We start from the raw sequence: 56,361 nt of genomic DNA on the forward strand, positions 1-56,361 counted from the left end.
AGCCCGTCATCAGCCCGCCAACAACCCAGCCAGGTTGAAGCCCGGGTCAGCCGCCTGCTCAGGCGTGGGCGACACGCCCGCGTCGAGCAGCTTGCGCGCCGTCAGGTGGTCCTTGGCGGCGTTCACCGAGTCCACCGCCACCAGGCGCCCGGCGCGGTACTGGAAGACCGAGAACGGGCCCTCGTCCAGGCTGCCGCGCAGCACCGCCTGGTCGGCGCCCTCCGACAGGCCGGCCATCTGCAGCTTGCGGTCGTACTGGTCGGACCAGAACCAGGGCGTGGCGGTGAAGGGCCGGTCCTGCCCCAGCAGGGCCGCCGCCGCCGACTTGCCCTGCTCGGAGGCGTTCTGCACCGACTCCAGGCGCAGCAGCCGGCCGTCCGGCAGGCGGCGCGCGGCACAATCGCCCGCCGCCACGATCAGCGGATCGGCGGTGCGCCCGCAGGCGTCCACCACAATGCCGCGGTCCACCGCCAGGCCGGCCTCGCGGGCCAGGGCATCGTTGGGCTGCACGCCCACACCCAGCACCACCAGACCGCAGGGCAGCTCGCGGCCATCGGCCAGTTGCACGGCCCGGGCCTGGCCGTCTTGCACCACCAGACGCTCGATGGCGGCGCCCAGTTCCAGCGCCACCCCGTGGCTGCGGTGCAGTGCGGCATACCAGTCGGACAATTGCGGGCTCAGCACCCGGCCCAGCAGGCGCGGCGCGGCTTCAAGCACGGTCACGGCCACGCCCTTCTTGCGCGCCGTGGCCGCCACCTCCAGGCCGATGAAGCCGCCGCCGATCACCACCAGGGGCAGACCCTCGGCCTGGCAACGGGCCAGCCCGGTGGCGATGGCCACGGCGTCGTCTCGGCTGCGCAGGGTCAGCACATTGGCCGCCTCGGCGCCGGGCAAGGGCAGGCGCCGCGGCGTGGCGCCGGTGGCCAGCACCAGGCCGGTGTAGGGCAGCGCGCTGCCATCGGCCAGCCGCACCTGCTGTGCCGCGCGGTCGATGGCCTGCACCGGGCTGCCGGTGCGCAGGGTGATCTGCTTGCGCGCCAGCATCTCGGGCGCCCGCATCAGCAACTGGGCCGCATCCACCTCGCCGGCCAGCCAGGCCTTGGACAGCGGCGGGCGGTGGTAAGGCGCATGCGGCTCGTCGCCCAGCAGGGTGATGGCGGCGCTGCTGCCGCCGCTGCGCAGGGCCTCGGCCGCCATCAGGCCGGCCTGGCCGGCCCCGATGATGACGATGTGCGCCCCGGGGTCTTGCGGGGCGGTGTCGGGCAGGCCGCTCATTCCTGCGTCTCGGGCAGGCTCAGGCTGCCGCCGGCCAGGGCCGGGCTGGCCTTGATCTGGCAGGCCAGGCGGCTGTTGGGGCGCCGCTCGGCGGACACGTTGTCCAGCATGTCGAGCTCGCTGGCGCTGGGCGCAGGCAAGGCGGCCATCAGCAGATCGTCCACGTAGCAGTGGCAGGTGGCACAGGCGCAGGAGCCGCCGCATTCGCCCAGGATGCCGTCGATGCCGTTGGCGATGGCGGCCTGCATCAGGCTCCAGCCGTCGGGAACGTCCACGTCGGTGCGTTGGCCCGAGGCTTCGATGTAGGTGAGTGTGGTCATGGGTGGGGCTCCAGGTTCAGCGGGTGCTCAGGTCCAGCACCAGGGGGCTGCGGAAGGTGGACGACGGCATCCAGGCCAGTTGGTCCTGCATGCGGTGGTACTCGGGCACCACCTGGTGGAACTCCTCGAACGCGGTCTTGATGGCCAGGCGCGCGATCGCCGTGCCCAGGCAGGCATGCACGCCGCCGCCAAAGCCCAGGTGGCCGCGTGGCTTGCGTGTGATGTCGTAGGCATCGGGGTTGGGGTACTGGCGCTCGTCGCGGTTGCCCGACCCATAGGCCAGGCAGACGAAGTCGCCGGTCTTCATGGTCTGGCCATGCAGGGTCACGTCCTTCATCAGGCGGCGGCGGAAGCGCTGGGCCGAGGTGTTGAAGCGCAGCGACTCTTCGACGGCATCGGGCAGCAGGGCCGGGTTGGCCACCACGGCGCGGCGCGCCTCATCGAAGCTGGCCAGGTTGTAGGCAAACATCATCATGAAGCCGCCCAGCGATTCGACACCGGCCATGATCAGCGTGGTGGTGGTCAGCAGCACCTCGCGCTCGTCCAGGCGGTCGCCGTCGATCTCGGCCATGGCGAAGTGGCTGATCAGGTCGTCGCGCGGCTCGGCGCGGCGCATGGCGATCACCTTGGAGGCGTACTCCTGCATCCAGTTGTAGGCCGCGATGTGCTCGGGGCCCTTGGTGCGGGTGCGGGCGTCGCTCTGCACCATCAGCACGGCGTTGTCGCGCACGGTCTGCTCGTCGACGATGGCCTCGTCGCCCATGGGCAGGCCCAGGGCCGCCATCAGCACCTTGACGGTGAACTGCGAGGACACCTCCTTGAAGTCAAAGCGCTCCACCCCGCGCAGCTGGCCGAACACTTGGCGCGCCACGGCACGGATGGGCTCGTCAAGCGCCAGCAGGTTGCGCTTCATGAAGGCATGCTGGATCAGGCCGCGCAGGCGGTCATGGCGCGGTGGATCGGAGCTGCCCAGGGTGGCGCCGGCGCGGCCGGGCAACTCGGTCATGAGGTTGCCGCTGGCCGAGGAATAGGTCTGCCAGTCCTGGCCCGCCGTCACGATGTCGGCGTAGCGCGACAGCACCCACATCTGGGCCTCGGGGCTCCAGAAGCAGGGGTGTTCATCACGCAGGATCTTGTAGTACGGAAAGGGATCGGCATCGATGGCCGGCGAATAGGGGTCGAAACTGAAGCTCATGTTGTCTCCTGGGGCACCCGCTGTGGGGCTGGGCTGAATTCTGTTTTGACCCAGGGCAAAGCGCAGTGGACGAAAGCCGGCCAATACTTGCACTTTTGACGCACCCTGCCTGACATGCCCCACTCGCCCCGATCCCCCCAGCCGGTGCGCCGCCGCTTCAACACCCTGCCCGCGTTTGCGCTCTATGGCGAAGCCGGCAGCCCCGGCGCAGCCTTGCTGCACATTGAATCCATCGAGTCGCGCAGCCGGCTGTACGACTGGGAGATCGATGCCCATGTGCATCAGGGTTTGCACCAGGTGCTGTGGCTGCGCTCGGGCTGGGCCGAGGTGGTCTTGGACGAAAGTCGCAGTCGCTGCGAAGGCCCCACGGCGGTGCTCATCCCCCCCGGCGTGGCGCACGCCTTCCGTTTCTCGTCCGACAGCGACGGCCATGTGCTGACCGTCAACGCCCACCTGCTGGCCGAGGGCGAGGCCGCCGGCATGGGCCAGGCCCTGCAGCAGCTGTTCGCCCGCCCGCGCACCCTGCCGCTGGAGGCGGGTTCGCCCGACGTATCCCGCCTGCAGCCCCTGTTCGAGGCCCTGCACGCCGAAAACAGCGCCGACGACGCCGCCGAGGCGCCCGTGCCCCTGTGGCTGGCCCGGGCCGTGGTCTGGCGCCTGGCCCAACTGGGTCAGCGCGGCCTGCCCGAGGCTGACAGCCCTCACGGCGAGAGCCGGCCTTCACGCCGCCAGGCGCTGTACACACGTTGGGTGGTGCTGCTGGAGTCGCACTACCGCGAGCACTGGCCGGTGTCGCGCTATGCCGAGCAACTGGGCCTGTCCACCGAACGGCTGAACCGCATGGTGGCGGCCGAAACCGGGCGCAACGCGCAAGAGCTGCTGCACGCCCGCCTGGCACGCGAGGCCTGCCGCCGGCTGGTGCACATCGCCGCGCCCGTGCAGCGCATCGCCTTCGACCTGGGCTTTGAAGACCCGGCCTACTTCTGCCGCTTCTTCAAGCGCCACACCGGCCAGTCGCCCCGCGCCTACCGCCAACAGGCTCAAGGCGGCGCAGGCGCCACGCCATCGGGTTGAACAGCGCGGGCCACGTCGTCCAGCGCGTGGCGCAGCCACTGGTGCACCGGGTCGCTGTGGTGGCGCAGGTGCCACACCTGGTACATGGGCATGGGCGGTGTGACCAGGGGCACCGGGGCCATGGCCAGGCCCCGCAGGCTGTGGCGCGCCAGCAGCGAAGGCGCGGTGGCCAGCCAGTCGCTGCCGCGCAGCATCGAGCCCAGCGCGGCCATGCCCGGCACGCTGGCCACGAAGCGGCGCTCCAGGCCCTGGGCCAGCATCCACTGGTCGATGTCCAGCGTGCGGCGCGGCTCGTACAGCACGGTCACGTGGTCGGCGCCCAGATAGGCCTCGCGGCTGGCCGGGGCGGCCCGCTGGCCGGGGTCGTAGAACACGGCGTAGCGGTCTTCGAACAGGCGTTTTTGCAGGATGTCCGAGCCCTCGGGCGGGCGCGGCGTGATGATCAGCTGGCACACCTCGTCGCGCAGCAAGGCCGGGCCGGGTGCGCCCGACTTGATCACCCGCAGAGTGACGCCCGGGGCCTGCTCGCGCAGGCGGCGCAGCAGGGGCGGCAGCAGCAGGTCGCGCTGCAGGTCGTTGGCCGCGATGGTGAAACAGGTGTTGAGCCGGGCCGGCTCAAAGCCGGCGGCCACGCTGAAGGCCTCCAGTTCATCGAGCAGGTGGCGGGCCCGCTGCGCCAGCAGGCCCGCCTGGGCCGTGGCCACGATGCCGCGCCCCGACTTGACGAACAGCGGATCGCCCACGATGGCGCGCAGCCGGTCCAGGCCGTGGCTGACCGCCGACTGGGTCAGGCCCAGGCGCTGGGCGGCACCGGTCACGCTGCCAGCCTCCTGCACCGTGACCAGCAGTTGCAGCAGGCGGGCGTCCAGACTCAACCAATCAAATTTATTCATGAGATGTATGAGTATCCATCTGTTTATCTTTGGCAATGGCCCCGGAATACTCCGCCCCTGACACAGATCAACCGCAGGAGACCCCGATGACCGCCACCAAGCCCCAGATCCCGGGCACCACCTTGTTCGACGGCGACCAGGCCCAGAAAGGCTACGCCCTGAACAAGATGTGCTTCTCGTTCAACAGCGCCGACCAGCGCAACGCCTTCAAGGCCGACGAAGCCGCCTACATGGCCGCCTACGGCCTGAACGAGGAACAGGCCCGGGCCATCCGTGAACGCGACGTGCTGGGCCTGCTGGCGGCCGGCGGCAATGTGTACTACCTGGCCAAGTTCGCCGGCATCCTGGGCCTGGATGTGCAAGACCTGGGCGCCGCCCAGACCGGCATGAGCAAGGACGCCTTCAAGGCCATGCTGCTGGCGCAGAACCAGCAACCCGACACCCTGGCCGCCTGAGCCGCCCCCCACAAGCACGATAACGACGACAACGGAGAAACAAAATGGCAAAGATTGTTGGTGGCATGACCACTTCCCACGTGCCCGCGATCGGCGGCGCCATGGCCAAGGGCATTCAGAACGAACCCTACTGGAAGCCCTTTTTTGACGGCTTTCTGCCGGTTCGCCAGTGGCTGGACGACGTCAAGCCCGACATCGCGGTGGTGTTCTACAACGACCACGGCCTGAACTTCTTCCTCGACAAGATGCCCACCTTCGCCGTGGGGGCCGCGCCGCAGTACAACAACGCCGACGAAGGCTGGGGCATCCCCACGCTGCCGCCCTTCAAGGGGGTGCCCGACCTGTCGTGGCACATCATCAACCACCTGGTCGAGCAGGAGTTCGACATCACCACCTGCCAGGAAATGCTGGTGGACCACGCCTTCACCCTGCCGCTGAAACTGTTCTGGCCCGAGGGCGAGTGCCCGGTGCTGACGGTGCCGATCTGCATCAACACCGTGCAGTTCCCCCTGCCGAGTGCCAAGCGCTGCCTGGCCCTGGGCAAGGCGGTGGGCCAGGCCATCGCCAGCTGGGACAGCGACAAGAAGGTGGTGGTGATCGGCACCGGTGGCCTGAGCCACCAGCTCGACGGCGAGCGCGCCGGCTTCATCAACAAGCCCTTCGACCTGAAGTTCATGGACAGCCTGTTCAACGACCCCGAATGGGCCACCCAGTTCAGCATCCCCGAACTGGTCGAGAAGACCGGCACCCAGGGCGTGGAGTTGCTGATGTGGCTGGCCACCCGCGCCGCCGTGCCGGGCCAGGTGCGCAAGGTGCACACCAACTACCACATCCCGATCTCCAACACCGCAGCAGGCACCATGGCCTTTGCCGCCGCGTAAAGCTCGCCAACCTGCCTGTCCTGGGCGGGCGTTCTGCCTAGAATCGCGGCCACAACAACCGTTGGAGACCCGAACATGACCGAACGCCAAGCCCGCGCGGGCGCCGCAACCCCCACCCGCCGCCAGGCCCTCCTGCAGACCGCAGGGGCCCTGGCGGTTTTTTCATGCGGCTCAAGCGTGCAGGCCCAGGCCGGGTATCCGGCCAAGCCTGTGCACTTCGTGGTGGGCTACCCGGCAGGCGGTGCGGTGGACATCGTGGGCCGCACCGTGGGCCAGGCCATGTCCACGGTGCTGGGCCAGCCGGTGATCGTCGACAACAAGCCCGGCGCGGGCAGCAACATCGCCATCAAGTCGGTGATCGACAGCCCGGCCGATGGCTACAACCTGCTGGTGGCCGCCAACGCGCTGGCGGCCAACATGGCGCTGTACCAACCGGCCCCCTTTGACGCCGAGCGCGACCTGGCCCCGGTGGGCCTGATCGGGCGCGTGCCGGTGGTGCTGGCGGTGAACCCGACGGCCGGCATCGACAGCCTGGCCCAGTTGCTGAAAACGGCCAAGGACAAGCCCGGCAGCGTGAACTACGCCACCCCGGGCAATGGCTCGACCCCGCACCTGGCGGTGGAGCTGTTCGAGCGCGCCGCCGGCGTGCAACTGGCCCATGTGCCCTACCGCGGCGGCGGCCCGGCCATCACCGATGTGGTGGGCGGCCAACTGCCCATGGTGGCGGTCAACGCGCTCGAAGCCGTGGCCCAGGTGCGCGCCGGCCGGCTCAAGGTGTTGGCCGTGATGAGTGCCAAGCGCAGCAGCCTGTTCCCCGAAGCCCCCACCCTGGCCGAATCGGGCTTTGCCGGCTTTGAAGCCTCGGTCTGGTACGGCCTGCTGGCCCCGGCCGCCACACCCAAGCCCGTGCTGGCCCAGCTGAATGCCGCCCTGCAGAAGGCCCTGGCCCAGAAAGACGTGCGCGACAAACTCAGCGCCGCCGGCGGCGAGGTCGAGCCCGGCAGCGCCGAAGCCTTCGCCACCCTGCTGCACAACGAACGCGCCCGCTACGACAAGGCCATCCGCGCCGGCAACATCAAGCCGGATTGATGCTTCAATGGGTGTGGGCCAGCCCGCTGGCCCAGGTCACCAGCACGATACCCAGGGCCAGCCAGAACACCTGCGCCAGGGTCTGGCGCGCCGTGAGGCGCTTCTGCAACTGCGGGATCAGGTCGGCCAGGGCCACATAGATGAAGCTGCTGGAGGCCACGGTCAGAAAGTACGGCAGCAGGTCTTCCAGCTGTTCGACCAGGAAGAAACCCACCAGCCCGCCGAGCGCGGTCACGGCCCCCGCCAGCGAGACCTTCATCAGCGCCAGGCGCCGGTTGCGGCTGGCGCGCCGCAGCACCACCAGGTCGCCCATGTGGTGCGGCACCTCGTGGGCCAGCACGGCCAGTGCCGACACCAGGCCCAGGCGCGGGTCGGCCACAAAGGCCGAGGCGATCAGGATGCCGTCGCCGAAGCAGTGCACGCTGTCGCCCGTGATCAGCGACCAGCCGCCCGACAGGCTGGGGCCAGGCTCCTGGGTGTGGGCATGGGCATGGGCATGGGCATGGGCATGGGCATGGGCATGGGCGTGGCCCTCATGCTGATGCGGAGGATGCGCTTGAGCCTGGCCAGCGCCGTGCGCATGACCATGGCCTGTGAGTGCCGCCGCTGAACCATGAACATGACCGTGGTCATGGTCATGGTCATGGTCATGGTCATGGTCATGGTCATGGTCATGGTCATGGTCATGGTCATGGTCATGACCGTGCCCATGCTCATGCCCGTGGTGCCAGAGTTCGGCCTTGTCGAGCAGGAAAAAGAACACCACCCCGATCAGCAGGGTGGCAAACAAGGCATGCGGGCTGGCCTGGCCTTCAAAGGCCTCGGGCAGCAGGTGCATGAAGGCGGTGGCCAGCAAGGCGCCGGCTGCCAGGCTCAGCAGGTGCTGGGCATTGATGCCGCCGCGCCCCGAGTCCACGCCGGCACGCATCAGAAAAGCGGCCACCCAGACACTGCCGATGCCGGCAGTCAGGGTGGCCAGGATGATTTGTAGCAAAGTCATAAGCAATCGTCGGGCGGGCAGGCCGGCCGCGGCCGGGGCCCCCACATCAGGAGCGGGCCTGCCGCATCAGGCAAACCGCTTGCCCAGGCCCGGCAGGCCAATGGGGCAGTTTAGCGGCTGGGCCGGCCGGGTTCAGGCCACCCCGTGCTGTTTGAACCATTCCAGGGTGCGTTTCCAGCCGTCTTCGGCCGCTTCCTTGCGGTAGCTGGGGCGGTAGTCGGCATGGAAGGCGTGCGGCGTGTCGGGGTAGACCACGAACTGCGAGGCGCGGGCGGCCTCCGGGCCGGCCGCCAGCGCGGTCTTCATGCGCTCCACCGTGTCTTGCGGGATGCCGGTGTCGGCGCCACCGTACAGACCCAGCACCGGGGCCTTGAGGCCGGCCACCCGGTCGATCGGGTGCTGCGGCGTGAGCTCGCTGGGCTGGCCCACCAGGCGGCCGTACCAGGCCACGGCCGCCTTGACGGGCGCATGCGAGGCGTACAACCTGGTGATGCGCCCACCCCAGCAAAAACCCGTGATGGCCGTCTTGTCGAGGTTGCCCCCATTGGCGCCCGCCCATTTCAGGGTGGCGTCCAGATCGGACAGCACCTGGGCATCGGGCACCTTGGACACCAGCTCGCTCATCAGGCGGGCCATGTCGGTGTACTTGGAGGCGTCGCCCTGGCGGCTGTACAGCTCGGGCGCGATGGCCAGGTAGCCATGGCGTGCAAAGCGGCGGCAAACATCGGCGATGTACTCGTGCACCCCGAAGATCTCCTGCACCACCAGCACCACAGGCAGGTGGGTCTTGCCGGTGGGGGCCGCGCGGTAGGCCGACAGGGCGAAGCCGTTGGCGTCGATGCTCACGCGCCCGGCCTCCAGGCCTTCGGCGGTGGTGTGGATGGCCGTCTGTGCCTGCAGCGGCTGCGCCGCCGCGGCGTAACCCATCCCGAGGCCCAGCGCGGCCTGCAGCGCGGTGCGTCGACTGGGACCTGCCACGCCGGTTTGGCCGGCAGGCAGCAAGGCATCGAATTCAGTCTTCAGATCGTCAGGCAGCATGAAACTCTCCAGGTGATGAGTGAGGTTCGGGTCGGTGAGGCTTGGCAGTGTAGGCAATTCGCACCAACCCTGCCGACAGACGGCCTCGGGGCGCCCAGTCGAAGCCTCCCCATCTGGATTTTTGTAACAATTAATGACAAAACCCCTAGACTGAGCCAACAGCCCCCTCACGCCATGCCCTCGCCCCCCAGCCCCGCCCCTGCGCCCGACACCCCCGTCCACCGCCTGGGCAGGCCCTTGATCCTGTGTGCGACCGGGGCCTTGCTGGTCCTGGTGGCACTGGCCCGATCGGCCTGGCTGCTGGCGCTGGAGCACGATGCGGCCGGCCTCACCCTGTGCGTGCTGGCCATGGTGCTGCCCCTGGTCGGCCTGATGTGGCTGTGGCAGCACCTGCGCCTCGTGCACGAGCACAGCCTGCGGCAGCAGGCCGAACTCCAGGCCGCCCAGGCGCGCAGCGAACGCCTGGAAGGCGCGTTGCGCTGCTTTCCCGACGCGGTGGCCTTGTTCGATGCCGATGACCGGCTGGTGCTGGCCAGCGACCGCTACCGCAGCATGAACCCGGCGGTGGCCCCTTTGCTGCAGCCGGGCGTGCCCTTCGAGCACATCCTGCGCGCCGCCGCGGCCGCCGGTGAGGTGGTGGAGGCCGTGGGCAACGAAGACCAGTGGGTGCGCCAACGCCTCCACCAACACCAGAGCCTGCGCCAGGACTTTCTGCAGGGCCTGGCCGGCAACCGCTGGGTGCGGGTGAACGAATGCCGCACGCCAGACGGCGGCCTGATCGGTCTGCGCACCAACGTGACCGACTTCGTGCGCCAGCAGCAGGCCTTGCAGGAGGCGCGCAGCGATGCCCAGCAGGCGCGCCGCCTGCTGGTGCGGGCCCTGGACGCACTGCCTGCCGCGCTGGAGATCTTTGACGAGCAGGACCACCTGGTGATCTACAACCGGGCGCTGCAGAACATGTTCCCGCACATGGACTACCCCCGCTCGGTGGGCCGGCCCTTTGCCGACATGGCCGCCGAGAGCCTGCGCCACCACACGGTGGTCGAGGCCGTGGGCCAGGAGGAGCAGTGGCTGGCGCAGCGCCTGCAGAGCCGGGCCAGCATGAGCAGCCGCAGCTTTCTTCAGCAGCTGTCGGGGGGACGCTGGGTGCAGGCCTACGAGACCCGCACGCCCGAGGGCTATGTGGTGGCCATCCGGCTGGACATGACCGAACAGGTGAAGCAGCGCGAAGCGCTTGAACAGGCCCAGCGCGAGGGCCAGCGGGCGCGCCAGCTGTTGATGGATGCCCTGGAGGCCCTGCCCGAGGGGCTGGCGGTGTACGACACCGACGACCGCCTGCTCCTGTGCAACACCCAGTACCGGGTGATGTACAGCGGGCTGGCGCACCTGCTGCAGCCTGGCCGCACCTTTGAAGAACTGATGGACTATTCGGTGGCCCACCAGCACTTCGGGCAAGCCCCGCAAAGCGGCGAGACGGCGGAAGACTGGGCCGCCCAGCGCCTGGCCTCGCACCGCCAACCTGGCGCCGCCATGCTGGTGCCCATGCACGATGGGCGCTGGTTCCGGGTGCACGAGCGCAAGACCGCCGAGAAGATGACGGTGGGTGTGCACGTGGACGTGACCGAACTGGTGCTCAAGGAGCAGCAACTGGCCCATGCCAACCAGTTGCTGGCCACCCTGTCGGCCACCGACGGCCTGACCGGCCTGCACAACCGACGCAGCTTTGACGAGGCCTTGACGGCCGAGTGGCAGCGCTGCGCGCGCCATGAACAGCCCCTGGCCCTGCTGCTGGTCGACATCGACCACTTCAAGCTCTACAACGACCACTACGGCCACCTGGCCGGCGACGACTGCCTGCGCCGGGTGGCCCAGGTGCTGAATGCCGATTTCCGGCGCTCGGGCGAGGTGGTGGCCCGCTATGGCGGCGAAGAGTTCGTGCTGCTGCTGCCCGGTATCGCACTCGAGGGCGCCCGCGAGGTGGCCCAGCGCTGCCTGGAACGCATCCGCACCGAGAACATTCCGCACGCCGCCTCACCGACCAGCAACCGGCTGACGCTGAGCATCGGCGTGGCCGCCTGGGTGCCCGATGGCAAGGCCCACGCCCACCAGGCCCACCGCCTGATCAACGCGGCCGACGCCGCGCTCTACCAGGCCAAGCAGAGCGGCCGGGCCCGCTACGTATTGGCCAGCGAACTGCAGGACATGGGCGCACGCCCGCACCTGGCACCCCCTGATCGCTGACAATGCGCTCCATGCACATCCTCCTCACCGGTTCACGCGGGTTCATCGGTCGCACCTTCAAACAGGCCCTGGAGCGCGCGGGTCACACGGTGCTGGGCGGGGTGTCCCCGGGCCGACGCCTCGGGCCGGGGGAATGCGTGATGGACTTTGCCCACGACACCCGTCCCGAAGTGTGGCTGCCCCGGCTGCAAGGGGTGGATGCGGTCATCAACACCGTGGGCGTGCTGCGCGACAGCCGCAGCCGCCCCATCGATGCGGTGCACCGTGACACGCCCATCGCCCTGTTCAGTGCCTGCGCCCAGGCCGGCGTGAAGCGCGTGCTGCAGATCTCGGCGCTGGGCATCGAGGGCAGCCCGACGCGCTATGCCAGCACCAAGCGCGCGGCCGACCAGCACCTGCTGGGCCTGGCCGCCGCGCCGGGCGGGCCCAGCGCGGTGGTGCTGCGCCCCAGCGTGGTGTTTGGCCGGGGCGGTGCCAGCAGTGCCATGTTCATGAGCCTGGCACGCCTGCCCGTGGCGGTGTTCCCGGGCCCGATGTTGACCGCCCGGGTGCAGCCGGTGTCGGTGCACGACCTGGCCGAGGCGGTGGTGGCCCTGCTGGGCCCGGCGCTGGAGCAGCGCGGCATCATCGAATGCACCGGGCCGGCCCCGCTGAGCCTGGGCGAGCTGGTGGCCAGCCTGCGGGCCCAATCGGGCCACAGGCCGGCCTGGGTGCTGAGGCTGCCCGATGGGCTGACGGCCCTGAGCGCCCGCCTGGGTGACCTGGCCCCGGCCTCGGTGCCCTGGTGCAGCGAGACGCTGGCCATGCTGGGCAGCGACAACGTGGGCAACCCGGCCCGCTTCGAGGCCTTGCTGGGCCATGCCGCCACCGCCAGCCAAGAGCTGGTGGCACGGGCCTGGCGCATCTGAGCGTGCGCTGCGGCCGGGCTCAGGCGCCGCCGTCGACCACGGGGTGGCTCAGCGTCCACTGGCGCCACATCTCGGCCATGGGTGCCGGGCGCCCGAACAGATAACCCTGCCCCAGCGTGCAGTTGAGCGATCGCAGCAGCTCGGCCTGCTCCTCGGTCTCCACCCCTTCGGCAATGGCCGGCACCTGCAGGCCGTGGGTGATGTCGATGAAGGCCTTGAGGATGGCCGCGCTGCGCGCGTTCTGCTGCGCCGCCACCAGAAAGCTGCGGTCGATCTTGATCTCGGTGAAGGGGAACTTGTTCAGGTACGAGAGCGAGGAGTAGCCGGTGCCGAAGTCGTCCAGCGCCAGGCCCACGCCCAGGGCCTGCAGCTCACCGAGGGTGGCGCGCATGACCGGGTCGTCCTCGACCAGCAGGCTTTCGGTGATCTCGATCACCAGGGCATGGGGTGGCAGGGCGCTGCGCTGCAGCACCTCGCGCACCCGGTCGATGAAGTCGGCCTGCACCAATTGCCGCTGCGACACATTGACGTGCACGATGAAGCCCTCGCTCAGCGTGTGTTCACGCATCAGCTGGGCCACCTCGACGGCGGCCTGGCGCATCACCCAATGCCCCAGCTCGACGATCAGGCCGGACTCTTCGGCCAGCGGGATGAACTGGGCCGGGCCGATGGCGCCGCGCTGCGGATGCTGCCAGCGCAGCAAGGCCTCCAGCCCGCACAAGGCGCCAGTGTCCAGGCTGACCAGGGGCTGAAAGTAGACCTGGAACTGCCCCTGCACCAGCGCCACGTGCATGTCGGCCGTCAACTCGGCGGCCAGGCGGTTGCGCTCCAGCAGCGACTCGTCGAAGTCGATCCGCTGGCCACGCTCGCCCGACTTGGCTTTTTGCAGCGCGGCGCTGGCAAAACGCAGCAGGTCGCGCTCGAACGCCACCCCATGGGCCGACGCACTGACCACGCCCAGACTGGCCCCCACCAGCACCTCGTCGGTGTCGGTCTGGAACGGTTCGTTGAAACAGCCACGCAGGCTGCGGATGCAGGATTCGGTGTGCGCAGCGCCCGCAGACCCGGGCAGCACCACCAGGAACTCGTCGCCCGAGATGCGCCCGACCAGCGCCTCGCCCGGGCAGGCAGAACGCAGGCGCAAGCCGATCAGGCGCAGCAGTTCGTCGCCCGCGCGCGGCCCCAGCGAGGCGTTGACGGCCCGGAAACGGTCCACACCGAACAGCAGCAGCGTCACCTCACGTGGCTCGGGCCAGCGGCAGGCCGCCATCAGCCCCTCGCGGTTGGGCAGGCCGGTGACCGCATCCAGCAGGGCCATGTCGTGCAGCTTGCCCAACTGCGCCCGGATGCGCTGTGACATGGCATTGAAGGCATCGGTCAGGGTGGCAATCTCATGGATGCGGCTGGGCTCCACCACGGCCGGCGGGGCTTCAGGCCCGGACGCCAGCAAGGTCGCGGCGCTGGCGGCCTGACGGATCGGGTGCGCAATGCGGCGCAGCACCAGCAGGCCCACCAGCAAGCCGGCGCCCGACAGCGACAGCACCAGCACCAGGGCCAGTTGGGCGGTCTCTCTGGCCTGGGCGTTGAGATCGGACTCGGCCACCAGGGCCACCAGGCGCCAGTTCAGGCCGCGCTCATCGTGCAGCAGGGTGCTGCGGCCAAAGTAGCGCTGGCCGCCCTGCTCCACACTGAAATCCGCCGCCTCGGCCGCGCCCAACGCGCCCAGCGCGGCGAAACTGGTCTGCACCAGCGGCTGCTGACTTTGCGCAGCGGTCAGGATCTGCCCCTTGCTGGCCGGGCGGGCCTCTTCGACATGGGAATGCGCCAGCATGCGCCCCTGCGGGTCCACCACATAGGCCAGGGCCGAGGGGTGGTCCTGCAGCAACGGCAGCCGACGCAGCAGCGCGGACAGGTCATTGAGCGAGACATCGGTGCCCAAGACCCCCAGCAGGCGGCCATTGGCACGCAGCACCGGGGTGGTGGCCGAGATCGAGGTGGAGTCGCCAAAGCTGGAGACATAGACCTCCGTCCAGCGCGGCTGCCCTTGGCGCGCAGCCGGGGTGTACCAGGGCCGCTGACGCGGGTCGTAACGCTGGATCACGGCCTGCTCGGCCCCCGTTTCCGTGTCGTAGCTGATCAGGCGCTGGGCCGTGCGGCGGTCTTTCAGAAAGGTCTGCAGGCGGCCATCGGGGCCGATCTTGATGCCGAAGAAATCGCCCTTTTCGGTGCCCAGCTGGATCATGCCGACCTGGGGGAAGTGGGGCCGGTAGATGGACTTGAAATGGCCGCTGAAGAGGGTCTGCACGGCCGTCATGTCGCCGCCCTGGACCAGGTCCTGGCGCGCCAGCAGATCGGCCATGCTGAGCTGCAGGGTGAAGATGACATTGAGGTGGCTGATCACCTCGGCACGCATGTGGTCGCTGGTGGCAAACAGCAGGTTGCGGCCACTGGCCTCGATCAGGCGGTCCGAGGTGAGGCGTTGGGCGCCGATCAGGATGCCGATCGCGATCAGCAGCACCCCCCCGAAGGGCAGTGCCAGCGCGACCCACAGCGGCATCCTCCATCTGGACATGACAACTCCTGAAACCCGGTAGCGAACGGCGTCTGGTGCCGAATCGCCCGATACTAACCAATGAGCCTGCTTAAAAACGCACTTTTCTCATTTTTGTGCGAACGGCGCTGCGCCTCGGCAGCCGGTTCAGGAGTCCGGCGCCCCTCAGTGCGCCTGATCCCAGTTCGGGCCCACGCCCACCTCGGCCAGCAGCGGCACCTGCAGGCTGGCCACACCGGCCATGACGGCCGGAATGGCCTGGCGCAACCAGTCCAGCTCGGCCTCGGGCAGCTCGAACACCAGTTCGTCATGCACTTGCATGATCATGCGGGTGCCGCGTTGCTCGGCATCAAGCAACTTCTGCACCTGCACCATGCTCATCTTGATCAGATCGGCCGCCGTGCCCTGCATGGGCGCGTTGATGGCGGCGCGCTCGGCCCCCGCGCGGCGCGGGCCGTTGGGCGAGTTGATCTCGGGCAGGTACAGGCGGCGGCCGAACACGGTCTCGACATAGCCCTGGGCCTTGGCCTGGGCCCGGGTGTCGTCCATGTAGCGGCGCACGCCCGGGTAGCGCTGGAAGTAGCGGTCGATGTAGGCCGCAGCGGCCTTGGTCTCGATGCCCAGGCTCTTGGCCAGGCCAAAGCTGCTCATGCCGTAGATCAGACCGAAGTTGATGGTCTTGGCGTAGCGGCGCTGTTCGGTGCTGACCTGCTCCAGGGCCACGCCGAACACCTCGGCCGCGGTGGCACGGTGCACGTCCAGGCCCTCGCGGAAGGCGTTCAGCAAGGCCTCGTCGCCGCTCAGGTGGGCCATGATGCGCAGCTCGATCTGCGAGTAGTCGGCGCTGGCGATCAGGCGCCCCGGCGGGGCCACGAAGGCCTCGCGCACGCGCCGGCCTTCGGCCGTGCGGATGGGGATGTTCTGCAGATTGGGGTCGTTGCTGGACAGGCGCCCCGTCACGGCCACGGCCTGCGCATAGTGGGTGTGCACCCGCCCGTCGCGGGGCAAGGCCATCTGGGCCAGCTTGTCGGTGTAGGTGCTCTTGAGCTTGGACAGGCTGCGGTGCTCCAGGATGCGCGCCGGCAGCGGGTAGTCTTCGGCCAGCTTTTCGAGCACCTCTTCGTCGGTGCTGCGGGCGCCGGTGGCGGTCTTCTTGATCACCGGCAGGCCCAGCTTGTCGAAGAAGATCTCGCCCAGCTGCTTGGGGCTGCCCAGGTTGAAGGGCTGACCGGCGATCTCGTAGGCCTCGTTTTCGAGCTGCAGGATGCGCTGGCCCAGTTCGTGGCTTTGCTGCTGCAGGGTGGGCGCGTCGATCAGCACGCCATTGCGCTCGATGCGGTAGAGCGCCTCGCTGCTGGCGATCTCCAGCTCGTAGATCTCGCGCAGGCGCGGCAAGGCCTGCAGCTGTGGCCACAGCATCTGGTGCACGGCCAGGGTCAGGTCGGCGTCCTCGCAGGCGTACTGCGAGGCCCGCTCGATGGCCACCTGGCTGAAGGGGATCTGGTGCACGCCCTTGCCGCACAGGTCTTCGTAGCTCAGCCCGCTGCGCCCCACATGGCGCTCGGCCAGGCTGCTCAGGCCATGGGGCTTGTGCACCTCCAGCACATAGCTTTGCAGCATGGTGTCGTGCACATAGCCCTGCACCTCGATGCCGTGGTTGGCAAACACATGGCGGTCGTACTTGATGTGCTGGCCCAGCTTGGGCCGGCTGGCATCTTCCAGCCAGGGCTTGAGGCGGGCCAGCACCTCGTCGCGCGGCAACTGGGCCGGGGCGTCGGGGTAATCGTGGCCCAGGGGCACGTAGGCCGCGGCGCCCTCTTTCACGCTGAGGCTCAGGCCCACGATCTCGGCGCGCATCGCGTCCAGCGAGGTGGTCTCGGTGTCGATCGAGCTCAACTCGGCCGTCTGCAACAGGGCCAGCCAGCGCTCGAAGGCCGGCCAGTCGAGCACGGTGTCGTAGTGCTCGTTGGCCGCAGGCGCTTCGGCCGCCGGTGCCGGATCGGCGAACAGGTCGCCGGTGCCGCCGTCATCGGCGGGCGCTGCGGCCGCCTTGGCGCCTGCCTTGGCAGGTGCCGGGGCCGCGGCCCCTCCCACAGCGCGGGCCAGGCCCTTGAAGCCGTATTGCTCGTAGAACGCGCGCAAGGGCTCGTTTTGCGGGGCCTGCAGCGCCAGGGTGGAGAAATCGGGCAGGCCCGGCACCCAGGCCTGCAGATCGCAGTCGGTCTTGATGGTGACCAGTTGGCGCCCGGTGGGCAGCCAGCCAAGGGTGTTGCGCAGGTTTTCGCCCGCCACGCCCTTGATCTCGCCGGCCCGTGCCATCAGGGCATCGAGCGAGCCGTACTCGGCCAGCCACTTGGCGGCCGTCTTGGGGCCCACCTTGGGCACGCCGGGCACGTTGTCCACCGTGTCACCCACCAGGGCCTGGAAGTCGATCATCAGCGAGGGCGGCACGCCGAACTCGGCGGTGACACCGGCCACGTCGCGCTTCTTGCCGTTCATGGTGTCGATGATGGTGATGTGCTCGTTCACCAGTTGCGACAGGTCCTTGTCGCCGCTGGACACCACCACCGTCAGCCCCTGGCGGGCCGCGCCCACGGCCAGGGTGCCGATCACGTCATCGGCCTCGACGCCGGGCACATCGAGCACGGTCCAGCCCATCAGGCGCACCACCTCGTGGATGGGCTCGATCTGGCTGCGCAGATCGTCGGGCATGGGGGCGCGCTGGGCCTTGTACTCGGGGTAGATCTCGTCGCGGAAGGTGGGGCCCTTGGCGTCGAAGATGCACACCGCGTAGTCGGCCGGCACCTCCTTGCGCAGGCTTTGCATCATGTTGATCATGCCGCGGATGGCCCCGGTGGCCGGGCTGCCCGGGTCGCCCGGCACGGCCCGCAGATCGGGCATGGCGTGGAAGGCGCGGTAGAGGTAGCTGGAACCATCCACCAGCAGCAGGGTGCGTGGCGCGCTGGCGGCGTCGGCAGCGGAACCGGTCACGGTGGTGGAGGGGTCGGCGGGGTCGCGGGATTCGTCTTGCATGGACGCGATTGTGCATTGCCTACAATCAAGTCCATGCGCGCCCTTACCCTTTCTCTCATTTACCCGCTGGCTGCTGCGGCAGCCCTCCTGTGTGCCCCGCTGGCGGGGGCCCAGGCCCCTGCAGCGCCAGCGCCAGCCGAGGCCTCCGCGGCCTCTGCGGCCCCCACCGCCCCGGCCTCCCCCGCGGCCCTGAAAGGCGATCAGCGCATCCAGCACATCCACGTGGAAGACAGCGGCAGCAAGGTGGACGAGGTGCGCTACGGCGGCCACACCCAGAGCGTGACCGTGCAACCCAAGGGCAGCCAGCTGCCCGAATACGAAGTGCTGTCCAACGACGGCTCGCGCGCCCGCCCCCTGACGCTGGAGGGCAACAACGGCCCGCTGGGCCAGCGCGTGTGGAACGTGTTCAAGTTCTGAAACCGATTTTTTCCGACCGATGGCTGTATTTACCGAAGTCTCTCGCGAAGAGGCACAGAAACTCTTGCGCCGCCTGAACCTGGGCGAGCTGACCGACCTGCGTGGCATCGAGGGCGGCATTGAAAACACCAACTATTTCGCCAGTGCCGAGCACGAGGGCGTGGCCAACCACTATGTGCTGACCCTGTTCGAGCGCCTGACGGCCGAACAGCTGCCGTTCTACCTGTACCTGATGAAGCACCTGGCCCAGGCCGGCATTCCGGTGCCCGACCCGCAGGCCGACGCCCGCGGCGAGGTGCTGCACCAGGTGTGCGGCAAGCCGGCCGCCGTGGTCAACCGCCTGCAGGGCAAGAGCCAGCTGGCCCCCCAGCCCGTGCATTGCGCGGCAGTGGGTGACATGCTGGCCCGCATGCACCTGGCCGGGCGCGACTACGAGCGCCAGCAGCCCAATCTGCGCGGCCTGCCCTGGTGGAACGAGACCGTGCCCGTGGTGCTGCCCTACCTGGAGCCGGCCCAGGCCGACCTGCTGAAGGCCGAGCTGGCGTTCCAGAACCACACCGCCGCCTCGCCCGACCATGCGGCCCTGCCGCGGGGCCCGGTGCATGCCGACCTGTTCCGCGACAACGTGATGTTCGACGGCGAGCGCCTGACCGGCTTCTTCGACTTCTACTTTGCGGGCGTGGACACCTGGCTGTTCGATGTGGCCGTGTGCCTGAACGACTGGTGCATCGACCTGCCCAGCGGCCGCCACGACGCGGCCCGGGCACAGGCCTTTGTCCAGGCCTATGCGGCGGTGCGGCCCTTCACGGCGGCCGAACGGGCGCTGTTTCCGGCCCTGCTGCGGGCGGGCGCGCTGCGCTTCTGGATCTCGCGGCTGTGGGACTTTCACCTGCCGCGCGAGGCCGCCATGCTCAAGCCGCACGACCCGACCCACTTCGAGCGCGTGCTGCGCGAGCGCATCGCGGCGCCGTGGCGGCCCTGACGGAGTCAGCCGCCGAGGCGGGCCCCCAAGCCCCCATCGGCCGGCACCTGGCGCACATCCCGGTTAAATTAGCGCGTCCTGCCCCGCCATCTGGCGCGGGGCGACCACCTGTTGCTCCATGAAACTGAACATCGTTCCCGCACGCACCGGCCTTTTGTGGGTCAAACAGGGCATGAGGGCTTTCTTCAAGCAGCCCATCGCCCTGTCTGGCCTGTTCTTCATGTTCATGGCCGTGATCTCGATGTGCACCATCCTGCCCTGGATCGGCAGCGTGCTGGCCCTGGTGCTGATCCCCGGCGCCACCCTGGGCATGATGGCGGCCAGCCATGAGGCCTCACGCGGGCGTTTTCCGATGCCCACCATCCTGGTGACGGCGTTTCGCGCCGGCCACCAGCAGATGCGCTCGATGCTGGTGCTGGGCGCGTTGTACGCGGCCGGCTTTGTGGGCCTGCTGGGGCTGACGGCCCTGCTCGACGGCGGCCAGTTTGCCCAGCTCTACCTGGTGGGCGGGCGCATCAGCGCCGACCTGCTCAATGACGAACGCTTTCTGGGCGCCATGTGGCTGTTCACCCTGGGCTACCTGCCGCTGTCGCTGCTGTTCTGGCATGCGCCGGCCCTGGTGCACTGGGACCACGTGCCCCCGGTGAAAAGCCTGTTCTTTAGCCTGGTGGCCTGCTGGCGCAACAAGGGCGCCTTCACGATCTTCGGCCTGGCCTGGATGGGCGTGCTGACCACCGGCCTGTTGCTGGCCAGCGTGGTGGGCGGCCTGCTGGGCCCGCTGATCGGCAGCACCCTGGTGATGGTGGCCATGCTGGTGCTGCTGGCCATGTTCTTTGCGTCGCTGGTGTTCACCTTCCGCGACTGCTTTGCACTGCAGGCGCCGGTGGTCGACACCAGCGCCTGAACCCACAGCGCAGATCAGATCAGATCAGATCACGGTGAGCTTGGCCACGCTCAGGGCCAGCCACTTCACACCGTGGCGCGGAAAGTTGACCTGGGCGCGGGCGTCGGCGCCACTGCCGTCCACCGTGAGCACCTGGCCCTCGCCGAACTTGTTGTGGAACACCTTCATGCCGGCGCGCAGGCCCTGCGGCGGCTCGGCCTTTTGCGGCGGCAGCGGGGCCGGGGCCGCCGCGGTGTAGGACGAGAAATCGGGCAGGCTGCTGCGCGAGCCGCCGAACGATGAGCCACCGCCTGAACGGGCCCCACCGCCAAAACCGCCCCCGAAACCACCCGCAGAGGGTGCCGAGAACCCCTGCTGCTTGGGCGTGAGCCATTTGAGCGCCGTCTCGGGCAGCTCTTCAAAGAAGCGGCTGCGCAGGTTGTAGCGGGTCTGGCCGTGCAGCATGCGGGTCTGCGAGTGGCTCAGGTACAGGCGCTTGCGGGCCCGGGTGATGGCCACATACATCAGGCGGCGCTCTTCCTCCAGGCCTTCGTAATCGCTCATCGAGTTCTCGTGCGGGAACAGGCCTTCTTCGAGCCCGGTGATGAACACCGCATCGAACTCCAGCCCCTTGGACGAGTGCACGGTCATGAGCTGCACCGCGTCCTGGCCGGCCTGGGCCTGGTTGTCGCCGGCCTCCAGCGCCGCATGGGTCAGGAAGGCGGCCAGCGGCGACAGGGTTTCGCCGGTTTCGGCGTCGGGGGGCAGCGGGTCGTCGGCCTGGATCAGGGGGCGGCTCAGGTCCAGGCCCTGGCTGGCGGGGGACTGGCTCAGCGGCTGGCTGAGCGTGGCCACCTGCTGCTCGGCCGACATGGCCACCGCGTCGCGGCCAAAGCCCTCCTGGGTGACAAAGCTCTCGGCCGCGTTGACCAGTTCCTCCAGGTTCTCCAGCCGGTCGGCGCCTTCGCGGTCGGCCTTGTAGTGCTCAAGCAGGTCGCTCTGCGCCAGCACCAGCTCGATGATCTCGCGCAGGGTCTTGCCTTCGGTCTGCTCGCGCATCACGTCGATGCGGGCCACGAAGGCGGCGATGTTGGTGCCGGCCTTGCCGCTCAAGGCGCTGACGGCGTCGTGCAGCGAGCAGCCAGCCGCCCGGGCCGCGTCCTGCAACTGCTCGATGCTGCGCGCCCCGATGCCGCGCGGCGGGAAGTTGACCACGCGCAGAAAACTGGTGTCGTCGTTCGGGTTCTCCAGCAGGCGCAGGTAGGCCAGCGCGTGCTTGATTTCAGCCCGCTCGAAGAAGCGCAGGCCGCCGTACACGCGGTAGGGAATGCCATTATTGAACAGGCCGGTTTCGATCACCCGGCTTTGCGCGTTGCTGCGGTAGAGCACCGCGATCTCCTTGCGCTCGAAACCGGGCTCGCTGCCCTGGTCGCGGATCAGGTTCTTGATCTCGTCGATCATCCAGGTGGCTTCGGCGAAATCGCTGCTGGCCTCGAACACGCGCACCGGCTCACCCGGGCCCTGGTTGGTGCGCAAGGTCTTGCCCAGGCGCTTCTTGTTGTGGCTGATCAGCTCGTTGGCCGAGTCGAGGATGTTGCTGTAGCTGCGGTAGTTCTGCTCGAGCTTGATCTGGTGGCGCACCTGGAACTCGCGCACGAAATCGGCCATGTTGCCCACGCGGGCGCCACGGAAGGCATAGATGCTCTGGTCGTCGTCGCCCACGGCCAGCACCGCATTGCCCTCGCCGCACAGCATCTTGATCCAGGCGTACTGCAGCTTGTTGGTGTCCTGGAACTCGTCGATCAGGATGTGGCGGAAGCGCCGCTGGTAGTGCTCTCGCACGGGGTCGTTGTCGCGCAGCAACTCGTAGCTGCGCAGCATCAGCTCGCCAAAGTCGACCACGCCCTCGCGCTGGCACTGCTCTTCATAGAGCTGGTAGATCTCGACCTTCTTGCGGGTCTCCTCGTCACGCGCCTCGACCATGGAAGGGCGCAGGCCGTCTTCCTTGCAGCCCGAGATGAACCACTGGGTCTGCTTGGCCGGAAAGCGCTCATCGTCGATGTTGAACTGCTTCATCAGCCGCTTGATGGCCGAGAGCTGGTCTTGCGTGTCGAGGATCTGGAAGCTCTGCGGCAGGTTGGCCAGCTTCCAGTGCGCGCGCAGAAAGCGGTTGCAAAGGCCGTGGAAGGTGCCGATCCACATGCCGCGCACGTTGACGGGCAGCATGGCGCCCAGGCGCAGCAGCATCTCCTTGGCCGCCTTGTTGGTGAAGGTGACCGCCATCAGCCCGCCGGGCGTGACCTGGCCGGTCTGCAGCAGCCAGGCGATGCGGGTGGTCAGCACCCGGGTCTTGCCCGATCCGGCCCCGGCCAGGATCAGCGCGTGCTCGGGCGGCAGGGTGACCGCCTGGCGTTGTTCGTCATTGAGTTGGGCCAGCAGCGGCGAGGACATCGCGGCGGATACCGGGGTGGCGGGCGCCGGCGCGTCGAACAGGGAATTTTGCGGGGACATGGCGCCATTGTAGAAAGCCGCCCCCTGGCCGGCCGCGCCGCGCTCAACGCGCGGGGTTGGGCGGCCTGACCGGGTCGAGCACCAGGTCTTTCTGGAAGCCCTGCCAGAGCGCATCGCGCCGCTGCAAGGCCTGGCTCACCTCCTCGCTGCGGCCCTGGGCCACGGCGCTGACCAGGGCATTGCACAAGAAGAAGGCCGCGGTGTACGAGTCGAACGGCGAGGCATTGGCCGTGTGCACCTGCAGCCAGTGGCTGGCGTGCTCGATCACCGGGGCGGCCGGGCCGTCGGTGAGGGCCAGCACCTCGCAGCCCTGGCGCCGGAAATGCCGGGCCGCGTGCAGCGCACTGGCGGAATAGCGGCGGATGGTGAACACCAGCAGCACGTCGGGCGGCTCCACCCACAAGAGCTTGTCGACCACGGCCGGCGCCCCGGCACTGAGGTCGTGCACGCCGGGGCGGCACATGTTGAGGTGGGCCACCAGGTAGGCGCCGATCGGGGCGCTGTTCTTTTCGGCCATCACAAACAGGCGCCCGCGGGGCTGGCTCAGGCATTCCACCACCTTGGCAAACACCGGCAGATCGATGCCGTTGCGGGTGGCGGCCAGGTTGTGCTGGTCGTGCAGCAAGGCGTCGTCGATGCACTCGTTCAGGCTGCGGTGCGCGCCCAGGGTGGCGCTGGCCCGCTGGCCCGCCGAGTGCAGGCGCGTGCTGACCACGCCGCGGGCCTCGCGCCGGACCTCGGCCAGGCTGGCATAGCCCAGCTTGGCGAACAGGCGCACCACGGTGGAGGCGCTGGTGCCCACCGCGGCGGCCATGGCGCTGGCCGAGTCCAGCACGCTGTCGGGGTAGCCCCGCATGAGGCCGTCGGCCAGGGCACGCTCGCTGGCGGTCAAGGTGTTGGCATGGCGCACCAGGCGCTCGGTCAGAAGCATGTCGGTCTCTCAAAAAACAACGGACGGCGGGGCCAAGCATAGCGATGGCATTGCAATAAATATTGCAACGAATATGATTTGTGAAATATTTATTGCAAACGCACCATGAATCAAGCCCCTGCCACCCCAGTCCAAGCCGTTTCTCTTGCCGAACAGCGCCGCCAGGTCTGCGACTGGCTGGCCGGCCAGCGCGGCGAGATGGAAGCCATGCTGGCGCGCATCGTCAACACCGACAGCGGCAGCCGCCAGAGCGCCGGCATCGAGCAGGTGGCCAGCCTGCTGCGCGCACCGCTGGAGCAGGCCGGCTGGCGCACCGAATGGCTGGCCCAGCCGGGCTACGGCGCCTGCCTGCAGGCCGAGCTGCCCGGGCAAGACCCCCAAGCTGCCCCGGTGCTGCTGCTGGGCCACATGGACACGGTGTTTCCGGCCGGCACCGCCGCCGCCCGGCCCTACCGGGTGGAAGACGGCAAGGCCTTCGGCCCCGGCGTGGCCGACATGAAGTCGGGCCTGGTGCTGCACACCTGGGTGGCCCAGGCCCTGGCCCGCAGCGGTGGCGCGCCCCGGCCGCTGAGGCTGTTCTTCTCGTGCGACGAAGAGATCGGCTCGCCCGCCACGCGCGGCGCCATCCGCCAGGCGGCCCAGGGCTGCCATGCGGTGCTCAATGCCGAGCCCGGCCGCATCAGCGGCAATGTGGTGACCTCGCGCAAGGGCTCGTGCGTGACGGTGTTCGAGGTGGAGGGCGTGGCCGCCCACGCCGGCATCAACCCGGCCCAGGGCGCCAGCGCCATCGGCGCCCTGGCGCTCAAGATCGTGGCCCTGCACGCCCTCAATGGGCTTGAAGACGGCGTGACGGCCAATGTGGGCCACATCGAGGGCGGCATGGCGGCCAATGTGGTGGCCCCGCTGGCCCGCGCCCAGCTCGACCTGCGCTACACCGCCGACACCGACCTGCCCCGCCTGCTGGAGACGGTGCGCCAGATCATCGAAGCCCCCAGCCTGGAGCGCACCCGTGGCCGCATCATCGAACAGCACAGCACCCTGCCCATGGCCCCGACCCCGGCGCCGCTGCTGCAGCTGTACCAGCGCAGTGCCGCCGAAGCCGGCTTTGCGGTCGAGGGCGAATTCACCGGCGGCGCGGCCGACAGCGGCATCACCTCGTCGATGGGCATCCCGACCCTGTGTGCGCTGGGCCCGGTGGGCGGCTACGCCCACAGCGAACGCGAGTTCTGCCTGCTCGACACCCTGGTGCCCCGCGCCCAGGCCCTGGCACTGACGGTGCTCGGGCTGGACTGACCTGATTTTTTTGTTTCTGAACTGGAGCTCACCCCATGAAGCACACCCCTCTGTCTGCACTGCCCCTGATGCCACGCCGCCGCCTGCTGGCCGGTGGCCTGGGCCTGGCCGCACTGTCCAACCCGCTGGCCAGCCTGGCCGACAGCGACAAATACCCCTCGCGCCCGATCAACCTGATCGTGCCCTTCCCGCCCGGCGGCTCGGTGGACGTGATGGCCCGCACCTATGCCGACCCCTTGGGGCGCCTGCTGGGCGTGCCCATCGTGATCGACCACAAGCCGGGGGCCGGCGGCTCGATCGGCAGCCAGTTCGTGGCGCGCGCCAAGCCTGACGGCTACACCTTGGTCGTGTCGTCGCAAAGCAGCCACCTGGCCAACCCGCTGGTGCAACCCAAGCTGGGCTACGACCCGATCAAGGATTTCGAATCGATCGCCATCCTGGGCCGCCAGCCCAACGTGCTGGTGGTGCACCCCAGCCTGCCGGTGCGCACCTTCCAGGAGTTTCTGGCCTATGTGAAGGAGCGCCCGGGCCAGCTCAACTTCTGCTCGGCAGGGGCGGGCAGCATGGGTCAGCTCAACGTCGAGATGCTGATGCTCAACACCGGCATCAAGGCCACCCACGTGCCCTACAAGGGCGGCTCGCCGCTGATCACGGCCATCCTGAGCAACGAGGTTCAGTTTGCCCTCGACAACCTGGTGATCATGCTGCCCCACATCCAGGCCGGCAAGATGCGCGCCCTGGCCGTGGCCTCGCCCACCCGCCTGCCCCAGTTGCCCGATGTGCCCACCTTCACCGAGTTGGGCCACGCCAGCCTGAACCAGACCTCCTGGACCGGCCTGGCCGCGCCGGCCAACACCCCCGCCCCGGTGGTGCAGGCCCTGTACAAGGCCGTGCGCGAGGTGGCCACCAGCGCCGCCATGCAAGACATCCTCAAGCAGCGCGGCGTGATCGCCCCCGAGGAGATGTCGCCCAAGGACTTCGAGAAGATGATGGCCGATCGCCTGGTGGTGTATGGCGACGTGGTGCGCCGCGCCAACGTGAAGCCCGAATGAGCCTGAAGCCCGAATAGGCCCGGCTCGGCAGGGGCCAGGCCGCCTGTGCGACCATGGCGCCATCCCCCGCCCTGGAGTTGCACCATGTTTCTTCGCGCCCCGGCCCTCGCCGGTCTGGCGGTTCTGACCGCCCTGCTGGCCTCTGCGGCGGCCCACGCCCAATCCACCTGCAGCAGCGACGGCCAGGCCAGCCCGCGCGCCGTGCGCGAGCGCTTTCTGTCAGCGCAATGCGCCGACTGCTGGGCCACCCCCGGCTCGGCCGTGCCGGCCGGCACCGTGGCGCTCGACTGGATCGTGCCCTCGGCCGAACAAGGTGATGAGGCCCCGCTGTCGGCGGCAGCCACCCGTGACAGCCTGGAGCGCCTGCCCCGCTGGGGCCTGACAGAAGAAGCCGTGCGGCAAAGTGCGGCCGCCGCCCTCGAAAAGAACCACCCGCCAGCCACCCGCCAAGGCCGCCTGCGCGTGGCCCAGGGGCGGGCCGTGAACGACTACATCGGCACCTCGGTGCAATGGCAGTCCCCCCAAAAACAAGCCGGCCAGAGCCTTTGGCTGCTGCTGGTCGAAGCCCTGCCGGCCGGCACCGAGGGCTCGCCCGTGGCACGGCTGCTGGTGCGCAACAGCCTGAACCTCGAGCTGCCCCGGCCAGGCGCCAAGCCCTGGCAAGAGCTGCGCGCCATGCGCATCCCCGAAGGTGCCAACCCCGAGCGGCTGCAGCTGCTGGGCTGGGTGCAGGATGCCCGTGGCCGTATGCTGGCCATAAGTGAAACCGTATGCGAAAACGCCCCTGAAACCGGGGCAGGTCGATAGAATCAAGCACCGGGCCCAAGATTCTTGCGCCCGGTTTTTTGTGGCCGGTATCTGCGTCCTACACGACGTCAGCGATGCCCGCGCCACTCAGGCCGGTCTCAAGCCAAGCGCTCAATCGTTTTTCAACGACCCTTCTGGAGCTTGGTTTTCTCATGGAAATTTTCGACTACGACAACATCCTTCTGCTGCCGCGCCAATGCCGCGTGGAGAGCCGGTCCGAGTGCGACGCCAGCGTCGAGCTGGGCGGACGGCGCTTCCGCCTGCCGGTGGTGCCGGCCAACATGAAGACGGTGGTCAATGAAAGCATCTGCCTGTGGCTGGCGCAGCACGGCTACTTCTACGTGATGCACCGCTTTGACATCGACAACGTGAAGTTCGTGCGCGACATGCATGAACAGGGCGCGTTTGCCTCGATCTCGCTGGGCGTCAAGGCCCCCGACTACGAGACCGTCAACACCCTGGCCGCCAGCGAACTGGTGCCCGAGTACATCACCATCGACATCGCCCACGGCCATGCCGAGAGCGTGAAGAACATGATTGCCCACATCAAGAACAAGCTGCCCACAGCCTTCGTGATTGCCGGCAACGTGGGCACGCCCGAGGCCATCATCGACCTCGAAAACTGGGGCGCCGACGCCACCAAGGTGGGCATCGGCCCGGGCAAGGTGTGCATCACCAAGCTCAAGACCGGCTTTGGCACCGGCGGCTGGCAGCTGTCGGCCCTGAAGTGGTGTGCCCGGGTGGCCACCAAGCCCATCATTGCCGACGGCGGCATCCGCGAGCATGGCGACATCGCCAAGAGCATCCGCTTTGGCGCCACCTTCGTGATGATCGGCTCCATGCTGGCCGGCCACGAGGAATCGCCCGGCGCCACGGTCGAGGTGGATGGCCGCCTCTACAAGGAGTACTACGGCTCGGCCTCCGACTTCAACAAGGGCGAATACCGCCACGTGGAAGGCAAGCGCATCCTGGAGCCCGTCAAGGGCCAACTGGCCGACACCCTGATCGAGATGGAGCAGGACGTGCAAAGCTCGATCAGCTACTCAGGCGGCAAGAAGCTGATGGACATCCGCAAGGTGAACTACGTGATCCTGGGCGGCGACAACGCCGGCGAGCACCTGCTGATGTGAGCCATGCCCGCCGCAGGGCGCCTGAAGCCCTGCGCGGCACCGGGTTGACAGCCCCCTGACAGCGAGGCGGGGGCAAATTGCACGATCATTCAGGGTCATGGACGGGCCCTTGCTGTGGCCCGTCGCCGGAAACTGCCCTCACAGGGCCCTGTTCGACCCACCGCTTCAGCCCATGACCACCGCCACCCCCTCCCCCCAACCCACCATCGCCGTGCTCGGCATCGGCCTCATGGGCTTCCCGCTGGCACGCCGGCTGTGCGAGGCCGGCTTTGCCGTGCATGCCTGGAACCGCAGCCGCGACAAGGCGGAGCGCCTGCTGCCTTTTGGCGCCACCGTGCATGACAGCCCGGGCGCCGCTGTGGCCCAGGCCGACCTGGTGGTGAGCCTGCTGGAAAACGGCGCCGTGGTCGGCGACGTGCTGTTCAAGCAAGGGGCGGCCGCCGCCATGCGCCCCGGCACCCTGGTGGTGGACATGGCCTCGATCAAGCCCGCCGAGGCACGCGACCACGCCGCCCGACTCAGTGAACAGGGCGTGGCCCACCTGGACGCCCCGGTCTCGGGGGGCACGGTGGGGGCCGAGCAGGGCACGCTGGCCATCATGGCGGGCGGCCGCGCCGCCGACTACGAACGCGCCCTGCCCGTCTTCAAGGTGTTTGGCCGCGCCACCCATGTGGGCCCGCATGGCGCCGGCCAGTTGGCCAAGCTCGCCAACCAGATGATCGTAGGCATCACCATCGGCGCCGTCGCCGAAGCCCTGCTGTTTGCCGCCAAGGGCGGGGCCGACATGGCCAAGGTGCGCGAAGCCATCGGCGGCGGCTTTGCCGAGAGCCGCATCCTGCAACTGCACGGCCAACGCATGGTCGAGCGCGACTTTGCCCCGCGTGCGCGCATGTCGGTGCAACTCAAGGACATGCGCAACGCCCTGGACACCGCCCAGGACATCGGCTTCGATGCCCCGGTCACCGCCCTGTTCGAATCCCTCTACGCCAGCGGCATCGAGCACGGCCTGACCGATCTGGACCACTCCGGCCTGTTCGTCGAACTGGCCAGCCGCAACGGCATGAGCTGACCCGATTCGGCCTCGAACAAGATTTTTTAAAAATTTTGTTCGAAAGCTTGCAAAGCCCGAATTTTTCCATGCATAATAGAGGTCTTGACGCAGTGCTGAACAGCAAAGCGGCAAGAAAACAAAGAGTGGGTTCTTAGCTCAGTTGGTAGAGCAGCGGACTCTTAATCCGTAGGTCGAGTGTTCGAGTCACTCAGGACCCACCACTCACACAGCGTCGGTTCCAACCAACGCCAAAAAGCCTGCTACTGAAAAGTCAGCAGGCTTTTTGCATTCTGGCGCACCGGCCCCTCTTGCCGGCCTCTTTGCCATCCCTTCCCGATCCCTCCACTAGCTTCCTTCCAGCCAAGGGCCGACACAGGCTCTGCGTCGGCCCTGGCTCCCATCCACCGCTCAATCCCCAGCCGATCCGGACTGGTTGATCAGCCTGCGTGCCACCTGGGGGGCCGCCGAACTGGTGCCGACCAGGCGCACCGTGGCGCCGGCACGGGTTCCGGCCGCACGCAGGCCCCGCAGCACCGGGTTCTCATCCGACACGGCCTGGTCCGTCGGCACCTTCACCACGCGGCTTGAACGGGCCGGGCGCGCGGCGTCGGGGTCGGGCTGGGGCGCCGAGTACCGGGCCCAATGCTCGGCCGGGCTGGCCTGCAGACGCGTGCCACCCACGCTGTGCACCCGGGCCCCGGTGGCGATGCTGTTGAAGGTGCCGCTGCGCCGCACCACCGGGGATACCTGCCCCGGCTGGGTGTCAAAGCGCTGGCTGCCGTCGTAGGCCGCGTCTTCGAGATGCGATTGGGTGAGGCCACTGCGCCAGCCCAGCAAGGCGTCATCGCGCTCGATGAAGGCATCGAAGGTGAGAGGAACCGCCCCCTCGTTGCACAAACGGATCTCCCAGACCCCGGCCGGCGACGTCGGTGCATGCTCTAGCAAGGAGAAGGTGGGAGCCAAGGCCAGCAGGATGCCGCTGTCGTGCTCACCACGGGCGCTCTGGCGCAAAAAGATCGAGGTGGCCAGAGGCAGCCCATCGGGCGCAGCCCAGACGCCCGCATCGCCCAGCCGTTGCGTGGGCAGGGCCTCCCGGCCCGGCGGCCTGAGTGTCACCGACAGGCCGGAGGCCACCTCGCGAGGCAGCCAGATTTCCAGGAAGTTCTGCGTCGTGTCTCCCGGCGAGCAGCGCCATCGCAGCTTGCAGTGCTCGCCCGGGGCCAGGGTGGCATTGCCATGGGTGCGCGCCTGGTAGGCGTTGCTGGTGGGCAGCACCAGGCTCAGGCCGCCGCGCCAGCAACCCACCAATTCGTCCAGGGCGCGCTCGAAAATGCTGCTGCCATCGTGCGGCCCTGCCAGGGTGCCCCAGCTCATGTTGACCACCACCTTGGCCTCCAGAGCGCAGCAGGACAGGATGTACAGCAGCCCATCGAGCAGGTGCGCCCGCATCGACCCGCCCGAGGTGTCCTTGACCGTGGCCCAATCGAGTTGCACCGCCACGATGGGGCAGCGGCTGGCCAGGTCCGTCGCGGCCTGCCAACCGGGTGGAGCGAGCGGATCCCAGGCCTGGTCTGGCCCCAGGCCTGCAACGCTGGCCGTGAACTCCCAGGGGCCAGCGGCAATGTCGAGCACAAAAGTGCCGTGATTGACCCGCTGCTCCAGGGCCAGGCCGCCCCGCAGTCGCCGGTAGACCGCCGACTCGTCGTCCACCCCGGCCACCAGGCTGCGCCTGACTTCGGCATCGATGTCCGACCCACTGAGCTCCAAGCCATAGGCAAACCCCGCTGGCCGACGCCCGGCGCCCTTCTCATCCTGCCGCCAGAAGTGCGCAATGCGGGTCGCCTCGCCCGCCGCGGCCGCCCGGCGAAAACGCGGGTGGGCAAACGCCAGCCCGCCGTCGATCAGGCCCAACACCGACCCCTGCAGCAAGGCTGGCGCCGATGGCTGTGGCGCAGCGGATGCGGTGCTGTTCGGCACCGGATCGGGCACCGCCCCTGGGCGCGCGCGACTCAGTTCGAAACGCCGGATCAAAGGCTTCAACTCGGCATACCGGGCAAAGAACGTCGGGTCGGCGAGCGCGGTGCAAAAACCCAGGCGCTGCCCCAAGCGCTGCTCCAGCCAGAGGTAGGCCGGGGGAATGCGCAGGCTGGCACCGGCCTGCTGCGCCAGGCGGGCCACGGTGGTGCCCGCGTTGAGCTCGATCAGCAGATTCAGGGCCCCCCCCTCCAGTGGGGCCCCGGCTTGCCCGTGGGCGCGCGGGCCCACGGCCTCGGCCCACATCAGGTAGGGGTCATGCCCCTCACGCTGGGTGGGCGACGACCAATCCAGACCCGTCCAGCGACCTCGCGGCAAGGGCGACCAGTGCAGGGGCCCTGCGGCCCCGTGTGCAGTGCTGCGGCCCATGGCTCATACCCACTCGGCCGCAGCCAGTTGCCAAAGGCTGCCCAGCCAGGCCGAAGCCGCCAGGCTCTGGGCCGAGGTCGCCCGCAGGTGATAGGCCGGTGCACCGGCGCCGTCCAGCGCCAGGCGCGGGTCAAAGTCTTCGGCCGCAGGGTAGTGGCTGCCGTCGAAATGGCGCGCGTGAAAGCCAGCGCCCACGCCACTGCGGGCCCGCACGAACTCTGCCAGGCTGGTGCCCAGCAGGCGGCCGGCCGCCGAGTCCACCGGGTAATGCAGGCCGGCCACCGTGCGGTTGACCGCCACGCGCGCTGCCAGGCGCTGCAATTGCACATCCCTCACGTCATCGCTGGGCAACAAGTGGCTCAGCAGTGCAGTCAACAGATAAGACTCGGTGGCATGCCCGCTGGGCCAGCTGGCATGCCCGGGGGTGGGCAGCACGGGCTGGATCTGGGGCGACAGCTGCACCGGCCGGGGCACATCAAAGCCCAGCTTCAGCCGCATTTCGACCAGGTTGGCCAGGCCCAGGGCCGCGCCCAGCAGCTCCAGGGTGTGCTTGTGGCGCTCGGCATTCAGCCCCAGGATGGGGGCGATGAAGTCCAGCGCTCCGTTGACCTGGGCCAGGATTTCGCCGCCCCGGTCGTCGCGCAGTTCGGCATAGTGGGCCACCAGGTCCAGCTGTCCACGGAAGGTGTCGGGGCCCGGACGACTCAGGCGCACCACCTCGACCGGTGCGGCGCCAGGCCCTTGAAACACCAGCGCCAGGGCATGGCCGTGATGCTCGAAGTGAAGGCCCGCCAGCATCTCAAAGGACACCGTGCCCACCCGGGCCGCAGCCCGGCTTCGGGCCAAGGCCTGCACAGCGTCCACCGCCGGCAAGGTGGGCGCCGTGCTCAAAGGCACCGGCAAGCCGACCAGGGCCGCGCGGGTGTTGGTCAGCGCCGAGGCCAGCAGCTCGGGGCTGAGGGCGGCAGCATACCCGCCGGAATAGCCTCCTGAGTAGCCTCCTGAGTAGCCCCCTGAATAGCCTCCGGAGTACCCACCGGAATAACCTCCCGAATAGCCTCCCGAATAGCCTCCTGAATACCCCCCTGAATATCCGCCCGAATAACCACCTGACATGACTCGCCCTCCTTGAGATGGGTTGTTGAAATCAGTCCGACGCCGCCCTCAGGTCAGCGTCACAGTCCGCAATCCGTTCCGCGCCCGCGGTCTGGGCCGGGCGCTCAGGCCTCAGGCACGCCCAGCGCGCGCAGCGCCGCCATGCAGCGCTGGCGCGTCACGCTGTGGCCGCTGCCGATGGCCATGTAGGTCTCGATGGTCAGTTCGGGCTGCTCCTGCAGCAGGCTGGCCAGCGTCTGCCGGGCCGCGTCCATGGCCCCCAGCTCCACCTGGGCGGTCAGCAGCACACGGTAGGCCGGCGCGTGGTGCCGGTTGGCCTGGATCGAGCGCTGCGCATAGCGCAAAGCCCCTTCATGGTCGTGGTTGGTCAGCAAGGCCGAGGCGGTGATCAGGTCGTAAAAGTACCGGATCGGGTCCAGCGGCGACAAGGCCTCGGCATACAAGGCCTCCGCCACGGACTCGGGGGCCGAGCCCCACATCGACGACAGCACGCTCTTGAACAGCCAGGCCATCGACTCATTCGGGTTGGCCTTGACGGCGGCGTTCAGGCGCTGCTCTGCCAGGCCGAACTCACCGAGCAGCTGGGTGTAGATGTGCCCCTCCACCGACAGCGTGAGCGCGTTTTCCGGCTCCAGATCCAGCGCGCGCTGGGTCTGGCTCAAGGCGAGTCGCACCTCGCGCTGCGGATCGGGGCTGAGGCCGCGCACGATGTTCAGCACATGCCACTTGGCCAGCCAGGCCCGCAAGCTGGCCTCGCGCCCATGGCGTTCGATCAAGGCCGTCAGGATCTCGCGACTGCGCTGGAAGTCAGCCAACGACGCCCGGTGCATCAAGGCAATGCCCCCCACCATCAAGGCATTGCTGTCCAGCCGCGGCAAGGGCTGTGACAAGGCCTGCCCCACCTCGGCGTTGACGATGCGGTGGTTGACCGCCTGGCTCAGCTGTTCGATGAGCTGGCTGGAGACCTGCAGCAGGTCCAGCGTGTCATCGCTGAGCCGCTCGGCCCAGATCACCTCGCCACGGCGGGTGTCGGTGAGCTCGGCCATGATCAGGGTGCGCGCGCCCTGAACCGCGTAACTGCCCGAGAGCAGGTAGGCCGCCGCCAGGCGTTCGCCGGCCACCGTGGCGCCGTCGCTGCGCTCGCGCAGGCCCTGCGTGGACATGCGTGAGATCACCCGCACATCCGGCAGCCGCGACAAGCGGGCAATGACCCCGTCGGCGATCAGGTCGCCGATCACCCAGTCCTGCCCCTCTGTGCTGCGGCTGCGGAAAGGCGCAACCGCCACGGTGGGGCGCAGCGGCTTGCGTTCTTCGCTGACCGTGCGCAACACCGGGTTGATGCCCGGCGGGCCCAGACGGAAAGCCCGCACAGGGGCCTCCAGGTGCTTGAGGTAACACTCCCCCAGGTCACACAGCTCGCCATCCAGCCCGTCCACGAGCAGATCGCGCATGTCCAGGCTGACCACGGTCTCACCCGGCCCGGCCAGGGTGCACAGCCGGGTGGCCAGATTCACGCCCTGGCCATAGATGTCGTCGGCCCCCTGGTAGACAGGGGCTGCATGCAAGCCGATGCGCAGCGCCATGCCCCCGGTGCGCAGCGCCGTCAGGCCGACGCCCTGCAGCAAGGCGTGCAATTGCTGAGCCACGGTGGCGGCCCGCCCGGCCAGGGCAAACTCGGCCATCAAGCCGTCGCCCAGGCTCTTGACCACCCGGCCCGATGCGCCCTCGATCAGACGCCTGGCCTGCACCGTGAAGGCATGCCAGCGGGTCACCGTGCCATGCTCGTCCTCCTGCATCAGACGGACCGACTCCACCAGATCGACCACCAGGATCACCCGCGTGGCGCCGGGCAGACGCAACTGTTCGGCACCGAGGTGGCCCGCAGCAGCTTCGGCAGAATCAATCAGCTTCGATGGACTCACGGCGTGGGTGGGAAGGTTGCAAATACGCGTTCAAGTGAAGCGATGACCGCGTGGCCTGACCGAAAGCACAGCCTGGCATCTGATCACCTGTGACCGCAATGATTACACATCATCACAAATCCAGACAGGCCTGGCGCCATCAGCCAGCCAGGTCTGACGCCACATCGGCGCGAGCCTGCAACCAGGGCAGCAAATCAACCAGCAGCATGGGCCGGGCAAAAAAGAAACCCTGGGCAAAGGTGCATCCCATGCGCCGCAACACCTCACCGGTCTCGGCGTCTTCGATGCCCTCGGCCACCGTGCTCATGCCCAGCAGGGCCGACAACTCCAGCGCCGATTTGACAATGTGGAAGCTGCGCTCACCCCGGTGCAGGCGCTCGACAAAGCTGCGATCGATCTTGAGGCAGGAAAAAGGCAGGGTCTGCAAGTAGCCCAGGCCGGCGTACCCGGTGCCGAAGTCGTCCAGCGCCACGCCCACGCCCAGGCCACGCAAGGCCTGCACCACATGGGTCACCACCTCGACGCTGCTGATCACGATGGACTCGGTCAATTCGATGTGCAGCTCGTCCGGGCGCATCCGGTGTTCTGCCAGACAGGCCTGGATGCGCTGCATCGCACCGGGCGCACAGAGCTCGGGTGCCGACAGGTTGACACTCATGAAAGCGGGCGCACCCGCCTGCCCCCAGCAAAGCCCGCGCAACTGAGCCCAATCGGCCGCTGCGCGCTGCATCACGAACTCCCCCACCCGGTGAATCAGGCCCGTCTTTTCTGCCAAGGGGATGAACTCATCCGGGCTGATCAAGCCCAATGCCGGGTGGCGCCAGCGCACCAGGGCCTCCAGGCCGGCCACGCGGCCATCCGACAGCCACACGATGGGCTGGTAGTGCACCTCCAGCTGCCCCAGCCGCAGGCCATCTGACAGACTCTGGGCCAGCGACAGTGTGCGCAAAGCCGCCATGTGCAGGCGTTCGTCAGGGTCGAGTTCCGTGGCTGAGCGTGGGGACTGGCGCTCAAAGCCCTCCAGCTCCAGCCGGGCTGCGCGCTCGCTGCGCACCCGGTCGAGCAGCACCTTGACCAGGTACTGCACCACCGGATCCGCCTGTTGCAACAGGCCTTCGATGTGGCTGCGGTCGATGCGGATCAGCCGGGTCGGCACCAGGGTTCGCACCGTGGCGCTGCGAGGCAAGCCATCCAGCAGGGCGATTTCGCCGAACATCGCGCCCTCGGCCAACACCTCGATGCGCCGCTGTGCGCCTTCGGGGCCCAGCAGAATCTCCACGCAGCCACTGTCGATCACATAGGCGGCCTCTCCCGCGTCACCCGCGCGAAAGATCGTCGTATCGGCTGCAAAGGTTTCCCGCTGGAAACCGGTGGACACATCCGCCATGAATGGCTCCCTTCAGCGGCATTCAGCATAGCAGGATGTATCTCCCCGTTACAAGGCAGCCCGGGTCCCCCAGCGGGGGATTCCGGTCAAGCCAAAAATCCTGTTTCCAAATTCAATGACGAACAAAAACCTTACATGCCGTTACCACGATCGTCATTGAAAAGCAGCCGTTCATGGCGATGATTTCAACTCTTCCTGCTTCAAGGAAACCCTCTTTCAAGGAGCATGTCCATGAGCTTGAACACTCAACCAACGCCGGTGCCCGCCGGCCTCCCCACCGCTGTGCTGGCGCGTCAGGTTGGCGGACCCGAACTGGCCCGCGCCGTGACGGCTGAATCGCCCGAAGAGCAAGGCAAAGCCGTGTCGCTGTTGATCGGTCAGGTCTATGAATCGGCCAGCCCGCCGCTGAAGGCGCGCCTGCTGCAGCGCCTGGTGGCCCCCCTGGGGGTGCTGGCCGCAGTGGCCGTGGCCCACGGCGCATTTGCCCGCATCAAGTTACAGACGGGCTGGCAGGACCTGCCAGGCCTGCAGGGCCTGGGCCCCGAATTGCAGAAGATCAGCGTGGACGACGTGGTGGCCCTGGCCGACCGCGTGCAACTGCTGGGCACCGACGCCCTGCTGCGCCTGGCCGATGTGATCGGAAAATCACCGGTGCTGGCCTCCTCGGCGGCAGCAGCCCTGCTGATGACCTTGCTGATCCGCTCGGCACAGAACAGCCCACCGGCTGAAGATTAAGAGATCAGACTCAGCCCCACCTCGCCCCAGGACCCGAGTCGGCCCTGCACGCTCACCCCAGCTTCCAGCGCCCACAGCAGGCCGGTACAGGACCCCGTGGTCACGATCTGGCCGCCGCGCAGCGGCAGACCCCGCCGGGCCGTGTGCCCGATCAGCCAATCCACCAGCCGGCGCAGGTCTTGCGCCGGGTTGCCGCCCACCGTGCTGGCCACCGTCTGGCCGTTCCAGCACAGCGTGGCGCCCAGGGTCGGCAGATCGGGTTCGGGGTCGGCCGCGCCCAGCGGGCGCGCGGGCCCCAGGATCAAAGCGCCATGGCTTTGCAGATCGGCCAGCCGCAGCAGGGCCGGGCTGGCCTGACCCGCGGCCAAGCGCGAGTCCACCCACTCGATGGCCGGCAGCACCGCATCGAACACCGTGCACAAGAGGGCATCGCCCAGCCCCTGCTGCTGGGGCGGCAGGTCGTGCGCCACGCGCAGGGCCAGTTCCACCTCCAGCCCCCGCAAGGCACCCCGGGGTGGGCTCAGGGCCACGCCTGAAGCCAGCAGGCCGGCCGCGGGCAGGGGCGCGCAGATGGGAGTGTGGGTGGGGCCGGCCGCGCCCACTTTCCAGCCCCCGACCGGGCCCAGCCAACGCAGGCTCTGATCCTGCACGGCATAGGCGGCGGCCGCATCGGACAAGGTAGAGGCATCGCAGACCGGGCCGCTGACCCGGGGCCGGCCGGGCTGCCGGGCCTGCCACAAGGCCTGGGCCAGGGCCGCAGGCGTCATGCCAGGGCCTCAGCGGGCGCGGGCTCCAGGCCGGGCGGCCAGAGCGGGCCCTGGCGCAGCACGGGCTCCCACTCGCGGGCCAGGGCCAGCACGGCAGCGTCAGCGCCGGCCGGGCCGATCAATTGCAGGCCACAGGGCAGCCCGTCCACCAAGCCGGTCGGCAGGCTGATGGCGGGCAGGCCGGCGGCATTGGCGAGCGCGGTGAACACCGCATGCCCGCGCGGGCCCACGGCCTGGCCATCGATCTGTTCGGGGTGGCTGGCCCCCAGCGGCCAGGCCACACAGGCCGTGCTCGGGGTGAGCACAAAGTCGGCCTGCTCGAACAGATCACGCATCGTCTGCTGCAGCACGTGGATGGCCGCCAGCAGGCGAAACAGGCTTTGCGCCGTGCCCTGGCGCCCGGCGGCCAAGGCGGCCTGCGCCACCGGGCCGGCCAGGCGCAGATCGGCCGGGGCCGGCTGCCCGGTGCCGAGGCGGGCCCAGGCCGCGGGCGTGTCCAGCAACCAGGCCAGGCCCACACCATTGAGGCTGGACCAATGCTGGTTCAAATCGTCGGCCAGATCGAACGCGGCGGGCTGCACCAGCTCATGGCCCAGCGCCTGCAAGCCCTCGGTCACCTGGGCCAGGCGCTCACGCACCCCGGCCTGCACCGGGTGCTGGCCGAAACGGGGCAGCACCAGGATGCGGGCCGGTCGGGAGGGCGGCTCGGGCAGAGCGGCCTTCGCACCACCGGCCAGCACCCCCAGCAAGGTCTGCAGGTCGCGGCTGCTGCGGGCCAGCCCACCCACCACCTCATAGTCCAGAAAGATCTCAGGCAGGCCGCCCGCCCGCGGCACCCGGCCGGCCGAGGGCTTGAAGCCCAGCACGCCGCAGTGGGCGGCCGGCCGGCGGATCGAGCCACCGCCATCGGTGGCCAGCGCCAATGGGCCCAGGCCGGCGGCCACGGCGGCCGCGGCACCGCCCGACGATCCGCCGGGCGTGCGGCCCAGGTCCCAGGGGTTGTGGCAGGGGCCGTGCAAGAGGTTGTCGGTGATGCCCTGCATGGCAAATTCAGGCAGGTGGGTCTTGGCCCACAGCACGGAACCGGCGGCGCGCAGCCGGGCCACCGGCAGTTCGTCGGCCGGGCGGGGCTGCTCGGGCAGCAGGCGGCTGCCCCAGCGGGTGGGCCAGCCCTGCACGTGCAGGTTGTCTTTGACCGTGACGGGCACGCCGTCGAGCTCGCTCAGGGGCTGCCCCTGGGCCCAGCGCCGGGTGCTGGCCCGGGCGGCAGCCAGTGCGCCTTCGGGGTCGCGCCAGATCAGCGCGTTCAGACGCTCCCGGGTGGCCGCATCCCGTGCCAGGCAGGCCTGCAAGGCCTGCTCGGGTGTGAAGCGGCCCGCCCGGTAACCAGCCACCAGCGCGGTGGCATCCAGGCGCCAGAGCGCTGGGCCGGTCATGGGATGCAGCTTGTTCGGGTGAGGCCGCTCATTGCGGCAGGTCGCCCGCGGGGCGGCCCAGCCACTTCACGGCCAGGCGGTCCAGATCGCCACTCTTCTTGGCCTCCAGCAGGATCTCGTTGACGCGCAGGCGCAGCTTGTCTTCGCCCTTGGCCAGGCCGATGTAGTTGGGCGAGTCCTTGAGCACGAACTTGTACTCGGTGCCCAGCTGCGGGTTGCGCGCCATCATGGCGCCCGCCACCTGGGCGCTGGTGGCGATGAACTGGGTCTGGCCCGCCACGAAGGCCGAGATGGTGGCGGTGTTGTCCTCGAATCGGCGCACCTCGGCGCTGGCCGGGGCCACCTTGGTGAGTTCGGTGTCGTCCACCGAGCCGCGGGTCACGCCGATGGATTTGCCGGCCAGCTCGGCGGGCGCCTTCAGGGCCTGGGTCTTGGGGCCGAAGACGGCGATGAAGAAGGGCGAATAGGCCACGGTGAAGTCGATCACCTTCTCGCGCTCGGCGTTCTTGCCCAGGGTGGAGATGACCAGATCGGCCTTGTGGGTCTGCAGGTAGGGCACGCGGTTGGAGCTGGTGACCGGCAGCAGCTCGGCCTTCACGCCCAGCTTGTCGGCGATCAGCAGGCCCACATCGATGTCCAGGCCCTGGGGCTTGAGGTCGGTGCCCACAAAGCCATAGGGCGGAAAGTCGGTCGGGATGGCCAGGCGCAGGGTCTTGTTCTTCAGCACCTCATCGAGGGCGTTCTGGGCATGGGCGCCTTGCAACAGGCCCAGGTTCAGGCCCAGGGCCAGAGTGGCACCGGCCAGTGTGATCAGCGATTGGCGTTTGCAGGGAATCATGACGGGGTCCTGTGGTCGTGGGTGATGGAAGATCACCGCCGGGGCGGTGCCTGACCCACTGCCATGCAAGATGTCTGCCTGCCCTGACAGACCCGCCGAAACGCCCTGGTTTGGTGCAAAACCGGGTGAACCAGGCTGACCACGCCACAAAACAGGGCGCGCGCCGGGGCCTGGGCCGCCCGCCGCGCTCAGAGCTCCAGCAAGGTCTCGCTGCCGTCCAGCGCCACCACCGTGGGCGCGGCCCCGGGTCGGATCTCGATCGGCGCGCCGTGGTATTGGTCGCGCGGAAACTCCAGGGCCGAGGGGCCGAACACCTCACGCACCACGGCGATCTCGTGCATCAGCGAGGCGTGGTCTTCAGGCGACAGGATGAATCGGGGGTATTGGTTCTGGTGCTGCTTCCAGTGCGACTGGAGAGCAGAGTTCATGGCTTCGTAAAGGCTGGGCATCCATGTATTGTGCCCGCCCGTCAAGGCGCCGCGGGCCGCTGGGCGGCGGTCCAGGCGGCACAGGGCTGCCAATGGGCCAGCCATGCCAGGAAGGCCGGCGCCGGCATGGGGCGGGCGATCACATAGCCCTGGGCCAGCTCGCAGCCCATGGCCAGCAGGCGGCTGCCTTGTTCGAGGTGCTCCACCCCTTCGGCCACCACCTGCCGGTTGAAGGCCTTGGCCAGGCTGATCACGCCCTGCACGATGGCCAGGTCTTCCTCGTCCACCAGCATGTCGCGCACAAAGCTCTGGTCGATCTTGAGGGTTTCGGCGGGCAGCCGCTTGAGGTAGGTGAGCGAGGAGTAGCCGGTGCCGAAGTCGTCCACCGCAAAGTGCACGCCCATGTCGCGGCATTCGCGCATCACCCGCGAGGCCTGGTGGATGTCTTCGAGTGCGCTGCTCTCCAGCACCTCCAGTTCGAGCCGGCTCGGGTCCACGTCGGGGAAGTCGGCCAGGCAGGCCCGCAGGTGGGCGGCAAAACCGCCTTGCAGCATCTGGCGCGCCCCCACGTTGACACTCAGGCCCAGCACCAGGCCCTGGCGCGACCAATCCTCCAACTGGCGCAAGGCCTCGCGCAACACCCAGTCGGCCAGGGTGTCTTCCAGGTCCTGCCCGCTGATCAGGGGCAGAAAGGCGGGCGGGTGCAGCAGGCCGCTGCTCGGGTGATGCCAGCGCAGCAGCGCCTCCACCCCCACCACCGCGCCCGTGCGCATGTTGACCTTGGGCTGGTAATACAGCTCGAACTGCTGCTGCTCCAGCCCCAGGCGCAGGGCGGCCAGCACGCCGGCGCGGCTGCGCATGCGGGCGTCGTGCACCGGATCGAACAGGTGGTAGCGGTTCTTGCCCAGTTGCTTGGCCTGGTACATGGCCTGGTCGGCATGGCGCAGCAGCTGGTCGACATCGGAATCGTCCTGCGGGAACAAGGTGATGCCGATGCTGGCCGACACCTGCAACAGCCGATCACCCACCCCCAAGGGGGCGGCACAGGCCAACAGCAGGCGCTCCACCAGGGGCAGGCAGGCCTCGGCCCCAGGCAACTGGCCCAGCACCACCACGAACTCATCGCCGCCCATGCGCGCCAGGGTGTCGGATTCGCGCAGCGCCATCTTCATCTGGCCGGCCACCGCCACCAGCAGGGCGTCGCCCACATCGTGACCATGGCTGTCGTTGATGGCCTTGAAGCCGTCCAGATCCAGGTACAGCACCGCCAAGGCCTGGCTTTGGCGACGGCTGTGCGCCATGCTCTGGCGCAGGCGATCGGACAGCAGCAGGCGATTGGGCAGACCGGTCAGGGCATCGAAATGGGCCAGGTGCTCCAGCCGCTCCTGCTGCACCCGCATCGAGGTCACGTCGGCAAACAGCGCGACATAGTTCTGCGGCTGGCCTGCGGCATCATCGACCCGGCTCACGGTGAGCAGGCCGGCGTAGGCCTCGCCGTTCTTGCGCCGGCTCCACACCTCGCCCTGGCAGCGGCCCTGGGCCTGCAGCTCGGCCAGCAGTTGCTGCACCACGTCCGGGCCGTCGCGCCCCGAGCGCAGAAAGTGGGCGGTGCGGCCCAGCACCTCCTCGCGCGCATAACCGGTGATGCGCTCGAAAGCCTGGTTCACATCCACCATGCGCCCCTGCGGGTCGGTGATGACCACCCCCTCGTTGGCATGGGTGAACACGCTGGCCGTGAGCCGCAGTTGCTCCTCCAGCCGCTTCTGGTGCGACACGTCGCGCATGATGGTGGAGGCGCCTGACACCCGCCCCAGGGGGTCGCGCACCGGCGAGATGGTGACGGACACGGCCAGGCGGTGCCCGTCGCGGTGGCAGCGCTGGGTCTGGAAATGCGCGATGCGCTGGCCCGCCGCGATGCGGCGCAGGATCTCGACCTCTTCGCTCTGGCGCTCAGGCGGCAGCAGGCGCAGCATGGGCTGGCCGATCATCTCGTCGGCGCGGTAGCCGAACAACTGCTCGGCGGCAGCGTTCCAGCTGGTGACGATGCCCTGCGTGGTCTTGCTGATCACCGCGTCGTCGGTGGATTCGACAATCGACTGGAACAGCTGGGAGCGGTGCCACAGCTCGACCCGCTCGCTGATGTCGCGCGCGATCTTCGAGGCGCCCACGATGCGCCCGCTGGCATCGCGGATCGGCGAGATGGTGACCGACACATGCAGGCGCCGGCCGCTCTTGTGCAGGCGCACGGTCTCGAAGTGGTCCACCCACTCGCCCTGCACGATCTTCTCGAGGATGAAGCTTTCTTCGTTCTGCCGTTCCGGCGGAAACAGCCGCAGCAGGGGCTGCCCCAGCATCTCGTGCGCGGTATAGCCGAACAGACGCTGCGCCGCAGGGTTCCAACTGGTCACCACCCCGTCCAGGGTCTTGGTGATGATGGCGTCGTCGCAACAGCGCAGCACGGCCTCATAGAACAGGGCCGGGTCATCAGACCGGGTATCGCAGGAAGGCATGCACGCTCCCTCAAACAGAGTGACTCAAGCGCCAGCCCGGCTCCAGCCCTTCTGCGGATACCTGCCCGCCAGAATCAGCCAGCCCTCCCAAGCCACGCATTGCAAGGCCGGTTGCACATCAACATGTGCCGGCCATTCTTTCAACACCCCATTGTGAGCGCAAATCGGTTTTTGTGGGCAGGGGCCACGCCCTGCCCCAGGCGCCCCCGAGCCCTCAACTGCTCAGTGCGAAACCGGTGTCGAAGGTGCTCTTGGTGTCCAGGCGCTGGCGGATCAGGCCAGCCTCGAAGTAGAAGTCGGCCGTGCGCTGCTGCTCGGCCACCACGGCCGCGTCGATGGTCTGCCAGCGGGTCTGGCGGCGTTCGAACTGCAGGCGGGCCGCATCGGCCGGGATGCCGATGATGCGCGCCAGGGTGTCGCCGAACTCGGCCGGGTGCTGGCTGGCCCAGCGCTGGGCGCGGGCGGCGCGCTGGGCAAAGTCTTGCAGCACGGCGCGCTTGTCACGCAGCGCGGTGTCGGTGGCGGCCAGAAAGCTCAGGCCGCTCCACAGGCCGCGGCCGCTCACCAGCACGCGGGCATGGCCACCCGTCTCCGCCAACGCGGTGTAGGGCTCCCAGGTGGCCCAGGCATCCACCGCCCCGGTGCTGAGGGCCAGCTTGGCCTCGGCCGGAGGCAGAAAGCGCCATTGCACGTCCTCGCTCTTCAGGCCCACCGAGGCCAGGGCTTTCAGGGTGACAAAGTGCCCGATCGAGCCGCGGTTGGTGGCCACGCTGCGGCCCTTGAGGTCACGCGCATCCTTGAGCGGCGAATTGGGCGCCACCAGCACCGCCGTGCCATAGGCATCGGAGCGGTTGACGGCAAAGGCCTTGACGCGGCTGCCCGCGGCCAGCGAGAAGATCAGCGGGGCATCGCCGATCGGCCCCAGGTCGACCGCCTGGGCGTTCAGGGCCTCGGCCAGGGGGGCTGCGGCCGGGAACTCGGTCCACTGGATGTCGTAGCTCAAGCCCTTGAGCTCGCCTGCGGCCTCCAGCAAGGCGTGCAGCCCGCCCTTCTGGTCACCGGCCTTGAGCAGGGGCCGGCTTTGGGCGCGCACCGGCAGGGCCGGGCCCGTCAACAGGCCGGCGGCGCCGGCCAGGCCCAGCCACTGGTGAAAACGACGACGATGCATGGTGAGCTTTCTCAGACACGGAAAGCCTGGATTGCAGCAGCGCCCGGCGCCAGCCACAACGACTCATTTCGCACATCGTTATGCACGAAGTCATGCGCGCGGCGATCGACAGGTCTTCAGGCCGGAGCCCCCGGGATCGGCAGCGACTCGAAGCCCCGGAACTCCTCCAGCGAGAAGCTGGTCTGCACCTGGCGCACCCCGGGCAAGCGGTGCAGGCGGCGCTGCAGCAGGGCCGAGTAGGCGTCGAGGTCGGGAGCCACCACCATCAGCAGAAAGTCGGCCGCCCCAGTGACGCCATGGAACATCACCACCTCGGGGATGGCCAGCACCGCCTGCACAAACTCAGCCGAGCGCTGCTCGTTCTGGAAGTCGATGCTGATGCTGACAAAAGCCACCACCCCATAGCCCAGCTTGCGGCGCTGCAGGCGGGCGTGGTAGCCCTCGATCAGGCCCAGCTCCTCAAGCCGGCGGATGCGGCGCCAGCAGGGCGACTGCGACAGGCCCGTGAGCTGAGCCAGGTCACTGGTGGTCAGGCGGGCATTGCCCTGCAGGGCACGAAGCAGCTGCCGATCGGTTTCATCGAGCTCGATTTGCATTGATATTCCACCAAACAATAATTGGCGGGTATTTTTATCCACAAATCAAAATTTTGTTGGATGAATACCAGAGCGACAACACAATTGACGCACAAAGCAACTTTCAACCAAGACAAACTGCCATGAACCCAAGCCAGTCCGCCCTGATGTCCCACGTGCCCGCCTTCCCGGGCGACCCCATCCTCTCGCTGATGGAGGGCTTCCAGGCCGACCCGCGCCCCAACAAGGTCAGCCTGAGCATCGGCCTGTACTTTGACGAAAACGGCCAGGTGCCGCTGCTGCCCTCGGTGCGCCGTGCCGAAGCCGCGCTGATGCAACACAACGGCCCCCGCTCCTACCTGCCCATCGACGGCCTGCCCACCTACCGCGCGGCGGTGCAGCGCCTGATCTTCGGCGCCACGCACGAAGCTGTGCTCAGCCAGCGCATCGCCACCCTGCAAAGCCCGGGCGGCTCGGGTGCCTTGAAGGTGGGCGGCGACTTTCTGCGCCGCTACTTTCCGGACAGTGGCCTGTGGCTCAGCGATCCGAGCTGGGAAAACCACCGCACCATCTTCGAAGGCTGCGGCTTCACGGTGCAGAACTACCCCTACTTCGACCCGCTGACCGGCTCGGTGCGCTTCGAGGACATGCTGGCCAGCCTGAAATCCCTGCCCGAGCGCAGCATCGTGCTGCTGCATGGCAGCTGCCACAACCCGACCGGCGTCGACCTGAGCCAGAGCCAGTGGCTGGCGGTGATCGAAGTGCTGCAAAGCCGGGGCCTGATTCCGTTCATCGACCTGGCCTACCAGGGCTTTGGGGATGGCCTGGACGAAGACGCCTTCGCCCCGCGCGCCATGGCCGAGGCCGGCCTGACCTGCCTGGTGGCCAACTCGTTCTCGAAGAACTTCTCGCTGTATGGCGAGCGTTGCGGCGCCCTGAGTGTGGTGTGCCCCGATGCGGCCACCGCCGAGCGCGTGCTGGGCCAGCTCAAGGCCACGGTGCGGGCCAACTACTCGACCCCGCCCATGCACGGGGCCCAGGTGATTGCCCAGGTGCTCAACGAGCCCGAGCTGCTGGCCCTGTGGACGGCCGAGACCACGGCCATGCGCAGCCGCATCCGCCGCATGCGCGAGCACCTGCACGCCGCCCTGAACCAGCGCTTCCAGGGCCGGCGTAATTTCGACTACCTGCTGAGCCAGCGCGGCATGTTCAGCTACACCGGGCTGAGCGCCGAGCAGGTGGACCGCTTGCGCGCCGAGCATGCGGTGTACCTGGTGCGCTCGGGTCGCCTGTGCGTGTCGGGCCTGACCGACAACAACCTGAGCCATGTGGCCAACGCCATCGCCGCCGTGCTGGAAGCCGCATGACCGAGGCGGCCTCCGACCACGCCAACAACGCCTGCCTGGCGGAGTTGCAGGCCGCGCTGGGCCCCCAGGGCCTGCGCCTGGGCGAGCAGATCGAAGGGCCGCGCTGCACCGACTGGAGCGGCCACCCACCCGTGCGCCCGCTGGCCTTGCTGCGGCCCGGCAGCACGGCCGAGGTGTCGGCGGCCCTGGCCATCTGCCACCGCCACCACATCGCGGTGGTGCCCCAGGGCGGGCTGACCGGCCTGGCCGGCGCGGCCGTGCCGGTGGCCGGCGGGGTGGCCCTGTCGCTGGAACGCATGAAAGCCATCGAAGCCGTGGACGCACGGGCCGCCACCCTGACCGTGCAGGCCGGCGCCACGCTGCAGGCCGTGCAGGAGGCCGCGGCCGAAGCCGGCCTGGCCTTCGGGGTGGACCTGGGCGCGCGCGGCAGCTGCCAGATCGGGGGCAACCTGGCCACCAATGCCGGCGGCAATGGCGTGATCCAGTACGGCATGATGCGCGAGCAGGCCCTGGGCCTGGAGGTGGTGCTGGCCGACGGCACGGTGCTCGACATGCTGCGCCCCATGCTCAAGAACAACACCGGCTACGACCTCAAGCAGATGTTCATCGGCGCCGAGGGCACGCTGGGGGTGATCACCCGGGCCGTGCTGCGCCTGCGCCCGGCCCCGTTGGCGCGCGCCACCGTGCTGCTGGCCCTGCCCGATTTCGAGGCGGCCATGGCCTTGCTGAGCCGCTTGCAGGCCGCCTTCCCCGGCGCGCTGGCGGCGTTCGAACTGATGTGGCGCGACTTTGTCGAGCTGTCGCTCGAATGGAAGACCGCCCCCCCACCCTTTGCCGAGCCGCATGCCTTTCTGGCCCTAGCCGAGGTGACGGGCGCCAGCGAGGCGGCCTTGCAGCAGGCGCTGGAAGAACTGCTGGCGCCTGCCCTCGAAGAGGGCCTGGTGGCGGACGCGGTGCTGCCGCCTTCGCGCGCCCAGGCCGCAGCGCTGTGGCGCATCCGCGAGGCCACGGCCGAGTTCCCGACCCGCATGCAGCCCATCAATTTCGACATCAGCCTGCCCCTGGCGGTGATCGGCGACTTTGCCCAGGCCTGCGTGGCCGCGCTGGAGCAACGCTGGCCCGGTCAGCGCAGCGTGCGCTTTGGCCACCTGGGCGACGGCAACCTGCACCTGAGCACCGACGCACGCTCGCTGGGCGGCATGTCGTTGGCCGAAGCGGAGTCGGCGGTCGAAGAACTGGTCTACGGCTTGCTTGCCACCTACGGCGGCAGCGTGTCGGCCGAGCATGGCATCGGCCTGCACAAAAAGCCCTACCTGGGCCTGAGCCGCAGCCCGGCCGAACTGGCCGCGATGCGGCAGATCAAGCAGGCCCTGGACCCGCTGGGCCTGATGAACCCCGGCAAGATTTTCTGAGCTTCGATCACTACACAGCACCCACCCCCTCGAAAGGAAATCCATGAAGCGCCACCACTTCCTGCTCGGCTCCCTGGCCCTGGCCCTGACCGGCCTGTGCGGAACCACCCAGGCCCAACCCAACGCCAGCATCCGCATCCTGGTCGGCTTTGCCGCCGGCGGCAGCTCGGACATGATCGCGCGCCAGCTGGCCCAAGGCCTGCAGCAGGAGCTGGGCCAGCCGGTGGTGGTGGACAACAAGCCCGGCGCGGGCGGCCAGATCGCCGCCCAATTGCTCAAGGCCGCCAAGCCCGACGGACAGACCCTGTACCTGTCGAACAGCCACACCATGGCCATGATCCCGCTGACCGTGCTCAACCCGGGCTATGACGCCGCCAAGGACTTCGCTCCCATCGGCCTGGTGGCCGTCAACCCCGATGTGTTCGTGATCAACCCCAGCGTGGTCGGCAACCCCAAGGCGGGCCTGAAAGAATTCGCGCAATGGGCCAAGGGCAACCCCGACCGTGGCAACGTGGGGGTGCCGGCCCCGGCCAGCGCGCCCGACTTTGCGGTGGGCATCGTGGCCAAGGCCCTGGACGCCGACCTGCGCTCGGTGCCCTACCGCGGCGACGCCCCGGTGGCCCAGGACGTGATGGCCGGCCAGATCAGCGCCGGCATCGGCTCGGTGGGCGCCATGCTGCAGCCGGCCAAGGCCGGCAAGGTGCGCATCGTGGCGGTCAATGGCACCAGCCGCCTGGCCCTGCTGCCCGATGTGCCCACCTATGCCGAACTGGGCATCAAGGGCTACGAAGAAATGATCTACACCGGCCTGTTCGCCCCGGCCGGCCTGCCGGCCGACCTGGTGCAGCGCTACAGCACGGCCCTGGCCAAGGTGGTGAAGTCGGAGGCGTTTGCCGAAAAGCTGTCGGCCATGGGCATCAGTGCCGCCAGCAGCAGCCCGGCCGAACTGGCCGCCCGGGTGGCCCACACCCACAAGGACTGGACCGTGATGGTCAAGAACGCCGGTTACAAGCCCCAGTGATTCCAGCCGTGAACAACCAGCCCTCCACGACACGTTTCACGGCGCCCGATCTGGGGCCGGCCGAGCGCGAGCAGGCGTACTCGCCCAGCTCGTGCATCGGCGGCGACTACCGCCCTTTTCTGCAGCAGTACCAGCAGCGCAGCGACGCCGCCCGTGTGCTGCCGCACCAGGAGCATGCCTACGGCGGCCTGCCGCGCCAGCGCCTGGACCTGTTCCTGCCCGAGCAGCCCCAGGGCGCTGCCCGGCCTCCGGCCCTGCTGGTGTTCATCCATGGCGGCTACTGGCAGGAGTTGTCCAAAGAAAGCGCCTGCTTTGCCGCCCCGGCCTGCCTGGCTGCCGGCCACGCCTTTGCCGCCGTGGGCTACACCCTGGCCCCCGAAGCCAGCGTGGAGCAGATCGTGCAGGAATGCCGCACCGCCCTGGTCTGGCTGCAGCACCACGCCGCCCGCCTGGGCTATGACCCGACACGCATTGTGGTGGCCGGCAGCTCGGCCGGTGCCCACCTGGCCGCCATGTGCACCCTGCGCGGCTGGCCGCACGACAGCGGCCTGCCCGCCGGGGCGGTGCTGGTGTCGGGCGTGTACGAACTGGCCCCGCTGGTGGGCACCTCGATCAACACCGCGCTGGGCCTGACACGCGACAGCGCCAGCAACGTGAGCCCGCTGCACTACAGCCTGGCCGGCTTTGCCCGCACCGTGCTGGCCTGGGGCGAGGTCGAGACCGAGGAGTTCAAACGCCAGAGCCGCGCCTTCGCGCAGGCGCTGCAGGCCCAGGGCCTGCCCGAGGTGCCCAGCCTGGAGGTGCCGGCCCGCAACCACTTCGACGTGGTGCTCGACCTGTGCCAGCCCGGCACCCTGCTGGGCGACGCCACGCTGGCCCTGCTGGCCAGCGTCTGATGCATCTTTTCACCCACCCCTTCCCTTCAGACCCCGCCATGAGCAAACAAGTCATCGACATCGGCCTGCCGCCACTGAAACAACCTTTTTCCTGGGCCGTGCAAGGGGCCGGCATCGTGTTCACGGCCCACGGCCCGGTGCAGGCCGACGGCAGCGTGTTCACCGGCGACATCGAAACCCAGACCCGCCTCACCTTCGGCAACCTGAAGAAGGCCGCCGAAGCCGCCGGCGCCACCCTGGCCGATGTGGCCCAGGTGCTGATCTACATGACCGATGTGAAAGACATGCCGGTGATCGACAGCATCTACCGCGAGTTCTTCGAGGCCCCCTACCCCAACCGCTCCAGCATGGGCGTGAACGCCCTGGTGGTGCCGGGCATGAAGATCGAGATCGTGGCCTACGTGCTGGCGCCGCCCAAGGCGTGAGCGCTTCAGCTCAAGGCTGGGCCAGGCGGTTGCGGAACTCGTCTTCGCTGACCTGGCTCAGGCTGGCCACTCCACCCGCCACCTCGCGCGCCAGGGCCTGGTGCCAGCGCTGCTGCAAGCCTGTCGGCTCACGCGCCCGCTCGGCCTCCAGCCACCAAAGCCCAGCCACCGCACCATCCACCCCCGGGCGCACCACGGCCTCCACCCCAACTGCCCTCAAAAGCGGGGCCAATGAGCACCAGTCATCCGACAGCAGCACATCCAGCGGAACCGACTCCAACTTCGGCCTGGGGCTTTGGGCCTCGCTCAGGAGCAAGGCCTGGCCTTGCAGGGTCCAGGGACACCCTGAATCGTGGAACAAGGCCTGTGCCTGAGAGGGGTCGGTGCTGTTGACCCAGCGCGGCAACACACACCTGCGCCACGCCTGAGGAATGAGACGGGCCCAGGTGCTGCGCCCCGGGTGGTCATGAAAAAGGTACTCCAGCCGGGCCATGCCCACCCAGACACGCGCCAACAGCTGCCGGACCGGCAGGGGCACACCGCCCTCCTGGGCATCGTCGGCGCAGACCCAACCCAACAGCTCCAGACGGCCTTGCCTGGGCGGCAGCGGCCCCAATTGCCAGTCGGATGACAAGGGGTGATCACAGATCAGGAGTTGGAGCATGGTCGGTGCACAGGCGGCCAAGGGGGGCGAGATGGAACATGGGACATGGAGGGCGACTGCACGGAGTGACTGACCCCGTGCAACACACACTCTAGGCAGTCCGATGCCCCTCAACACCCCAGCCTGGTGACCGAACGACCTCCGGTCACATGCTCGGCGCAAGGTGCACCGACAGCACACGGAGGCTGGACGCCATCGCACTTGAAGATCGGGATCGTGGCCTGCGTGCTGGCGCCGCTGGCACGCTGAACGATCGGCTGAAGCTTGACCAATGACTGAGAGCAGCCATCATTCCAGGTACGTTAACGACGCCGACCTAAAGGCCCCCAATGAAAACAGCCGGCATCAACCCAGGAGTGGGCGCAAAGAGCCTGCCCCACGCGCAGGCTTGTTCCGCACTGCATCGCGTCTCACTCAACAAACGGGTGTCGGCTCGCTGAGCCAGTCAGTGCCTTGACCATGCTCGACACCTCTCAAAAAGTGCTGCTCGATGTATCCCTGGGGCACCTGTCCCTGGTGGACGCGGCCCACGAACTGGGACTGCCTGACGGTGGCTATGTGCTGCAAATGATGCGCGATGCCCACCTGCCACTGCCAGAGCTGCCCCCTGCACTGGTGAAGTCGCTGATGGACCCTGCCCGGCAGGCCTTGATCGAGTGCCTTGTCCCGCAAGGCTCGTATGAAAAAAAGATGACCTCAGAGGCGCCACGCGACGATGCCGCGTGATGAGGCCTGCAGTTCAGGCATGAGCAGGTGTACCGGCTGCGCACAGCCTTCGAACCGGCCCAAGCCCCCTCGGGACGCTCCCAAGCCGCGCTCAATACGTCCCCGGATACGCCCCGCCATCGGGCAGGATGTTCTGCCCCGTGAGGTAGCCCGCGTGCACGCTGCACAGGAAGGCGCAGATGGCGCCGAACTCGGCCGGGTTGCCGTAGCGGCCGGCGGGGATCTGGGCCTGTTGGGCGGCTCGGATGGCTTCGATGGGTTTGCCGCTCTTCTTGGCGGCGGCGCCCAGGGTGCCGGCCAGGCGGTCGGTGTCGAACTTGCCGGGCAGCAGGTTGTTGATGGTCACGCCGCGGGCCGCGATCGAGCTGCGGGCAACACCGGCGACAAAGCCGGTCAGGCCGCTGCGAGCGCCATTGGACAGGCCCAGGATGTCGATGGGCGACTTGACCGAGCTGGAGGTGATGTTGACGATGCGGCCGAAACCACGCTCGGCCATGCCGTCGATGGTGGTCTTGATGAGCTCGATGGGGGTGAGCATGTTGGCGTCCACCGCCTTGATCCAGGCCTCGCGGTCCCAATCGCGGAAATCACCGGGCGGCGGGCCGCCGGCGTTGGTGACCACGATGTCGAAGTTGATGCCCGGGCCGCCAGGCACGGCAAACAGCGCGGCGCGGCCTTCGGGCGTGGTGACGTCGCTGGCCACGCTCAGCACCTGGGTGGCGGCCGGGCGCAGCGAGTCGCCCAGCAGGCCGGCCGTGGCCACCTGCAGGCCCTCGGCACCGCGCGCGGCGATCACCACGTTGACGCCTTCGCGCACCAGGGCTTGTGCGCAGCCCAGGCCCAGGCCTTTGCTGGCCCCGCAGACCAGGGCCCATTTGCCAGCGATTCCGAGATCCATGTCTTGCTCCAATGAGGTGAGTGTTCAGTTGGAGGCCGATGATACGGCTGGTAACCATCGCGCGCAGGGCTGGGAGATCCGGCCCTGCGGGGGCGGTGGTCGTCAGGCCCGGCGCTGTGCGCCGCGGGTGACGACAAAGATGCCCGCCATCACCAGCACCGTGCCCGCCGCCACCCAGGCGGTGAAGGGCTCGCCCAGGATCAGCACGCCCATGAGGATGGTGGACAGCGGCCCGATCATGCCGGTCTGGGCGGTGAGGCCGGCACCGATGCGCTCGATGGCCATCATCACGATCAGCACCGGCACGGCGGTGCACAGGGTGGCGTTGAGCACCGACAGCCACAGCACCTCGGGAGCGACCAGAGCGGCCGACCAGGGGCGCAGCACGGCAAACTGGATCAGGCAGCACAGGCAGGCCACCGAGGTGGCCAGGCCGACCAGGCGCAGCGAGCCGATGCGCTGCACCATCTCGCCGCTGTAGACCAGGTACAGCGCATAACTGACCGCGCTGAGGAACACCAGCAAGGTGCCCCAGGCGATCTGGCCGCCCTGCAGATTGACCTCGTGGCCGAACACCAGCAGCACACCGCAGTAGCTCACGCCCATGGCCACCACCTGGCGCACGGTGATGGGCTTGCCATACAGCACCCGCCCCAGCAGCAGCACCAGGGTGGGGTTGAGGTAGAGGATGAGCCGCTCCAGGCTGGCGCTGACGTAGGCCAGGCCGGCAAAGTCGAGAAAGCTGGCCAGGTAGTAGCCGCTGATGCCCAGGCCCAGCACGCCCAGCCAGTCGCGCCCGCTGAGGGCTGGCGGGCGCACGGCCTGGCGGTAGGTGGCCCACCAGGCCATGGCCAGGAAGATGGGCAGCGCAAACAGCATGCGGTACATGATCAGGGTGACCGCATCGACGCCATGGCGGTAGGCCAGCTTGACGATGATGGCCTTGCCGCTGAACGCGATGGCGCCCAGGCTGGCCAGGGCCAGCCCGCCGGCCATGCGGCGCGAGGCCTCGGGGGTGTGGGCGTCAGGGCGCAGGTTCAAGGCGGGGGGCGCCCTCAAAAGCCGGCCGCCAGACCGTCGCGGCGCGGGTCGCTGGCGACCACATAGCCTTCCACCTTGGGGTCGCCGGCACGCCAGATGAACTGGCCGGCACCGAAGTCCTGGTAGGAGTCGTTGATGACTTCCATCACGTGGCCACGCTCAGCCAGGCCCTGCACGGTGTCGGCACGCATGGCGGCTTCGACGTTGATCTCCAGCCCGGCGTTGTAGCGCCAGCGCGGGGCATCGCAGGCGGCCTGCGGGTTCTGGCGGTAGTCCAGCATGCGCACCAGGGTCTGCATGTGGCCCTGGGGCTGCATGTTGGCGCCCATCACGCCGTAGCTCATCACCGGCTGGCCGTTCTGGGTGAGGAAGGCCGGGATGATGGTGTGGAAGGGGCGCTTGCCCGGGGCCACCAGGTTGGCCGGGTTGAGGGCCGAGGCATCGAGGCTGAAGCCGTGGCCGCGGTTTTGCAGGCTGATGCCGAACTCGGGCTCGACGCAGCCCGAACCGAAGCCCATGTAGTTGCTCTGGATGAAGCTGACCATCATGCCGTCTTCATCGGCCGCAGTCAGGTAGATGGTGCCGCCCTTGACCGGGTTGCCGGCCCCGAAGTCTTGGGCCTTCTTCATGTCGATCAGCTTGGCGCGCGAGGCCAGGTAGGCCGGGTCGAGCATCTGCTGGGGCGTGACCTCCATGGCCGAGGGTTCGGCCACGTAGCGGTAGACGTCGGCAAAGGCCAGCTTCATGGCTTCGATCTGCAAGTGCTGGGAGTCGATGCCGTCCACCGCCAGAGAGGCGATGTCGAAGTTCTCGAGGATGCCCAGGGCGATCAGGGCGGCAATGCCCTGGCCGTTGGGCGGGATCTCGTGCAGGGTGTAGCCGCGGTAGTTCTGGGCGATGGGCTTCACCCATTCAGGGCGGTACTCGGCGAAGTCGCGTGCCGTGACGCTGCCGCCATGGCGGGCCGAGAAGCGTTCGATGGCTTCGGCGATCTGCCCGCCGTAGAAGGCCTGGCCCTTGGTTTCGGCAATCGCGCGCAGGCCGCGGGCGGCCGACTGGAAGCGGAACAGCTCACCCACTTGCGGCGCCCGGCCCCAGGGCAGGAAGGCGTCGGCAAAGCCGGGCAGGCCCCGCAGTTCGTCGGTGGCGGCGGCCCATTTCTGCTGCACCACGGTGGGCAGCAGGTAGCCGCGCTCGGCGATCTCGATGGCGGGCTCCATGAGGTCGGCAAAGGGCAGCTTGCCGAAGCGCTCGCTCAGGGCCACCCAGCTGCTCACGGCGCCGGGCACGGTGACGGCGTCGAAGCCGCGCTTGGGTGGGTTCTTGGCCTCGGCGCCGTACTTGGCCTTGAAGTAGTCGGGGGTCCAGGTCTGGGGTGCGCGGCCAGAGGCATTGAGGCCATGCAGTTCCTTGCCGTCCCACAGGATGCAGAAGGCATCGCTGCCCAGGCCGTTGCTGACCGGCTCGACGATGGTCATGGCTGCCGCCGCAGCCACGGCTGCATCCACCGCATTGCCGCCCTTCCAGAGCATGCGCAGGCCGGCCTGGGCCGCCAGCGGGTGCGAGGTGGACACCACGTTGCGGGCAAACACCGGCAGGCGGGTGCTGAGGTAGGGGTTGGCGTAATCGAAGTTCATGGGTTCGCGCCTTCAGGCAGGTGGCAGGGGTTGAGGAATCGGGGGCGATGCGGGCCGACCCGGCTTGACCGGGCAGTCAAAAATTATCGCACCGCCGGAGGGTTCATGCCGCCGGCGGGGGATCGCGCCACTGCGGCGCCAGCAACCGGGTGGCCTGGCGCGCCGCCTGCAGGTGGGCCCGCATTTCACGGTGGGCGGCCAGCGCGTCGTGCGCCAGGATGGCTTCGACCACACGGCTGTGCTCTTCGTACGACTGCACCAGGCGATCGAGCCGGGTGAACTGGCCCCGTCGGAAGGGCTTGACGCGGCTGCGCAGGGCGCGCGTGGCCTCGATCAGGTAGGGGTTGTGGGCGCCATCGAGCACCAGCTGGTGCAGCCGCAGATTGGCCTGGTCGTAGGCCTCCATGTCGTGCTGCTGCATGGCCAGGCGCCCCTGGGCATGGGCCTCGGCCAGGGCCTGGCGCTGCGGCTCGGTCATGCGCAGGGCGGCGTGGCGTGCGCAGGCCGACTCCAGCTCGGCGATGGCCTCGAACATCAGATCGAGTTCGGCCGCATCCAGCCGGCGCACCATGGAGCCCCGGTTGGGCCGGTAGTCGGCCAGGCCGGTGGCCACCAGCTGCTTGAGGGCTTCGCGCACCGGGGTGCGCGAGACCTGGTAGCGCGCGGCCATGGCCTGTTCGTCCAGGTGCTGGCCGGGGGGCAGGTGGCCGAGCACGATGTCATCGGCCAGGCGCCGGAACACATGGTCGGCCAGGCGCCCGCGCGGCACACCGGCCGAGCCGGGCACCTCAGGTGCCAGCGCGGCACCGGCGTCGGGCTGGGCTGCAGACATGCTGGGCGGGCCGGGCTCAGTACCCGATGGTGGTGAGGTCCTGGAACCAGTGCTGGGCCTGCACGAAGTGCTTGATCCTGGGCGAGTGCGCATGCGGGTTGGTGTCGTGCACCACCCACAGCATCAGGGCCTGGTCGACCAGGGTCTCATGCAGGGAGGCCAGCAGCTTGTCCTGCACCTTGGTGTCGAAGGTGGTGCGGATCTTGTCGATGGTGGCATCCACCTGCGGGTCGTTCAGGCCGCCCCAGTTGACGCCATTGGGGGCAATGTAGCGGCTGTCCATGAAGCGCGTCAGGGCGTAGAAGGGGTCGGCCGTGACGTAGCCCAGGTTGATGACGGTGATGCCCTTGCCGGCGTTCGTGTCGGCCTTGGCACCGCTGCGCCAGTGCAGGTAGAGGTTCTCCAGCTCGACCACCTCGAATTCGATCTGCACCCCGATCTCGGCCAGGCTTTGCTGGATGAACTCGTTCATGGGCAGCGACAGCATCTGGCCACTGCCGCCCTGCGCGATGATGACCTTGGCCTTGAGGGGCCGGTTCTTGCCATAGCCGGCCTGGGCCATCAGGGCCCGGGCCTGCGGCAGGTCGTACTTGATGTCGAAGTGCGGCTTGCCGAACCAGGGGCTGCTGGGATCGAGCTGGCCCCGGGCCACGGAGGCCTGGCCGTTGAGCAGTTGCACGATGGCCTCGCGGTCGATCGCCAGGTTCACGGCCTTGCGCACGCGGATGTCGCCCCAGGGCGAGCCGGGGTAGGTGCTGAAGTGGTAGGGCCAGACGTGAGGCGTGACATTGCTCACCACCTTGAAGCCGCCCTTCTTGAGCTGGTCCAGCGCATCGGGCGGCGGGGTTTCGATGACGTCGACCTGGCCGTTGATGAGGGCGTTGGCGCGGGTCAGGGCATCGGGAATGGGCATCAGCACGATGCGGTCGGCGTGGGCCAGGCGGGCCTTGTCCCAGTAGCCCGGGTTGCGCACCAGCTCGGCGCGTTCGCGCGGCACCAGCTTGTCGAGCCGGAAGGGGCCGGTACCCGAGGGTTGGCTGGCCACCTTGTTCCAGTCGCGGCCCAGCTTGTCCCATTGGGCCGGGCTGCCGATCAGGAACCAGGGCAGTTGGTAGGGGAACAGGGCATCCACGTCTTTGGTGGTGAT

Annotated in this window: 48 protein-coding genes and 1 tRNA gene (1 of these 49 only partly in view); 22 read left to right on the plus strand and 27 right to left on the minus strand. The window is 68.6% G+C overall.

Going from position 1 to position 56,361, the window contains the following annotated elements; translation table 11 throughout:
• Nucleotides 1-9 precede the first annotated feature (9 nt).
• From L880_RS0117220 to L880_RS0117230, 3 genes are read right to left on the minus strand one after another with little or no spacing between them, the layout of a single operon-like run.
• Nucleotides 10-1,275, minus strand: coding sequence for an NAD(P)/FAD-dependent oxidoreductase (locus L880_RS0117220; RefSeq protein WP_027476733.1), 1,266 nt, complete (start codon nt 1,273-1,275; stop codon nt 10-12).
• Nucleotides 1,272-1,595 (minus strand): 2Fe-2S iron-sulfur cluster-binding protein, encoded by a 324-nt coding sequence (locus L880_RS0117225; protein ID WP_027476734.1) that lies wholly within the window; start codon nt 1,593-1,595, stop codon nt 1,272-1,274. The genes L880_RS0117220 and L880_RS0117225 overlap by 4 nt, the downstream gene beginning before the upstream one ends.
• Before the next feature lie 16 nt (nt 1,596-1,611).
• Nucleotides 1,612-2,790, minus strand: coding sequence for a cytochrome P450 (locus L880_RS0117230; RefSeq protein WP_019575091.1), 1,179 nt, complete (start codon nt 2,788-2,790; stop codon nt 1,612-1,614).
• Between the two features lie 114 nt (nt 2,791-2,904).
• Between L880_RS0117230 and L880_RS0117235 the strand changes: the two genes are divergently transcribed.
• Nucleotides 2,905-3,864: a helix-turn-helix domain-containing protein gene (locus tag L880_RS0117235; protein WP_051443384.1), complete on the plus strand. Its 960-nt coding sequence runs from the start codon at nt 2,905-2,907 to the stop codon at nt 3,862-3,864.
• On the opposite strand, the gene L880_RS0117240 is transcribed toward L880_RS0117235, so the two are convergent.
• Nucleotides 3,831-4,757 (minus strand): LysR family transcriptional regulator, encoded by a 927-nt coding sequence (locus L880_RS0117240; RefSeq protein ID WP_031255072.1) that lies wholly within the window; start codon nt 4,755-4,757, stop codon nt 3,831-3,833. The two genes, L880_RS0117235 and L880_RS0117240, sit on opposite strands and share 34 nt — an antisense overlap.
• 86 nt (nt 4,758-4,843) lie before the next feature.
• Here L880_RS0117240 and L880_RS0117245 point away from each other — a divergent pair, with 86 nt between their 5' ends.
• From L880_RS0117245 to L880_RS0117255, 3 genes are all read left to right on the plus strand, one after another.
• Entirely contained in the window at nt 4,844-5,212 is a 369-nt protein-coding gene (locus tag L880_RS0117245) for a protocatechuate 4,5-dioxygenase subunit alpha (RefSeq protein WP_019575094.1), read from the plus strand.
• A gap of 44 nt (nt 5,213-5,256) precedes the next feature.
• A complete protein-coding gene (locus L880_RS0117250) occupies nt 5,257-6,093 on the plus strand; it encodes a class III extradiol dioxygenase family protein (RefSeq protein ID WP_027476736.1) in 837 nt (278 codons plus the stop codon).
• 75 nt (nt 6,094-6,168) lie between these two features.
• Entirely contained in the window at nt 6,169-7,182 is a 1,014-nt protein-coding gene (locus L880_RS0117255) for a Bug family tripartite tricarboxylate transporter substrate binding protein (protein ID WP_027476737.1), read from the plus strand.
• 4 nt (nt 7,183-7,186) lie between these two features.
• Here the strand turns inward: L880_RS0117255 and L880_RS0117260 are convergent, their stop codons facing one another.
• On the minus strand, nt 7,187-8,182 hold the full coding sequence (locus L880_RS0117260; protein ID WP_027476738.1) for a ZIP family metal transporter: 996 nt from the start codon (nt 8,180-8,182) through the stop codon (nt 7,187-7,189).
• Nucleotides 8,183-8,314: 132 nt separating this feature from the next.
• Nucleotides 8,315-9,220: a dienelactone hydrolase family protein gene (locus tag L880_RS0117265; protein ID WP_027476739.1), complete on the minus strand. Its 906-nt coding sequence runs from the start codon at nt 9,218-9,220 to the stop codon at nt 8,315-8,317.
• Between the two features lie 174 nt (nt 9,221-9,394).
• On the opposite strand from L880_RS0117265, the gene L880_RS32675 reads away from it, so the two are divergent.
• Both L880_RS32675 and L880_RS0117275 read left to right on the plus strand, forming a co-directional pair.
• Nucleotides 9,395-11,461: a sensor domain-containing diguanylate cyclase gene (locus L880_RS32675; protein ID WP_051443385.1), complete on the plus strand. Its 2,067-nt coding sequence runs from the start codon at nt 9,395-9,397 to the stop codon at nt 11,459-11,461.
• Nucleotides 11,462-11,472: 11 nt separating this feature from the next.
• On the plus strand, nt 11,473-12,369 hold the full coding sequence (locus L880_RS0117275) for an NAD-dependent epimerase/dehydratase family protein (protein ID WP_027476740.1): 897 nt from the start codon (nt 11,473-11,475) through the stop codon (nt 12,367-12,369).
• A gap of 19 nt (nt 12,370-12,388) precedes the next feature.
• Here L880_RS0117275 and L880_RS0117280 read toward each other — a convergent pair whose 3' ends face one another.
• Nucleotides 12,389-14,941 carry a putative bifunctional diguanylate cyclase/phosphodiesterase gene (locus L880_RS0117280; RefSeq protein WP_084461388.1) on the minus strand — a complete coding sequence of 851 codons (2,553 nt, stop codon included), beginning with the start codon at nt 14,939-14,941 and terminating at the stop codon, nt 12,389-12,391.
• A gap of 144 nt (nt 14,942-15,085) precedes the next feature.
• Complete coding sequence (gene polA, locus L880_RS0117285) at nt 15,086-17,953, minus strand: DNA polymerase I (protein WP_245615205.1); 2,868 nt, start codon at nt 17,951-17,953, stop codon at nt 15,086-15,088.
• A 33-nt stretch (nt 17,954-17,986) separates the two neighbouring features.
• Here polA and L880_RS0117290 point away from each other — a divergent pair, with 33 nt between their 5' ends.
• The 3 genes from L880_RS0117290 to L880_RS0117300 all read left to right on the plus strand — a co-directional run bounded on the left by L880_RS0117290 (nt 17,987) and on the right by L880_RS0117300 (nt 20,256).
• On the plus strand, nt 17,987-18,370 hold the full coding sequence (locus L880_RS0117290) for a hypothetical protein (protein ID WP_027476743.1): 384 nt from the start codon (nt 17,987-17,989) through the stop codon (nt 18,368-18,370).
• 19 nt (nt 18,371-18,389) lie between these two features.
• A complete protein-coding gene (locus tag L880_RS0117295) occupies nt 18,390-19,352 on the plus strand; it encodes a homoserine kinase (RefSeq protein ID WP_027476744.1) in 963 nt (320 codons plus the stop codon).
• Between the two features lie 118 nt (nt 19,353-19,470).
• Complete coding sequence (locus L880_RS0117300) at nt 19,471-20,256, plus strand: BPSS1780 family membrane protein (protein ID WP_027476745.1); 786 nt, start codon at nt 19,471-19,473, stop codon at nt 20,254-20,256.
• A 24-nt stretch (nt 20,257-20,280) separates the two neighbouring features.
• Here L880_RS0117300 and L880_RS0117305 read toward each other — a convergent pair whose 3' ends face one another.
• A complete protein-coding gene (locus L880_RS0117305; protein ID WP_027476746.1) occupies nt 20,281-22,746 on the minus strand; it encodes a UvrD-helicase domain-containing protein in 2,466 nt (821 codons plus the stop codon).
• A gap of 43 nt (nt 22,747-22,789) precedes the next feature.
• Entirely contained in the window at nt 22,790-23,677 is an 888-nt protein-coding gene (locus L880_RS0117310; RefSeq protein WP_027476747.1) for a MurR/RpiR family transcriptional regulator, read from the minus strand.
• Between the two features lie 105 nt (nt 23,678-23,782).
• On the opposite strand from L880_RS0117310, the gene L880_RS0117315 reads away from it, so the two are divergent.
• The 6 genes from L880_RS0117315 to L880_RS0117340 all read left to right on the plus strand — a co-directional run bounded on the left by L880_RS0117315 (nt 23,783) and on the right by L880_RS0117340 (nt 29,231).
• Nucleotides 23,783-24,970 carry a M20 family metallopeptidase gene (locus L880_RS0117315; RefSeq protein WP_027476748.1) on the plus strand — a complete coding sequence of 396 codons (1,188 nt, stop codon included), beginning with the start codon at nt 23,783-23,785 and terminating at the stop codon, nt 24,968-24,970.
• Nucleotides 24,971-25,005: 35 nt separating this feature from the next.
• A complete protein-coding gene (locus L880_RS0117320; protein ID WP_027476749.1) occupies nt 25,006-26,022 on the plus strand; it encodes a Bug family tripartite tricarboxylate transporter substrate binding protein in 1,017 nt (338 codons plus the stop codon).
• A gap of 84 nt (nt 26,023-26,106) precedes the next feature.
• Complete coding sequence (locus L880_RS32680) at nt 26,107-26,829, plus strand: hypothetical protein (RefSeq protein WP_043329795.1); 723 nt, start codon at nt 26,107-26,109, stop codon at nt 26,827-26,829.
• A 152-nt stretch (nt 26,830-26,981) separates the two neighbouring features.
• Nucleotides 26,982-27,959 carry a GMP reductase gene (locus L880_RS0117330; protein WP_027476750.1) on the plus strand — a complete coding sequence of 326 codons (978 nt, stop codon included), beginning with the start codon at nt 26,982-26,984 and terminating at the stop codon, nt 27,957-27,959.
• A 172-nt stretch (nt 27,960-28,131) separates the two neighbouring features.
• Nucleotides 28,132-29,028, plus strand: a complete 897-nt coding sequence (locus L880_RS0117335) for an NAD(P)-dependent oxidoreductase (RefSeq protein ID WP_027476751.1) — start codon at nt 28,132-28,134, stop codon at nt 29,026-29,028.
• A gap of 127 nt (nt 29,029-29,155) precedes the next feature.
• Nucleotides 29,156-29,231: transfer RNA gene (locus L880_RS0117340), tRNA-Lys, on the plus strand.
• A gap of 187 nt (nt 29,232-29,418) precedes the next feature.
• On the opposite strand, the gene L880_RS0117345 is transcribed toward L880_RS0117340, so the two are convergent.
• The 4 genes from L880_RS0117345 to L880_RS0117365 all read right to left on the minus strand — a co-directional run bounded on the left by L880_RS0117345 (nt 29,419) and on the right by L880_RS0117365 (nt 35,838).
• Nucleotides 29,419-31,413: a S8/S53 family peptidase gene (locus tag L880_RS0117345; protein ID WP_157462939.1), complete on the minus strand. Its 1,995-nt coding sequence runs from the start codon at nt 31,411-31,413 to the stop codon at nt 29,419-29,421.
• A gap of 3 nt (nt 31,414-31,416) precedes the next feature.
• Nucleotides 31,417-32,529 (minus strand): phosphatase PAP2 family protein, encoded by a 1,113-nt coding sequence (locus L880_RS32685; RefSeq protein ID WP_157462940.1) that lies wholly within the window; start codon nt 32,527-32,529, stop codon nt 31,417-31,419.
• Nucleotides 32,530-32,633: 104 nt separating this feature from the next.
• Nucleotides 32,634-34,451, minus strand: coding sequence for a tetratricopeptide repeat protein (locus L880_RS0117360; RefSeq protein WP_051443387.1), 1,818 nt, complete (start codon nt 34,449-34,451; stop codon nt 32,634-32,636).
• Between the two features lie 139 nt (nt 34,452-34,590).
• A complete protein-coding gene (locus tag L880_RS0117365; protein ID WP_027476754.1) occupies nt 34,591-35,838 on the minus strand; it encodes an EAL domain-containing protein in 1,248 nt (415 codons plus the stop codon).
• 231 nt (nt 35,839-36,069) lie between these two features.
• On the opposite strand from L880_RS0117365, the gene L880_RS0117370 reads away from it, so the two are divergent.
• Nucleotides 36,070-36,573 (plus strand): hypothetical protein, encoded by a 504-nt coding sequence (locus L880_RS0117370; protein ID WP_157462941.1) that lies wholly within the window; start codon nt 36,070-36,072, stop codon nt 36,571-36,573.
• On the opposite strand, the gene L880_RS0117375 is transcribed toward L880_RS0117370, so the two are convergent.
• The 7 genes from L880_RS0117375 to L880_RS0117405 all read right to left on the minus strand — a co-directional run bounded on the left by L880_RS0117375 (nt 36,570) and on the right by L880_RS0117405 (nt 44,316).
• The gene (locus L880_RS0117375) at nt 36,570-37,340 is read right to left on the minus strand and encodes a 2-keto-4-pentenoate hydratase (protein ID WP_027476756.1); all 771 of its coding nucleotides are present in this window, start codon (nt 37,338-37,340) and stop codon (nt 36,570-36,572) included. The two genes, L880_RS0117370 and L880_RS0117375, sit on opposite strands and share 4 nt — an antisense overlap.
• Nucleotides 37,337-38,776, minus strand: coding sequence for an amidase (locus tag L880_RS0117380; RefSeq protein WP_027476757.1), 1,440 nt, complete (start codon nt 38,774-38,776; stop codon nt 37,337-37,339). Before L880_RS0117380 ends, L880_RS0117375 begins: the two co-directional genes overlap by 4 nt.
• A 28-nt stretch (nt 38,777-38,804) precedes the next feature.
• Complete coding sequence (locus tag L880_RS0117385; protein WP_019575117.1) at nt 38,805-39,614, minus strand: transporter substrate-binding domain-containing protein; 810 nt, start codon at nt 39,612-39,614, stop codon at nt 38,805-38,807.
• A gap of 188 nt (nt 39,615-39,802) precedes the next feature.
• Nucleotides 39,803-40,042 carry a hypothetical protein gene (locus L880_RS32690; protein ID WP_157462942.1) on the minus strand — a complete coding sequence of 80 codons (240 nt, stop codon included), beginning with the start codon at nt 40,040-40,042 and terminating at the stop codon, nt 39,803-39,805.
• 41 nt (nt 40,043-40,083) lie between these two features.
• Nucleotides 40,084-42,552 (minus strand): sensor domain-containing protein, encoded by a 2,469-nt coding sequence (locus L880_RS0117395; protein WP_043329799.1) that lies wholly within the window; start codon nt 42,550-42,552, stop codon nt 40,084-40,086.
• Nucleotides 42,553-42,766: 214 nt separating this feature from the next.
• Nucleotides 42,767-43,720 (minus strand): ABC transporter substrate-binding protein, encoded by a 954-nt coding sequence (locus tag L880_RS0117400; RefSeq protein ID WP_027476759.1) that lies wholly within the window; start codon nt 43,718-43,720, stop codon nt 42,767-42,769.
• Nucleotides 43,721-43,836: 116 nt separating this feature from the next.
• Nucleotides 43,837-44,316, minus strand: a complete 480-nt coding sequence (locus L880_RS0117405; protein WP_027476760.1) for an Lrp/AsnC family transcriptional regulator — start codon at nt 44,314-44,316, stop codon at nt 43,837-43,839.
• 143 nt (nt 44,317-44,459) lie between these two features.
• Between L880_RS0117405 and L880_RS0117410 the strand changes: the two genes are divergently transcribed.
• Genes L880_RS0117410 through L880_RS0117430 form a run of 5 tightly spaced genes read left to right on the plus strand, consistent with a single transcriptional unit; the run spans nt 44,460 to nt 49,416 of the window.
• Complete coding sequence (locus tag L880_RS0117410) at nt 44,460-45,662, plus strand: amino acid aminotransferase (protein WP_211245334.1); 1,203 nt, start codon at nt 44,460-44,462, stop codon at nt 45,660-45,662.
• On the plus strand, nt 45,659-47,074 hold the full coding sequence (locus L880_RS0117415; RefSeq protein ID WP_051443388.1) for an FAD-binding oxidoreductase: 1,416 nt from the start codon (nt 45,659-45,661) through the stop codon (nt 47,072-47,074). Before L880_RS0117410 ends, L880_RS0117415 begins: the two co-directional genes overlap by 4 nt.
• Nucleotides 47,075-47,117: 43 nt before the next feature.
• The gene (locus L880_RS0117420; protein ID WP_027476763.1) at nt 47,118-48,095 is read left to right on the plus strand and encodes a tripartite tricarboxylate transporter substrate-binding protein; all 978 of its coding nucleotides are present in this window, start codon (nt 47,118-47,120) and stop codon (nt 48,093-48,095) included.
• An 8-nt stretch (nt 48,096-48,103) separates the two neighbouring features.
• On the plus strand, nt 48,104-48,991 hold the full coding sequence (locus L880_RS0117425) for an alpha/beta hydrolase (protein WP_027476764.1): 888 nt from the start codon (nt 48,104-48,106) through the stop codon (nt 48,989-48,991).
• Nucleotides 48,992-49,029: 38 nt separating this feature from the next.
• The gene (locus tag L880_RS0117430) at nt 49,030-49,416 is read left to right on the plus strand and encodes a RidA family protein (protein WP_027476765.1); all 387 of its coding nucleotides are present in this window, start codon (nt 49,030-49,032) and stop codon (nt 49,414-49,416) included.
• Between the two features lie 10 nt (nt 49,417-49,426).
• Here the strand turns inward: L880_RS0117430 and L880_RS0117435 are convergent, their stop codons facing one another.
• A complete protein-coding gene (locus tag L880_RS0117435; RefSeq protein WP_027476766.1) occupies nt 49,427-50,080 on the minus strand; it encodes a hypothetical protein in 654 nt (217 codons plus the stop codon).
• Between the two features lie 459 nt (nt 50,081-50,539).
• On the opposite strand from L880_RS0117435, the gene L880_RS0117440 reads away from it, so the two are divergent.
• Nucleotides 50,540-50,806, plus strand: coding sequence for a hypothetical protein (locus L880_RS0117440; RefSeq protein WP_157462943.1), 267 nt, complete (start codon nt 50,540-50,542; stop codon nt 50,804-50,806).
• Between the two features lie 91 nt (nt 50,807-50,897).
• Here the strand turns inward: L880_RS0117440 and L880_RS0117445 are convergent, their stop codons facing one another.
• The 5 genes from L880_RS0117445 to L880_RS0117465 all read right to left on the minus strand — a co-directional run.
• Nucleotides 50,898-51,704, minus strand: a complete 807-nt coding sequence (locus L880_RS0117445) for an SDR family oxidoreductase (protein WP_027476768.1) — start codon at nt 51,702-51,704, stop codon at nt 50,898-50,900.
• Nucleotides 51,705-51,806: 102 nt separating this feature from the next.
• The gene (locus L880_RS0117450) at nt 51,807-52,700 is read right to left on the minus strand and encodes a DMT family transporter (protein WP_157462944.1); all 894 of its coding nucleotides are present in this window, start codon (nt 52,698-52,700) and stop codon (nt 51,807-51,809) included.
• Nucleotides 52,701-52,759: 59 nt separating this feature from the next.
• The gene (locus L880_RS0117455; protein ID WP_027476770.1) at nt 52,760-54,382 is read right to left on the minus strand and encodes a gamma-glutamyltransferase family protein; all 1,623 of its coding nucleotides are present in this window, start codon (nt 54,380-54,382) and stop codon (nt 52,760-52,762) included.
• A 103-nt stretch (nt 54,383-54,485) separates the two neighbouring features.
• Entirely contained in the window at nt 54,486-55,214 is a 729-nt protein-coding gene (locus tag L880_RS0117460) for a GntR family transcriptional regulator (RefSeq protein WP_027476771.1), read from the minus strand.
• A gap of 16 nt (nt 55,215-55,230) precedes the next feature.
• Nucleotides 55,231-56,361: the 3' portion of an ABC transporter substrate-binding protein gene (locus tag L880_RS0117465; protein WP_051443389.1), read on the minus strand. It continues 513 nt past the right edge of the window; the window shows 1,131 of its 1,644 coding nt (coding positions 514-1,644); its start codon lies off the right edge, out of view — the gene reads right to left on this strand; it ends in the stop codon at nt 55,231-55,233.

It is taken from the genome of Curvibacter gracilis ATCC BAA-807, assembly GCF_000518645.1.
Lineage (GTDB): Bacteria > Pseudomonadota > Gammaproteobacteria > Burkholderiales > Burkholderiaceae_C > Curvibacter > Curvibacter gracilis.

Bases quoted from the DNA above. Each gene is read 5' to 3' on its own strand.
- L880_RS0117335 (WP_027476751.1), top strand. From the start codon at position 28,132: ATGACCACCGCCACCCCCTCCCCCCAACCCACCATCGCCGTGCTCGGC.
- L880_RS0117420 (WP_027476763.1), top strand. From the start codon at position 47,118: ATGAAGCGCCACCACTTCCTGCTCGGCTCCCTGGCCCTGGCCCTGACC.
- L880_RS0117295 (WP_027476744.1), top strand. From the start codon at position 18,390: ATGGCTGTATTTACCGAAGTCTCTCGCGAAGAGGCACAGAAACTCTTG.
- L880_RS0117310 (WP_027476747.1), bottom strand. From the start codon at position 23,677: ATGCTTCTGACCGAGCGCCTGGTGCGCCATGCCAACACCTTGACCGCC.
- L880_RS32680 (WP_043329795.1), top strand. From the start codon at position 26,107: ATGTTTCTTCGCGCCCCGGCCCTCGCCGGTCTGGCGGTTCTGACCGCC.
- L880_RS0117255 (WP_027476737.1), top strand. From the start codon at position 6,169: ATGACCGAACGCCAAGCCCGCGCGGGCGCCGCAACCCCCACCCGCCGC.
- L880_RS0117380 (WP_027476757.1), bottom strand. From the start codon at position 38,776: ATGACCGGCCCAGCGCTCTGGCGCCTGGATGCCACCGCGCTGGTGGCT.
- L880_RS0117250 (WP_027476736.1), top strand. From the start codon at position 5,257: ATGGCAAAGATTGTTGGTGGCATGACCACTTCCCACGTGCCCGCGATC.
- L880_RS0117280 (WP_084461388.1), bottom strand. From the start codon at position 14,941: ATGTCCAGATGGAGGATGCCGCTGTGGGTCGCGCTGGCACTGCCCTTC.
- L880_RS0117405 (WP_027476760.1), bottom strand. From the start codon at position 44,316: ATGCAAATCGAGCTCGATGAAACCGATCGGCAGCTGCTTCGTGCCCTG.
- L880_RS0117320 (WP_027476749.1), top strand. From the start codon at position 25,006: ATGAAGCACACCCCTCTGTCTGCACTGCCCCTGATGCCACGCCGCCGC.
- L880_RS32675 (WP_051443385.1), top strand. From the start codon at position 9,395: ATGCCCTCGCCCCCCAGCCCCGCCCCTGCGCCCGACACCCCCGTCCAC.
- L880_RS0117450 (WP_157462944.1), bottom strand. From the start codon at position 52,700: ATGGCCGGCGGGCTGGCCCTGGCCAGCCTGGGCGCCATCGCGTTCAGC.
- L880_RS0117445 (WP_027476768.1), bottom strand. From the start codon at position 51,704: ATGGATCTCGGAATCGCTGGCAAATGGGCCCTGGTCTGCGGGGCCAGC.
- L880_RS0117290 (WP_027476743.1), top strand. From the start codon at position 17,987: ATGCGCGCCCTTACCCTTTCTCTCATTTACCCGCTGGCTGCTGCGGCA.
- L880_RS0117395 (WP_043329799.1), bottom strand. From the start codon at position 42,552: ATGCCTTCCTGCGATACCCGGTCTGATGACCCGGCCCTGTTCTATGAG.
- L880_RS0117275 (WP_027476740.1), top strand. From the start codon at position 11,473: ATGCACATCCTCCTCACCGGTTCACGCGGGTTCATCGGTCGCACCTTC.
- L880_RS0117430 (WP_027476765.1), top strand. From the start codon at position 49,030: ATGAGCAAACAAGTCATCGACATCGGCCTGCCGCCACTGAAACAACCT.
- L880_RS0117235 (WP_051443384.1), top strand. From the start codon at position 2,905: ATGCCCCACTCGCCCCGATCCCCCCAGCCGGTGCGCCGCCGCTTCAAC.
- L880_RS32685 (WP_157462940.1), bottom strand. From the start codon at position 32,529: ATGTCAGGTGGTTATTCGGGCGGATATTCAGGGGGGTATTCAGGAGGC.
- L880_RS0117315 (WP_027476748.1), top strand. From the start codon at position 23,783: ATGAATCAAGCCCCTGCCACCCCAGTCCAAGCCGTTTCTCTTGCCGAA.
- L880_RS32690 (WP_157462942.1), bottom strand. From the start codon at position 40,042: ATGAACTCTGCTCTCCAGTCGCACTGGAAGCAGCACCAGAACCAATAC.
- L880_RS0117455 (WP_027476770.1), bottom strand. From the start codon at position 54,382: ATGAACTTCGATTACGCCAACCCCTACCTCAGCACCCGCCTGCCGGTG.
- L880_RS0117365 (WP_027476754.1), bottom strand. From the start codon at position 35,838: ATGGCGGATGTGTCCACCGGTTTCCAGCGGGAAACCTTTGCAGCCGAT.
- L880_RS0117245 (WP_019575094.1), top strand. From the start codon at position 4,844: ATGACCGCCACCAAGCCCCAGATCCCGGGCACCACCTTGTTCGACGGC.
- L880_RS0117375 (WP_027476756.1), bottom strand. From the start codon at position 37,340: ATGACGCCTGCGGCCCTGGCCCAGGCCTTGTGGCAGGCCCGGCAGCCC.
- L880_RS0117435 (WP_027476766.1), bottom strand. From the start codon at position 50,080: ATGCTCCAACTCCTGATCTGTGATCACCCCTTGTCATCCGACTGGCAA.
- L880_RS0117230 (WP_019575091.1), bottom strand. From the start codon at position 2,790: ATGAGCTTCAGTTTCGACCCCTATTCGCCGGCCATCGATGCCGATCCC.
- L880_RS0117300 (WP_027476745.1), top strand. From the start codon at position 19,471: ATGAAACTGAACATCGTTCCCGCACGCACCGGCCTTTTGTGGGTCAAA.
- L880_RS0117415 (WP_051443388.1), top strand. From the start codon at position 45,659: ATGACCGAGGCGGCCTCCGACCACGCCAACAACGCCTGCCTGGCGGAG.
- L880_RS0117370 (WP_157462941.1), top strand. From the start codon at position 36,070: ATGAGCTTGAACACTCAACCAACGCCGGTGCCCGCCGGCCTCCCCACC.
- polA (WP_245615205.1), bottom strand. From the start codon at position 17,953: ATGCAAGACGAATCCCGCGACCCCGCCGACCCCTCCACCACCGTGACC.
- L880_RS0117330 (WP_027476750.1), top strand. From the start codon at position 26,982: ATGGAAATTTTCGACTACGACAACATCCTTCTGCTGCCGCGCCAATGC.
- L880_RS0117440 (WP_157462943.1), top strand. From the start codon at position 50,540: ATGCTCGACACCTCTCAAAAAGTGCTGCTCGATGTATCCCTGGGGCAC.
- L880_RS0117265 (WP_027476739.1), bottom strand. From the start codon at position 9,220: ATGCTGCCTGACGATCTGAAGACTGAATTCGATGCCTTGCTGCCTGCC.
- L880_RS0117240 (WP_031255072.1), bottom strand. From the start codon at position 4,757: ATGAATAAATTTGATTGGTTGAGTCTGGACGCCCGCCTGCTGCAACTG.
- L880_RS0117385 (WP_019575117.1), bottom strand. From the start codon at position 39,614: ATGATTCCCTGCAAACGCCAATCGCTGATCACACTGGCCGGTGCCACT.
- L880_RS0117345 (WP_157462939.1), bottom strand. From the start codon at position 31,413: ATGGGCCGCAGCACTGCACACGGGGCCGCAGGGCCCCTGCACTGGTCG.
- L880_RS0117460 (WP_027476771.1), bottom strand. From the start codon at position 55,214: ATGTCTGCAGCCCAGCCCGACGCCGGTGCCGCGCTGGCACCTGAGGTG.
- L880_RS0117305 (WP_027476746.1), bottom strand. From the start codon at position 22,746: ATGTCCCCGCAAAATTCCCTGTTCGACGCGCCGGCGCCCGCCACCCCG.
- L880_RS0117225 (WP_027476734.1), bottom strand. From the start codon at position 1,595: ATGACCACACTCACCTACATCGAAGCCTCGGGCCAACGCACCGACGTG.
- L880_RS0117260 (WP_027476738.1), bottom strand. From the start codon at position 8,182: ATGACTTTGCTACAAATCATCCTGGCCACCCTGACTGCCGGCATCGGC.
- L880_RS0117400 (WP_027476759.1), bottom strand. From the start codon at position 43,720: ATGCATCGTCGTCGTTTTCACCAGTGGCTGGGCCTGGCCGGCGCCGCC.
- L880_RS0117220 (WP_027476733.1), bottom strand. From the start codon at position 1,275: ATGAGCGGCCTGCCCGACACCGCCCCGCAAGACCCCGGGGCGCACATC.